We start from the raw sequence: 57,671 nt of genomic DNA, 5'->3' as shown, positions 1-57,671 counted from the left end.
GCGCCTGTCGCCGCAACCGGCCCGCCGAAAACAACCGCATGTCCTCTGGAATACTTGTGTCCGGTGGGCGCGACTTGCGGCCAACTGCCCAACCAGAGTTCGGGACCGTTGGCGAATACGGCGGGCGCGATTTGATCGAGCACACCCGCTTCGATGCCGATCTGCGCAACACTGATCCGGCCACAGAGTTGCCGGCCGGGATAAAGCAGATGTCCCGGTTTCTGACGGAAAAAGGTGACAGTCTCACGTGCGCTGACGGCCTCGCCATCAACCACCCCGTTTGCCCCCTGAACTCCCGACGCCAGATCCACGGCAAGCACAGCGGTACCGGAAGCATTGACAGCTCGGACCACCTCCGCAACACCACCGGTCAAAGCCCGGTCCAATCCGGCACCGAAAAGAGCATCTACAATCAAATCGGCATCTGTCAGAGAAGTGTTTAAGTCGCCCACGACATGATCGCCCTCTGCCGCAAGAAGGGCAGAAAGTTTCATACGCTGAAAAGCTTCAAGCGCATCCCCTTTCAGACCATCTGGTGACTTGAGCAGCCTGACTTCAACGTCGTATCCCGCCGCGGCCAGACAACGCGCTGCAATGAAGCCATCGCCGCCATTGTTGCCGGGTCCGCACAGAACGACGATCCGGCCCGATGCATGCACCATATCCGCGGCAGCTTTCGCCACGGCCAGGCCCGCACGTTCCATCAAGTCAATTCCCGGAACGCCGCCCTCTATTGTGAGTCGGTCCGCAGTTCCCATTTCCTGCGGGGTCAGCAGCGCACATTGCAACATAGCGTCGTGCTGGCTCATTTTTCAGCCACCTCTTCTCTTCGCCCCAGCCTAACCGGATCTTGCGCCCTGCAACCAGGTTCAGACCAGAGGCACGGAAATGCGGATGGCGACACCTTTGGCGGTGAATTGCCGATCGATCTTGCCGTTCATCTCGCCAGCCACCAAGGCTTCCATAAGCCTGCTGCCGAAGCCGAAGGTCTTCGGAGACTCGACCACCTTGCCGGTCTCCTCAAGCCAATCGAGCTCAAGCTGCATGCCCTTTTTTGCCGGGACGACCCTCCAGACCACTTCGAAGCGCCCGTTCTGAGCGAAGACATCGGAATATTTCATCGCGTTCGTCGCAAGTTCGTGAAACACCAGCCCGAGTGCATGAGTGCCGGTCTCACTGAGCTGAACCGCCGGCCCCGCAAGTTTGATGCCCTGGGCTCCTTCGCCGAAAACCTGTTCAAGCTCTTGCAGAAGCAATGCCTTCAGATCGGCCTTTGACCATCTGGAGCGGGTCAGGAGATCCTGGGCATTTGCCATCGCCTGCAACCGTGAACTGAACGAATCGTTGAATTCCTCCAGACTTTCGGAAGCTCCGGCTGTCTGGCGGGCAATTGCAAGAATGCGCGCAATCGAATTCTTGATCCTGTGCTTCATTTCCTGAAGCATCAGGTCCTTTTCCTGGATCGTCTTTTCAGACATTTCCTTCAGGCGCTGATTGGCCTCTCTCGCCCGCAACCGGGAACGAATCGAAACCGCGAAAGCCGCAGAGAAAAGCAGAGAGACCGAGCCAAGCATGAAGGTACGCCAATAAAGAAAGGCATTGTCCTTGTGGGCTGCTTCGATAACCGAGATCTCCCAAACTCTCCCGCCAACTTCAATCTGCCGCGTTACAAGATAGCGCGCCTCTCCGGCACGCTCTTCAAAACCTTCCGATGTATAAAGGTGTTCGGCGGCACCGTCCGTAACATCGGTGGTGTTGACGAGAACCGGAACCGGAGTTGGTGACGTCAGCGCAGCCTTGTGCAGATCTCCGGTACGAAATGGCGCATAAACAAAGCCTTCGATCCGATCTTCCCCGTTCAGCGTTTCTCCGCTGCCATCCTCCACTGCCAAAAGGGGCAGATACGCCAGAAAGCCGGTTTGCTTTTCGTTTGTGATTTCCTGAACAAGCATCACAGGGGCCGAGGCCTTCACGTCAAAATTTTCAGCTGACGCAATCATCGCTTTACGGCGTGTTTCATCGGCAAACATATCGTAGCCCAGAGCAGCCTTGTTACGCAGATCCAGCGGCTCAATCAAAACGATGGGAGTACGATACGGCTGATCTGTAGCCGGCCAGACCTGACGTTCCAGGTCATAGTTCTCCAGCAACAGCTGGCTGGCTTCATCCTCGCTACCGGCCCGTGTCAATCTGGCGAAGCCAATCCCCTGCATTCCCGACAGATGCCCCTTGAGGAAAAGCCCCAAGGCAAAGCTCTGAAACTTGGGCCGAGATATCGACCCGCGATCGGCTTCAAAAAACGAATGCGTTGCCGCAATGAGGGAAAAATTCTGTTCGGTGCGTCCGCGAATACGGTCAACAGCTTCTTCGGCGAGTATTTCGAATTCGCGTCGCTCAACGGCCCGCTCCCTGTCCAGAATGACATAGGTGAGCGACAGGCCAATCGCCGCACTTATCACGAACACAAGAAGGGGTATGTGTCTTTTCATCGCCGCTGGCCTGACCCTGGAAGAAAGCTTGAAGGACTCAGAATTAGAAAGTTTTCACGGGCCCGGCAACAAAATCATTTGCAAAACGAACATGAAAACAACAAGAATCTTCATAACATTTGTTAATTTCAGTATTCGCGACAGTATCAATCAAAAAATACGTAAGCTTAAATCCGGGAACAACGTTAAGTCGAACACATTCCCTCAAGGCCTTAAGCAGATCAACGAAAATCCTAGGCCCAGATCATATCTTCACGCCCCTCCTGACGAACGTTGTAGTCTGTTTTGGGAAACAACAGGCTGTACGAAATGCTGCCGGCGGACACACTGAATGTAGCAGACCCGCTCAGGGACTGCGGTAACACCGTTTCGAGCAACAACGCTGAAAAGGCACTTCTGTGCTGCTCTTCCACGCTACCTGCCGTTTTCTCATCAGCTTCCGGTGCAGCGGCACAGCCGGCAGTCCAGTTGATGGACAGACACGCCCGCCCCCGATGCAGTATCGTCTTGCAGGTAAGAGATATGTTGCCAACACCCTCCAGCCCTGAATCGGAAAACGTCGAAGCAATCAATTCATGCAGCCCAAGCCCCACATAAAGCGCAGCATTGGGCGTCAGCAGCGGGTTTTCGCCTGTCGTAGAAATCGGAACAACGCGCCTTGCGCCGAACAGCAGCATTTGAGATCGCGCAAGATCGAAAAGGCGCACACCGAACCAGTCAGCTTCCGTCACAAGGTCCTGGGAATTGGAGAGGGAAAAGATACGCCCCTGAAACTCGGCTATGAACTGCTCAAGAGACCCTGAATAGCGCGCGGACTGCGTGGCAAGGCTCTGAATGACCGCCAGAAGATTTTTCGACCTGTGGCTGACCTCAAGCAGCAGATCCTTGAGCGCCTGCTCCCTGCGGCTGCTTTCAGTGATGTCGACGATGGTTGTCAGAACCTGTGAAACGTCTTTGACACCGGCAATCGTTTCGATGTGGACTTCAAAAATCTGACCACTGTCGGTCATGACCTGCAGTTTAGCCGCTTGCCCGGTTTGCAGCACCACCTTCTTTGCCTCACCGAGCTGCCTGCCGATGCCCGCACCAAAGATTTCCTCATCCGTCGGGGCATCCCCGACAGGCGCTGACCAAATATGCGGCAGGTTCGTGATGTAGAGGTAATTCAGCAAGTCGTCCTGCAGCATGACGCAGGTACGCGAACGCAACAGGGCGAGAATGAGGTATTCCCGAAGCTGCTCATCGGACTGGCTGGCATTGTGCCATGTAAGCCTGCGCAAAGATTTCCTCACTAAAATTTGCAGACCAGACGCTGCGTTCATCAAAAACCAGCAGGGACTGGCACTCTCGCGTTTACCTTCGTAGCACGCCCGCGATGAGCGAAAGTACTAAAACCGCACCAAACAATCCGGCCAGGATGAGAGCAACCGGCACCGTTGCACCTCCCATTCCCAAGAAACCGAACGTGCCGGCGACAAGTGCGATGGCCACGAGAGCCAAAGCATAAAAGAGCATAAGTGTCTCCATTCTCCCGTGTGTCTGCAACGCACAACGATAAGGATGGTTCCTCGCTCGGAAATTGCGCTATCTCGGCCTACGTCCTTTTCACCGCCTTGTTGCCGCACTCGATTGACGTGAGATTGTGCAAATCACCATGCGCACAGCGGATGTACGTCTGGACCAAATGATAAAATACAGCCTACTTTTTAATCTGTTTGCTCAATTTAACATCATATGACCAATGTCATGTGTGGTAGGCAATCATTCCGTTCGTATAATTTGCCGCTTTTAGTGGCGGATTTCCCCGAACGGGTAAAATTTCCGGGGTGGCATGCCGGGTTGGCACACATCGTGCTTTATTGCTGACAACGGTCCCTTCCGGGCTCGGGTGGGTCGCTTTGACCTGCGCACCGGAAAAGGGCACGCCGAACTTATCCGGCCTTTAAAGTGGAGAGAGACACAAGGTGATGAAAAAGATCGAAGCGATCATCAAGCCCTTCAAATTGGACGAGGTCAAAGAAGCTCTGCAAGAGGTCGGTCTCCAGGGCATCACCGTCACGGAAGCCAAGGGTTTTGGTCGCCAGAAAGGCCACACGGAACTTTATCGCGGCGCAGAATACGTCGTGGATTTCCTGCCGAAGGTGAAGGTGGAAATCGTGCTTGGCGACGACATGGTTGAAAAAGCCGTTGACGCCATCAGATCCGCCGCGCAAACAGGCCGCATTGGCGACGGCAAGATCTTCGTATCAAATATCGAAGAAGCAGTCCGTATCCGTACCGGTGAATCCGGCATAGACGCTATCTGACCCACCCATTCCGGCAACCGCCGGCAATCCGAATTCCGGTCCCACGCAACGGAGCCAAATATTAGACACTTTGCAGGACCGGAACAGTACCCAACCGTTCACATGAAAAACTAAAGGGATGGACACTATGACCACTGCCGCTGAAATCCTTAAGGAGATTCAGGAAAAAGACGTGAAATTCGTCGACCTGCGCTTTACCGATCCTAAGGGTAAAATGCAGCACGTCACCATGGACGTAGCACTCGTTGACGAAGACATGTTCGCTGAAGGCGTTGCTTTCGACGGCTCGTCCATTGCCGGCTGGAAGGCCATCAACGAGTCCGACATGATGCTGATCCTCGATCCGGAATCTGCACACATCGACCCGTTCTTCGCGCAGTCCACCATGGCGATCTTCTGCGACATCGTCGACCCGGTCACCGGCGAAGGCTACAACCGCGACCCGCGCATGACCGCGAAAAAGGCAGAAGCCTACGTCAAGTCCGGCGGCTTCGGCGACACCGTGTTCGTCGGTCCGGAAGCTGAATTCTTCATGTTTGACGACGTCCGCTTCAACGCTGACCCGTACAACACCGGCTTCATTCTCGACAGCTCGGAACTGCCGTCCAACATGGGTTCCGAATACGAAACCGGCAACCTCGGCCACCGTCCGCGCACCAAGGGCGGCTACTTCCCGGTTCCGCCGGTCGACAGCGCTCAGGACATCCGTTCCGAAATGCTGTCCGTCATGGCAGAAATGGGCGTTCCGACCGAAAAGCATCACCACGAAGTGGCTGCTGCCCAGCACGAACTCGGCATGAAGTTCGACAACCTGACCCGTTGCGCCGACAACATGCAGAAGTACAAGTATGTCGTCCATCAGGTAGCTCATGCTTACGGCAAGACCACCACGTTCATGCCGAAGCCGGTATTCGGCGACAACGGCACCGGCATGCACTGCCACCTGTCCATCTGGAACAACGGCGAGCCGACTTTTGCCGGTAACCAGTATGCCGATCTTTCGGAAAACTGCCTGTACTTCATCGGCGGTATCCTGAAGCACGCCAAAGCGCTGAACGCTTTCACCAACCCGTCGACCAACTCCTACAAGCGTCTGGTCCCGGGCTATGAAGCTCCGGTTCTGCTGGCCTATTCCTCGCGTAACCGTTCGGCTTCCTGCCGTATTCCGTTCACGGCTTCTCCGAAGGCAAAGCGCGTTGAAGTTCGTTTCCCGGATCCGACCGCGAACCCGTACCTCTGCTTCTCCGCTCTGCTGATGGCCGGCCTCGACGGGATCAAGAACAAGATCCACCCGGGCGATGCAATGGACAAGAACCTCTACGACCTTCCGGCCGAAGAGCTTGCAGAAATCCCGACCGTTTGCGGCTCTCTGCGTGAAGCACTGGAAGAAGTCGATGCAGACCGTGAGTTCCTGAAAGCTGGCGGTGTGTTCGACGACGACCAGATCGACGCTTACATCGAACTGAAGATGGAAGAAGTCGAGCGTTACGAAATGACCCCGCACCCGGTCGAGTTCGACATGTACTACTCTGTCTGATCCCATCAGGTTCAGATCAACGGAAAGGCCGGGCATTTGCCCGGCCTTTTTGTTTGGTCAGCGTAACGATGTCTTTGCATTCGCCGGACACCTGTGACGCTGAAAGTGTCCTGGTGGCCACCGCCCTCAGCAGGCCTCAAGCTCGGCTTGAAATGGATCTCGCTCAAATAAATCGCACACGATCTAAGCGTTTACGCGCAACCAGTCAGCAAGTGACGGCCGCTTGCTGCGCCCCCGTCCGCGCATCGCCGGAGATGCGATCATTGCGTTAAGAACGGATTCCTGCGTCGTTTCGGCAGCCGCCTGAAACAGGACGTCGATCTTGTCTTCTCTAAGAATATCGCGAGCGACAAAGTCGCTCTCTTCGAAGTGCGAAACCCTTGAGGCAGTTGAAAAAGCGAGCGCGATATCGCCGCTTCCATTGCCATAGTAGGCACCCAGCCGAGCCAACCCTGCCCCGGCCCGCCGCGCAATCCGTTTCAATTGCCGGCTTTCCAGAGGCACATCCGTCGCCAGAACGACGATGACAGAACCGCGTTCTTCGCTTTGCCTGGCCTGTTTTGGGTGCGGCCGCCGTCCATCCGGCAGCACCAGATCGCCGGGCCGGCCAAAATTGGCAAGCACCAAAGCGGCAAGCCTGTGTTGACGTTCGCCAAGATCAAAGACACGAGACGCCGTACCAACACCACCTTTGAAACCAAAGGCACTCATGCCCGTCCCGGCCCCGACGCTGCCCTGTTCAACCGTTCTACCGGCCGCATTCAGGGCCGCCTCGGCATCGGCTTCGCTCAAGGCCATTGCCTGAATGTCGCTCAGATAGCCATCGTTACATTCCATCACCACTGGATTGATGGTTCCTGTAGAGCGGCCAATCTCCGGGTTTTCGGCAATCGACCGGCGGATAAGCGCGTTTACGCCGGTTCCAACGCCAAAGGTGTTTGTCAGCAGGATCGGTGTTTCCAGCGTTCCCAGTTCATCGACCTGGATCAGACCAGCGCTCTTTCCAAAGCCGTTGATGACTTCGACAGCGGCTGGAAGCTTCTCGCGAAAGAGATTGCCGGGATGTGGCACAAGAGCGGTGAACCCGGTTCTGAGATCGCCCTCGTTCAAGGTCCGATGGCCGACAGCAACACCGTCGATATCCGTGATGGCGTTCAGGGGACCAGGCTCCAGAGTGCCGCAGATGAGGCCATGAGCCCGGGAAGGAGACTGTGGGAGATTGGAAGACATGGAACACCGGATGAAAATTTCACTGTTCCGTGTTGAAAAGCAGGATCAACCAAATCTCAAGACGAAAAAGCCTCCCGAAGGAGGCCATTCGCAGACATTGTGGATGAGATCAGTAACAGACGCGCTGGTAACCGACGACAACGTAGCGGCCGTAATAACGGCTCCAACGGGTCACCGGGCGCTTCTGGCAGCGGACCGGCTGGTAGTAGCGCGGCTGAGCCTGGGAAGCGATGATGGCGCCGGCGGCAAGGCCGATGATGGCACCAGCGGCAATCGCACCGCCGCGGTTCTTGGCATGAGCTTCATTCGGAGTAATGGTGACGGCAGCGGTAGCCATGGTGGCGACTGTGACGGCGGCTATTGCAAACTTGCGAAACATGACGACTCCTTTCGATTGTTGAACAGCGGCTTTCCGTGCGCTGCTGATGATTTCAATTTAGGAGTTGCCGGCAACTTTGGCTGTGACCACCATCACGATGCTTCACTTTCGCCGGATTAAGCTTGAAAGTATGTTTGAAGTCGCCGGCCCCTCGCGGTCCGGCAAGAAAAAAGGAGTTTTCCATGTGGGTGATTATGGCGGTTTCCATTCAGCTTTTAAGTGGTCCGAATGTCTGGGCTGTTGCCGATCAAGGCACGTTTCAGGATGAGACGGAATGCCAGGCAGCACTCAGCGAAGCCGTCCCGCGGACACTCTCGGAAGGCATGCGCCTTGCCTGGGAAGGTGGCGAGCTGAAATTCGTCTGCGTGAAAGTGCGTGCCAACGGCCAGGCAGGCAACTAACCGCCGCCTGAGAGCATCTGCGCTCCCGATTTTCCGGCCGTCGCAATTTACAAGTCCTGCGGCACGCGCTAGAGCACGACCGCAGGAATGCCGGCAGGCACACAAGACGGACGGACAGGCGAACATGAGCGAGTTCAAATCGGACTTTCTAAACGTTCTTTCAGAACGCGGTTTCATTCATCAGATCTCCGACCCCAACGGTCTGGACGCTCTTTGCGCGAAGGAAACCGTAACAGCCTATATCGGCTTCGACTGCACCGCTCCGAGCCTTCATGCCGGCTCTCTTGTGCCGATCATGATGCTGCACTGGTTCCAGAAAACCGGCCACCGTCCCATCGCGCTGATGGGTGGCGGCACAACGCGCGTCGGAGATCCCTCAGGCAAGGACGAATCCCGCAAGATTCTCACCGAAGAGGTGATTGAGGAAAACAAGGCCGGCATTCGCAAGGTTTTCGAAAAGCTCCTCACCTTCGGCGACGGCCCGACGGATGCCATTATGGTAGACAATGCCGACTGGCTGCTGAAACTGAACTACGTCGAATTTCTGCGCGATATCGGACGGCATTTCTCGGTCAATCAGATGATCCAGCGAGACAGTGTGCGCTTGCGCCTGGAACGCGAGCAGCATCTGTCCTTCCTCGAATTCAATTACATGCTCCTTCAGGGCTATGACTATCTGGAGCTTTACCGGCGTACGGGCTGCCGCCTTCAAATGGGCGGCTCCGACCAATGGGGCAATATCCTGTCTGGCACGGATCTCGTCCGCCGACTGGGCGATGTCGAAGCGTACGCCCTCACCTCTCCGCTTCTGACCACTTCGTCGGGCGCGAAAATGGGCAAGACCGCCGCCGGTGCGGTGTGGCTCAACGAAGAGCAGCTTTCCGCCTATGACTACTGGCAATTCTGGCGCAATACGGAAGACGCGGACGTTGAGCGATTCCTGAAGCTGTTCACGGTTCTGCCGATGGACGAAATCGCCCACCTGGCCGCGCTTGAAGGCTCCGAAATCAACGAGGCCAAGAAGATCCTGGCCACGGAAGCAACCGCATTGATCCACGGGCGGGAAAACGCCGAAGCGGCTGCAGAGACCGCACGCAGGGCCTTTGAAGAAGGCCAGACGGCCGAGGGCCTGCCGACGGTGGAAATCGCAAAAGCGGATCTGGAAGCGGGCCTCGGGGTCCTGTCCGCATTCGTAACCGCCGGGCTTTGCGCCTCCAACGGAGACGTTCGCCGCAACATCAAGGGTGGTGCCGTGAAGATCAACGACAAGGGCGAACAGGACGACAAGCGCCAGATCACGCTTGCAGATGTCACCGGAGACGGCATCGTCAAACTGTCGCTCGGCAAGAAAAAGCACGTGCTTCTCAAGCCGGTCTAAGCGACCCAAGCTCTCGACGGACAAAAGCCGGGCCCATGCCCGGCTTTTTTGTTCCGCCCTCCTGACCAGTCGTCTCGAACGCAGCCAGACGGAGACCGCAAATCGGAGAACCGGCCCGGCGCGGAAGAGCTTTTACTCAGTTTGGCTGAAACTCGAACATCTTGCGGAAGATACCAGGGGCAATCGCCGAAATCGGATTGACGGAAAGCACCGGATCGGAAACGGGCCCCGACAGACGATAGGTCACGCCGATCAGGCCTTCGCCTGAACCGCCGCCGAGCGCAAAACCCAGCAACGGTATCTTGGCGAAGAAGTTGTTGAGTGCGTAGATCGGCACGAAAGTGCCTGTCAGGTTGAGCGTTTGTCGCGACAGATCCACCGAACCGCTGACAGTTCCTCCAAGAGCATTGCCTTCAAGAGCACCGCGGCTGATGGTCAGCAAATCGCCGTCCCGCGAGAAGTTGATATCGAGCGTTTCGAAACTCGCGGTATCCGCCGCTTCACTGCTGTTGACCGGCCGCCCGTCGGGAATTTTTTTGGCACGATTCTGTTCCCGGATACGCTGGATGGCCGGATCTTCCGTGATCCTTAGCGAGCGAACGTTGAAGTCGCCAACCCAACTGTTCTCGTCGGCCATTGCAACGTTGAGGACGCCAGTTCCGCCGCGCATCCGCTTGTAGAGATCGAGAAACCGAAGCGTCGCACCGGTGTTCTCGAACCGGCCGATGGCCGCTTGCGAGCCTCCCTGGTCCGTCACGGTGAATTCGAAATTCGCGCGACCGTTCACCAGCCCTCTCAAATCTGCTGAAATCAGTCCCTTGGCGCCGGTATCGATCTTGCCCACGAACTTTTCGATGGCCTGATTGTTGAACCCGGTGACCCGGTCGATATTGGCGGCAATTCTTGCGCCACCTGAAAAATCGCCCGCGCCCTTGCTGCTGCCTGGGCTGCGCATGCTCTTGATCAGCCCACGGCCGTCGAAAGAGGATCCGGCAAATATGATATCGTAGCGCCCGTCGGACGCTTTCTGGATGTCGACTTCGACATTGTCACCCGGACGCAGCTTGAACGTGCTGAAGGCCGCGCTGACGAGATCACCGGCCAGCGACAATCGCATGGAACCGGCAACGTCGACCCCTTCCGAGACAAGTTTGAAGTCCTTCACCCGGCGCTGCTTATCTGTCTCGACCAGCTTGAAGGATGCCTTCGCAGGAACGCCCTTGGCTTTCTGCCATCCAAGCGCCTGAAGCCTGACATCCGTCTGCTTCAGATCGATGACAAATTCCTGTCCGTCACTGACCTTGGCAACGCTGAGCTTCATGTTGCCCTGAAGAAAGGTCGTCAGATCAACACCCTTGTCCTTCAGTTGCTGGGCGTTGAGTGACACCACCACATCCTGGCGCGCAGCAACGCCGGACTCGCCCAAGGGCACGACCAGGTCGATATCGGCCTGAAGTCCATCCAGGATGCCCTTTCCGGTAATTGCGACCTGATCCTTGTTGGCATCCAGCGCAACATCCGACTTGCGGACCGTGTGCCCCATTATCGGGTTGCTGTCCGAGAAATTCTTCAGCTGGCCTGTCGCCTGCCAGTCGATATCGGTAAGATCGATTTCCCTGCCCAACGGAAACGACGCGGTAATGTCGAGTTCACCTGATCCTTCAACGCCGTCATTCTTGAGGTCTGCCCGGTCCAGCACACGGAAAGGCGCGCTGTTGACCATTGCCCCGAGATCAGCCGCTGCTCCCTCCATACGCGCGTTCACGTTTGCCATCTTGCCATCCCGCAGCGGCAGGTGATGAATCTGGAAGACACCATCCGGCACGGCAACCGGGCCACCTTTCGAAGACGTCGCCGTTCCGTTTTTAGCTGAAACGGTCAACGTCTCATCCTTGATTGTGAGCGTGCCTTCGAGACCGGCGATCTCGGGAACGTCACCCACAGGCGTCACCGCGCCGTCGGAAAACGTCATGTCGAGGCTCATATCGTTGCCCGACCAGCCCGGATCAGGGTTACGCGGATCGAATGCCGGCGGACGCAGCGCACCCGTATAGGAAACCGTCTCGATCAGACCGTTCTTCAGGCGATCGATGATCCAGCGGCGTGCCGGCGGCACAAGCGTGATCGGCCAAAGCTGCTTCGCGACGGCAAGCGGTATAAGTTCGCCGTCGGCGGCGAGCGCCAGATATGGCCCTTCAGGGGTAATCTGCAGAGAAGCAACCCCATGGACTACCGCCTTGCCGGCGCGAGCCGTGAAACGGTCAACCGTCAGCAGTTTCTCAAGCGGATCAAACCGTGCACGGACCTGGATGCCATCCAGCATATTCGGCTCTTCCGGAACATCGGCAGATCCAAACTGCGGATATTCCGAATCGAGATTGATCTGCCACTCGTGTGAATCACCTGCGACAGGCCCGATAGACCCTGTAAAAAAGATGCGCGAGTTACCGCGAATGACATGCGATTTGGTAATTTCAATCGTGTCCTGTCCTGCCTCGAACAGCAGCGACAGTGCTGCATCGTCAAAGGCCACCAGTGTCTTGCCGAGTTGAAACCAGCCATTGCGAATGCGGGCAACCGCATTGGCAGAAATGAATTTGCCGTCTCCCGTCAGCCGGCTTTCGATTTTCGCGGAAGCCGGAAGTCCCAGTCCCTTGCCCTGCACCGATCTGGCACTTGGACCGAGCAATTCGGCAAGTGTGATGCCGTTGACCACAACGCCGATGCTCTTGGCATCCGCACCTGGGGGGGCATTGCGGGCAAGCTCCAGCCGCCAGGTTGATATGTTCCCGGCGACACGGGCGAAGGCGCGTATCGAGCGGTTCTCGTCGCGAAGAATGTCCGCATCGATGCCCGAGTAGCGCCTGGGAAATGATCCGGCCAATTCGAAAGTAGCATCCCGGATCTTGACGAAGCTGAGCCCCCGGCGGGCGAACTGGTCGTCCACGACATCGCTCACCCTGTCGACCGCCTCCATGAGCGGCCCCATTTTGGGGAGCTTTGCCGGCCCACCAGCCAGAACGATCCGGACATGAGGTTTCACGAGGTTAAGCGACGAGAAATGAACCTCGCCGGAAAGCAGCGCATCCCGGTTCAGCGGTGCGGTCAATTCAGGAAAACTGATGCTGACAGGCGATCCGCCGGCAATGTCCACCTTCGCATCGGATACCAGGATATTGATGCCTTCTGGAGCGGTAAAATCGACGCTCGCACTGCCGATGGACAGCTGCACCTGGCCGCGCGTGCCCTGATAGGCAAGAAGGCTCCCGAGAAGCGGAATGCGTACCGGGCCAGTGGCAAAAAGAAAGATGAGACCGGCAACGAGACCTATCAGAACCGCGGCGGCAAAGTAGCGCAAACGCTTGCGTTTTTGCCGCCCCTTTTTGGGCGTGTTCTCAGGTTCGCCGGATTTTGGCAAATACGTCAATCCAATCTTTCGCCTGTATGCGTAAGACAGGCGCTTGGGTTCGAGTTTGGAGCAAGGCAACGCGTTATGCCGCCGCTGTTCCGGACGAGTCGCTTGGCGATTGATGATACTGCGAAAGCTTTGCTAAAAGCGACCACAGCCATTGCAGTAGCAGCCGGAAACCGGCATTAACGCACAAACTTTGACAGAAGGAAGGCATGATGAGCGAATTGGCCGTCGGGGATGTCGCACCGGATTTCGAACTGGAGGGGGATGGCGGCAAGAAGGTGTCGCTGAGCGCCCTGAAAGGAAAACCCGTCGTGGTGTATTTCTATCCCAAGGATGACACTCCGGGCTGCACCAAGGAGGCTATCGCCTTCACGGAGCAGACCGACGCGTTTGCCAAACTCGGCGTGACCATTATCGGGCTGTCGCCTGATACTGCCGCAAAGCACGACAAGTTTATCGCCAAACATAATCTTGCGATCAGACTTGGGGCGGATACGGAAAAGGAAGCCGCTGAAGCTTATGGCGTCTGGGTCGAAAAATCCATGTATGGCAAGAAATACATGGGCGTCGAACGTTCCACGTTTCTCGTCGGTCCGGACGGCAAGATCGCGCAGATCTGGCGCAAGGTAAAAGTTCCCGGTCACGCGGACGCCGTGCTTGAGGCTGCGCAAGCCCTGTGAGGTCTTCTCCTCGACAACGACCTGCCAACCAGTGAAGCGTCCCGGAATGGAAACCATGCCCCACAGCCTCGTTGCCGGAGCAAAGGCGATTGTCTGCGCACCAGACACGACCGAAAAGGTTCGGCTTGCCTATGCTGTTTCAAGGGCGTGGTTTCAACGGGACCTGGCGCTCGGCTCCCCTTCCCTTGACGGAGAAATGCCGGACCGGCCGGGGCGGCCCGACAAGCCGGTTCTGCTGGCACCGCGCGACATGCCCAAACGCAATTTGAAGGGCAAGGCAGGCCGCCTTGCCCTGATTCACTCGCTGGCGCACATCGAACTCAACGCAGTGGATCTGACATGGGATCTGATTGGCCGATTTGCGTACGTCCGGCTGCCACGCTCCTACTATGACGACTGGGTTCGGGTCGGGCTGGAGGAAGCAAAACACTTTGCCATGCTGCAGGAGCGCCTGGCGAAGCTGGATGCCTCCTATGGAGATTTTCCCGCCCATGATGGTCTATGGCAGGCAGCCCAGGACACCGGGCACGACCTTGCAGCGCGTCTGGCCATCATTCCCCTGGTCCTGGAGGCCAGAGGCCTCGACATCACGCCGCCGATGATCGAAAAGGCACGCGAAATCGATGACGAGGACACCGCAAAATGCCTCGACATCATTTATCGCGACGAGAAGAACCACGTCGCCTTCGGTGCAAAATGGTTCCGATTCTTGTGTGACCGGCAGGGAATCAGACCCGAACCGGCTTTCCAGGGCTTTGTGCGGCGCCATTTCCGGGGAGCGCTGAAACCGCCTTTCAACGACCGCGCGCGTTCTGAAGCAGGACTAACCCCCGGTTTTTACAAGCCTCTTGCGCGTCTTGCCGGATAAATTTCACGCGCATGAAGACGAATTATTAACCTTACCAAATTCTAATCAGGCTCAGATCTCTTGCAGAATGCAGACAGTGACTGAGTGACAATGCAACAGCGCCAAGAAACGACGCGGACCTATCAAGCCCCCCGGACAGAGCCACATCACCCGGCTCTGGAAAAGGGCGCAAAGACAACCACCTACAGTGTGAGGCCGGTTCACCTGATTTGCGGGGCAATCGGTTGCGTGACGGCAACCTTGGCAGTCGCAGGCACGATAGGTTACTACGCCCTGCGCAGCGACATGATGGCTGAGGCCAGCGCGGAACGGACGGAACTGGTGCTGGAGTATCAGGACCATATCGACCGTCTGCGCACCGAAATCGCCAACCTGACGAGCCGCCAGATGGTCGACCGGGAAACTGTCGAGATCAAGGTCATGGACGTGCTTCGCCGGCAGCAGGATCTCAATCAGCGCCACGCCATCGTTGCCGACCTTGTGGCACGGGCAGAAAGCGTCGGGATCTACCTGAGCGATAGCAAGCCGATGCCGCCGGAAAAACCCTCCATCGATGAGCGTAACCTCGCCTCCCTGGATGGCAACGACAAGTCGGCAATCGGCGGCGAGAGCGAACTGATTGAAGAACCGGTCAAGGCTCTAGGCTTGCGTGATGGGTCGACACGGTCGTTCGATCCGCTGACCATTCTTCAGCAGCCGGTGAAAGATGCCGCCGCATCAGACGCTGACTTAAAAAAAAACTCTGAAAAGCAAGCTGCGCTTGATGCCGTAAAAGCGCATATCTCCGTGATGGGCGAGGAAAGCACGGCCGCTGTCGACGCGATCACCATCGCCACGGAAGGCCGTATAGAGGACATCCTGGGCATCACGCGGTCCATTACGCCCGGGCTTAACGCGACATTACGCGAAAAGACATCTCTCGGCGGTCCGTTTCAGCCGCTCAATGACGAGAACTTCCCTGACCGCCTGGACCGTGCCAACACCGCCCTTGAAACTCTGAGGCGCGTGAAGTTCACAGCGCTGCGTCTCCCAATCCAACGGCCCGTCCGCAACGGCTCCGTATCCAGCACCTATGGCCCGCGCGTCGACCCGTTTCTGGGACGGCTGGCGATGCACACCGGTATCGATTTCAAGGTCGCCTATGGCGCAAATGTTGTTGCAACGGCACCTGGCACGGTGATCAGCGCGGGACGTCATGGCGGCTACGGCAATATGGTGGAAATCCGCCATGCCAATGGCTTCATCACCCGTTACGCCCATATGAGCCGTATTAAAGTTTCAAAAGGCGATCATGTCCTGGCTGGAGACCTAGTCGGCAATGTCGGTTCCACCGGTCGGTCCACTGGCCCGCATCTTCACTATGAGATTCGTCGAAACAACAAGCCCAGCAATCCGGCTCCCTTTCTGGCCGCCGGCGATCGCTTTGCTGCGCTGGCACTTTGAAAGTCATTCCAACAAAAAAAACGGGGCCAAGACGGCCCCGTTTTCATGTGCGTTGGACGATGTGTCCTTAATCGATGTCCGCAACTTCGACCGGGTCTCCACCAAAGACACGCTGAGCCAGCGCAGCTTCCATGAACTCGTCCAGATCGCCATCAAGCACATCCCCCGGAGACGTGCTTTCAACGCCCGTGCGCAGGTCCTTGACCAGCTGATAGGGCTGCAGGACGTAGGAGCGAATCTGATGCCCCCAGCCGATATCGGTTTTTGAGGCAGCTTCTGCACTCGCCTCTTCTTCACGCTTTTTCAGCTCGGCTTCATAAAGACGGGCCTTCAGCATCGACCAGGCGGTTGCCCGGTTCTTGTGCTGCGAGCGCTCGGACTGGCACTGCACCACGATGCCGGTTGGCTGGTGTGTGATACGCACGGCGGAATCGGTAGTGTTCACGTGCTGACCACCCGCGCCGGACGCTCGGTAAGTATCGATGCGGCAGTCGCTCTCGTTGATGTCGATCTCGATGGAATCGTCGATCACCGGATAGACCCAGGCGCTGGAGAAGCTGGTATGACGGCGCGCGTTGCTGTCGTAGGGCGAAATCCGAACGAGCCGGTGCACGCCCGACTCCGTCTTCATCCAGCCGTAGGCGTTCTCACCCTTGATCAGCAAGGTCGCGGATTTGATACCCGCCTCTTCACCGTCATGATATTCCAGCACCTCGACCTTGAAGCCGCGCTTTTCCGCCCACCGGCGATACATGCGCAGCAGCATGGAAGCCCAGTCCTGGCTCTCGGTCCCACCGGCACCCGAGTTGATTTCCAGGTAGGTGTCGTTTGCATCAGCTTCGCCGGACAGCAGCGAATTGAGCTGAAGCTGGTTGACCTTGCCTTTCAGACCGCGAAGAGCTTCCTCGGCATCGGCGACGACAGACTTGTCGTCTTCCATCTCGCCAAGTTCGATCAGTTCGATGTTGTCGGAAAGGTCCTGCTCCAGAGACTTGATGCCAGAGATGCTGTCATCGAGCTGCTGACGCTCACGCATCATCTTCTGCGCCTTCGAGGGCTCATTCCACAGGTTCGGATCTTCAGAAAGGGCGTTCAGCTCTTCCAGACGGACAACGGCCTGGTCCCAGTCAAAGATGCCTCCTCAGCAGGCTTATGGCCTGCTTGATTTCATCAACGATCGCTTCCATTTCGGCGCGCATCGGATACCTCGCTTTTGATGTGAAGCGGCCCGGTCTCCACAAAGAGGCACCGGGCCGAGAATTGGAGCGGGACATTACTCAAGCCGGACTGCGCTGTAAACCGTCGAAACGGATCGCCAACCGCCCGGCCAGTCAAGCTGCCTCTCGGCCGGCTGGATCAGTAAAGTCCACCTGTGCCGACCGTTACGGCCTGCTGCGCTTCCGGAGAAACGGCCGTCGGAACCCCCATCGTGTCCTGGAACCCGATGACGGAGTAGCTGTCCGGCGGAGCCATGCCCGGTTTGAAGGCTTCCAGAATAGATCCCGGCGCACCTGCCGCGGTTCTCAGACCGGTGCGGCGGTTGATCGGAATCAGCTGGAGGCCCTTGGGCACCCGGAATTCCACCGGTGGCTTGTCGGCCAGCGCAGCCTTCACGAAGTCGATGAAGATAGGCGCTGCCACCTGACCGCCGGTTGCACCGCGGCCCATCGGTTTCGGGGTGTCATAGCCAACGAAGACGCCAACGGCCAGATCCGGGGTGAACCCCATGAACCAGGCGTCTTTTTCGTCGTTGGTGGTGCCGGTCTTGCCGGCGACCGGACGCCCGACCGCCCGCACGGATGTCGCCGTGCCGCGCTGAACCACACCTTCCATCATGGAGGTGATCTGATAGGCGGTCATCGGATCGAGAACCTGCTCGCGGTCATCAATGAGGGTCGGCTCGTCCTGCCCCTCCCAGACGTCCTGCGTGCAGCCGTCGCAAATGCGGCTGTCGTGCTTGTAGATGGTGCGGCCATACCGATCCTGAATACGGTCGATCAGGGTCGGCCGCACTTTCTTGCCGCCATTGGCGATCGTTGCATAGGCGGTCGTCAGGCGCAGCACGGTGGTTTCCCCCGCACCAAGCGACATGGAAAGGACCGGAAGCATGTTGTCGTAAATGCCGAAGCGCTTCGCATATTCAGCAACCAGCGGCATGCCCATGTCCTGCGCGAGGCGGACGGTCATGACGTTTCGCGACAGCTCGATCCCCGTGCGCAAGGTCGACGGGCCGTAGAATTTGCCGCCGTAGTTCTGCGGCCGCCACGTGCCGAGGCCCGGTCCCTGGCTGATTTCCAGAGGCGCATCCATGATCACCGATGACGGTGTGTAGCCATTATCTAGTGCAGCAGCGTAAAGGAACGGCTTGAAGGACGAACCCGGCTGCCGGTAGGCCTGCGTTGCGCGGTTGAACTCACTCTGCGCGAAGCTGAATCCGCCCACCAGGGCAAGCACACGGCCTGTATAGGGGTCCATCGCAACCAGCGCGCCGGATACCTTCGGGATCTGACGCAGTTCGTAGGTTCCCGGTGCAACCGGGCTCTCTTCCACATAAACAACATCGCCAGGCGTCAGGACGTCAGAGACGGCACTGGGCGTCTTGCCCTTGACGCGGGCCCATTTCATGGTGCTCAGGAACAAGGGGCCGGTCTTGCGTTCGTCGGAGAGCTTGCCACTGACTTCACGTTCCGGCTGAAGGCCTATCTTGGCTTCGTCGCCGCCAGCTTCCAGAACCACTGCGAGCTTCCATTCGGGAAGGTCGCCCAAGGCTTCCACCTTCGCCAGATCAATTCCCCAATCAGCGCCAATCTCGATTTTGTCGACCGGACCTCTCCAGCCTCCGCGCTTGTGATCGAAGTCGATCAGACCATTCATAAGCGCCTTGCGGGCGAGTTTCTGCATTTCCGGATCAAGCGTGGAGCGAACCGAAAGCCCACCTTCATAAAGGCGCTTGTCGCCGAAAATGTCAGCCACTTCGCGGCGGACTTCTTCGGTAAAATACTCGGCGGAGACCAGTCGGGAACCGGTTTCACGCGGTTTGACGACAATCGGCTTCTGTTTGGCTTCCTCGCCTTCCTGGGCACTCACGTACCCATCAGCGATCATTCGGTCGAGCACGTAGTTGCGCCGCGCGATTGCAGCTTCTGTCTTCCTGTAGGGATGATAGTTGCTTGGCCCCTTCGGCAGAGCTGCCAGATAGGCGATTTCTTCAAGCGAGAGCTCGTGAACGGACTTGTCGAAATAGATCAGCGACGCGGCAGCAACACCATAGGCACCAAAACCGAAATAGATCTCGTTCAGATAAAGCTCGAGAATTTCGTCCTTGGAGTAGGCCTGCTCGATACGCAGCGCCAGAATGGCTTCCTTGACCTTGCGCTCATAGGCGGCAGAGCGGCGTTCGCGCTCCTCGCTCACGAGATCCGACAACAGAAAGTTCTTTGCCACCTGCTGCGTGATGGTCGAAGCCCCTTCCGGACGACGGCCCGAGCCGTAATTCTGGATGAAGCGCACCGCTGCACGGGCAATGCCTTCCGGGTCGACACCGATGTGGGTGTAGAAATTCTTGTCTTCGGCCGCGATGAAGGCTTCCTTGACCCGATCCGGAATCGCCTGGATCGGCAGGAACATGCGCCTCTGGGTCGCATATTCGGCCATCAGACTGCCATCGGCCGCGTGCACGCGGGTCATGACCGGCGGCTCGTAGTTCTTCAGGGCGGTATAATCCGGCAGATCCTTGGTCAGGTCCTGCAAATACATCCAGACTCCAGCGGCAATCAGCAACGCAAAGATCGCGCCGATTCCGAACAGGTAGCCAAAAAACTTCACCAAAAATCTCATACCGCGGGCTCGTCTTTCCCCGTTCCTAGCGCTTCCAGCTTTTTAACACGGAAACTTTTGCTCAGCATCACCGATGCAGACAGTCGCACAAACTTGTTCGTCTTCCTCGTGCACCAATATGGCGATGCTGAGGCAATCGCCAGTGCAAACCTGCCAATTTTAAAGCAATACAATGATTTTTACTGGGACGGCAAAGCTTGCTGCCGGGCCAGCCGGGGCCGGAAGAATCCATCAACGGCCTCTGTTACGGCGTTGGCCATGCGGTCACGCCACTCGTCTGAAATGAGAAGCTTTTCGTCATACTCGTTGGACAGGTAGCCGAGTTCGATCAGAACCGACGGCACATCATGGGCTTTCAGCACTCGGAAACCAGCAGAACGATGCGGATTATTGATCAGCCGAACCGCGCTTTTCAGCTCCTCAACCAGCGATCTGGCGAAGTAGACCGAAAACGACCGCGTTTCGCGCCGCGCCAGATCGATCAGAATATCGGTAACCTCGGTCGGCTCCTCTGCAAGATCCACACCGGCAATCACATCCGACATGTTTTCCGACTGAGCCAGATCTTCGGCCAGTTGGTCGGATGCCCTGTCGGAAATCGTGTAGACAGTTGCGCCGCGTGCGAATTTCTGGCCGCGTCGAACAGAATCGGCGTGAATGGAAATGAACAGGTCGGCTTCGAGTTCATGACCGATCTCAACCCGGCGCCCCAGGGGGATGAATGTGTCGTCATCCCGGGTCAGCTTCACATTATAGAGACCGCTTTCGTCCAGTTTTTCCTTCAGAAGCTTCGAAAAATCGAGGACGATCGCTTTCTCGAGGGTTCCATGAACGCCTACCGCCCCGGTGTCGATCCCGCCATGGCCCGGATCGAGAACGATCAACGGCTTGTCCTTGTTCTTTGGCGCGGTCAGCCGATCACTCTTGGGTTTGGAATTGTCCTTGGTAGCGACACGTTTCGGCCTGGAAGTTTCGACGAAGGTCCTGAAATCCTCAGCGCTCGCAGTCACCAGATCGACCACAAGCCGGGCCGGCTGATCATCGACGGCGGGCAGGAAGAACGTCTTGTCGACCTTGACCGGCCCCGTCAGATCCATCACCACACGGGATCTGCCGACCGCGAACAGGCCGAAGCGCCAGTCGGCGACGAGCCCTCGTCCGCTTTCGCCGGAATCGGCCGGTATCGAAAATTCCACTTCCGGAAGATCGATAATCAGCCTGTCCGGATTGGCCAGGCCGGAAATGACCGGTGAGACTTGCCGATTCATATCCAGAACGAATCGCGTGCGCGTTTCATCACCCGCCACGCGCGCTCCGGTCACCTGGGCTTTCTCCGGCTCGGCAGATGCGGTCATCGTCAGCGCGGCGAGCGTGCCGGCACTGAGGCCCAAAACCACGGCAACAGACATCACCAGTGTCAAAACTGCGCTCAGGGCATGGTTTACTTGCGGTTTCATTCCGTCCTTGAACTCAATTATTTCGGTCACGTTGTTCGAAAACTTCGCATATTGAGCCCCCACCGGCCCTGTCATACGCCATACGCTACGCAAGGAAAATGCCATATCCAATTCACATTGCTTGCAATGCGCAGCGTCGGACCGTAAAAGTACCTTACGGATTTCGGTTTGAAACCGATACCGTCCCGGGTAGCGGACATGGGTATCTATCCACAACGCTATCGCATTCCCAGGCCTTCTAACGACAGAACAGAGGCCGTTCTGCCGCTTCAAGACAAGCCCTGGAAGAAAGTGGACCTGGTATCGGCACCTCTTTGAGACCGCCCGCCTCGCGACGTGATGCCCTTACAAAACGGCAATTTCCCCGGCGAGGTTTTTCGGCGGCCGTTGGGAGCGAACCCATTCCGGAACCGGATGCAGGTCCATTGGCGATGCCAGGCTGCATTCCGGCGCAAGGTATAATGACTTAACTAGAGGGCCTGCGTTGCCTGAAGGACCCGCGCGATGCACATGGTGATCGACATACAGCAAGGTACCGCTTCAGCGGCTGCCTGCGTTGATCATACGACCGCGCCGGGCGCAGATGCTCTCTCTCATCTTAGCAAAACAAATACGGCAGATATCCTCCTACTGGGCGATGCGCGTTTCGCACATGCGCCCATGAGCGCTGCCGTGGAGAAGTTTAATAATGGCAAACAAAATGCTGATCGACGCGGGCCACCCGGAAGAGACCCGGGTCGTCGTCGTGCGTGGCAATCGGGTTGAAGAATTCGACTTTGAAGCAGCTAATCGCAAGCAGCTTCGCGGGAATATCTATCTTGCAAAGGTGACGCGGGTTGAACCTTCCCTGCAGGCCGCATTCGTCGAATATGGCGGCAATCGCCACGGGTTCCTTGCTTTCAGTGAAATCCACCCGGACTATTACCAGATCCCGGTAGCTGACCGCGAAGCTTTGCTGGCAGCGGAAGCAGCCGACAGGCAGCGCGATGATTCGGATGGCGAGGAAAAACCCAAGCGCCGCCGCCGCTCCCGTGCAGCACGCAACGAAGCCACCGACTCTGTCGCCAGTGACAAGGTTGAAGCGGACGCTTCCGACGAAGCTGCCGAAGGTGACGAAGAAGCTGTAAAAGCCACCGAAGAGACCTTCACCGACGAAGCGGATGGCGAAGCTGTGTCTGCCCGCAGCGCGGACGAGAGCTCCTCTGACGAAGACGACGACGAAGCTTCATCTTCCGCGGAAGAAACAGACGAAGATGAGGAAGAGGAAGAAGCTCCGGTTCGCTCGCGTGGCCGTGGTCGCGGCCGTCGCCGCCGGCACCAGAACGACGATGACGATGATGCCGACAACGATGTCGACGCCGTCGAATCCGTTGGTGCGGAAGATGCGATGGAAGAAGTTCCCGAGCGCATTGTCCCGCTGCGCAAGCAATACAAGATCCAGGAAGTCATCAAGCGCCGCCAGATCATTCTGGTGCAGGTGGTCAAGGAAGAACGCGGCAACAAGGGTGCTGCGCTGACGACATATCTGTCGCTGGCAGGCCGCTATTCCGTCTTGATGCCGAACACCGCCCGTGGCGGCGGCATCTCGCGCAAGATCACCCAGCCGACCGACCGCAAGCGTCTGAAGAAGATCGCCTCCGAACTGGATGTGCCGGAAGGCATGGGCGTTATCCTGCGCACGGCCGGTGCAAGCCGGACAAAAGCGGAGATCAAACGCGACTTCGAATACCTGATGCGGCTTTGGGAAAATGTCCGCGAACTGACCTTGAAATCCAGTGCTCCAAGCCTCGTTTACGAGGAAGGCAGTCTGGTGAAACGGTCGATACGTGACCTTTACAACAAGGACATCAACGAGATCCTTGTTGCGGGCGAAGAAGGCTACCGCGAGGCAAAGGACTTCATGCGCATGCTCATGCCGAGCCATGCAAAGAACGTCCAGCCCTATCGCGACCCCTCCCCGCTGTTCATCCGAAACGGTGTGGAACCGCAGCTCGATGCGATGTTCTCTCCGCAGGTCACGTTGAAATCCGGCGGCTATATCGTCATCAACCAGACGGAAGCCCTGGTGTCGGTTGACGTGAACTCCGGCAAATCGACCCGCGAACACAATATCGAGGACACCGCACTCCAGACCAACCTGGAAGCTGCGGAAGAAGTGACACGTCAGCTGCGCCTGCGCGATCTTGCCGGCCTGATTGTCATCGACTTCATCGATATGGAAGAATCGAAGAACAACCGGTCCGTCGAGCGCAAGCTGAAGGATTGCCTGAAGAACGACCGCGCCCGCATCCAGGTTGGCCGCATATCGCACTTCGGTCTTCTGGAAATGTCGCGTCAGCGCATCCGCACCGGTGTTCTGGAAAGCTCGACCACCCCTTGCCCGCATTGCCAGGGAACCGGCATGATCCGGTCGGTGGAATCTGTCGCCCTGCACGTGCTGCGGTCAGTTGAAGACAACCTGCTGAAAGGCGCGTCCCACAATCTGATCATCCGCACCACCACGCATGTCGCACTTTACATCCTCAACCAGAAGCGTTCGAACCTGGTCGATCTGGAAACCCGCTTCGCCATTGATGTGGAAGTTCATGCGGACGACATGGTCAACGGCCAGCTTTATGTTCTGGAGCGCGGTGCACCGGTTGATCGCGACCGTGTGCCGATGCCTGCGCCGGCGATTGTCCAGCCGGACACGATCGAGATCATCGACGAAGAAACAGAACAGCCCGAGATCGAGGAATTTGCGCAGCAGGACGACGACAATGATGGCCGTCGCAAACGCCGCCGTCGCAAGCGCCGGAGAGGCGGTTCCGACAACCAGCAGGATGATGGCGAAACGCGGCAGGTGAACGCTGAGGCGGACGATGCCGATAGCGATGACGAACAGCCGCAGGAAGCCCGTTCAGGTGAAGAAGACGGCGATGACGAACCGCGCCGCAAGCGCCGTCGCGGTCGCCGTGGCGGACGCCGCGGACGCCGCAACGGTGACGAGCTTCAGGCTGAAGGTGGCGCCGAAAATGACGGCGAAGGCGACGGTGACAACCGCGACGCAGCTGCCTCCGGTGAGACCCAGGACGATCAGCCCGGTTCAGATGCCACCGCTGCCGCCGAAAACAGCAACGACACAGTGGTCGCTGAAGCAACGTCGCAGGATGATGCCCAGGCTGACGACTTGAAAGCTGCTGACGGTGAGACAGCCTCGGACGCGAGCGGTGAAACCCCGGCGGACAAAGCTGCTCAGCAGGACAATGTTGCCGCTCCGGCTCAGGCCGAGGCAGCAGAAGAAAGCCCGGTGACGGCTGAAGCCGAAACCATTGTGGTCGACACGCCAACGTCCGAACAACCGGTTGCCAGCGAAGCCGACGCCGAAGAAGAAGCCCCTGCCCCCAAGGCACCGGCCGAGCCGGTTGTCACCAGCGAAACAACTGGCGACGACACCAAGGACGACAAGCCGAAACGCGGCGGCTGGTGGCAGCGCGGCCGTTCGTTCTTCTGAAGAGCATTCGACAAGCTTTGAAATAGAAAAAGGCGGCCAATGTGCCGCCTTTTTTATTGCCTGCTTGAGACCCCTAACGCCCCGAGCCGAGAAAGCCGGAAAGCCTTTCCAATGCGTCCTTCATGTCTTCATGAGCACCGGCAAAGGAGAAGCGCAAAAATTCGTGGCCATGCACCGGGTCGAAATCAACTCCCGGCGTTGCCGCAACCCCTGCCTCGTGCAGCATCCGTTTTGCGAAGTCGAGACTGTCTGTGCTGAAGCGGCTTATGTCCGCGTAGATGTAAAAGGCTCCGTCCACCGGCAACAGCCGGTCGAGACCGATCTTCGGCAGGCCATCCAGCAACAACGCGCGATTGGCTGCATACCCTGCCTTGACCGCTTCCAGTTCCTGCACCGCACCAAGGGCTGCTTCCGCTGCGATCTGAGACAGCTCCGGCGGGGAAATATACAGGCTCTGGGCTATCCGTTCCGTCGGGCGCACCAGTTGCTCGGGCAACACCAGCCAGCCAATGCGCCAACCGGTCATGCAATAGTATTTCGAGAAGCTGTTGACGATGATGACGTTCTGCGACGTTTCCAGAGCGGTCCTCTCATCGCCGTCATAGGCAAGGCCGTGATAGATCTCGTCCGAGATGAACCAGATCCCCGCATCGTCGCAATAGCGGATCAGATCCTCCAGGGCGTCCGGCGTCATCATGGTGCCGGTCGGATTGGCCGGGCTGGCAACCAGAACACCTTTCACGGGCCCTTCTTTCCGCGCCTCTTCCAGATGGGCCGGTGTCAGGCTCCAGCGGGTTTCCGCGCCTACCTCGATCTCGACCGGGACAAGGCCGAGCGCTTTCAGGATGTTGCGATAGGCCGGGTATCCGGGCGCTGTCAGGACAATGCGGTCACCTGGATCGAACGCAGCCAGAAACGCGAGATTGAATCCTGCCGAAGAGCCGGTGGTCGCCATGATCCGCTCTACGGGAACCTCGACGCCATAGGTCCGGCGATAATGAGCAGCCAATGCCTCACGCAAGGGGCGGATACCGAGCGCCTCAGTGTAGCCGAGACGACCGTGGTCGAGCGTCTTCCTTGCCATTTCCAATGCGGCTTTTGGAGCCGGAGCCGACGGTTGCCCGACTTCCATATGGACAATCCTGCGCCCCTCTGCTTCCAGGCGTGCCGCTTCGGCTAGAACATCCATGGCGATGAAGGGCGCAACATCACTGCGGCGAGACGGCTGAAGAAGAGACTTTTGCATGTGTCCTGAAAATCCGGCTGAGAAACTGGCTTCACCCTATCGCGGATTTTTCCATTCGATGCAACGCAACGGGGCCTCTGCGGACTTTGAAACGTTCTTCTGCCATGCAAGCTTGAGAACCTTACTTTTTTGTCATGCCGGTTTCCTTGACCCGCAACGCACACCTCCATACCTTCGCCACACATTCATGTCCCAAGATGAGATCTGTCTTTGAAGATGAGCCTGGAAAGCATTCCGGTCCGGATTGGAGTTTTGCACCTGTGCCTGGTTCCGACATTTTGAACATCGGTTTTCCGCGCAACATGGCGCGCAAGGCGGTCGCTCTTGCCTGCGCTACCGCCCTCGCCTTGCCCGTTTTATCTTTGCCCGCAACGGCGCAGGGGCGCAGCCTGCCGCTGGTACGGGATGCGGAAACGGAACATCTTCTGAAGGACTATGCGACCCCCATTTTCAAGGTTGCCGGTATTTCGAATTCAGAACCGGAGATCATTCTGGTCAACGACAAGAGCTTCAACGCTTTTGTCCCCGACAGCCGCCGCATGTTCATCAACATCGGCGTCATAATGGAATCGGAAACGCCGGGCGAAGTGATCGGCGTCATTGCCCATGAATCGGGGCATATTGCGGGACGCCACCTTGTCCGTCTGCGGGCCGCTGCCGCCAACGCCCAGATCATCTCGGTCATCGGCATGATCCTCGGTGCGGGTGCCGCCGCAGCGGGGGCAGCCTCCGGGTCCGGCCAGGTTGCCACCGGCGGTGGCGCGGTGATCATGGGGTCGGGCTCCGTCGGCCAGCGGTCATTCCTGTCGTATCAGCGCGGTGAAGAAGCCGCGGCAGACCGGGCAGCTCTAAAATTTCTGAGCGCCACCAAACAAAGCCCGCGCGGACTGCTGAAAACCTTCGAACGCATGTCGGAACAGCAGATGTTCACGCGCAAATACGCCGATCCCTATGCGCAGAGCCACCCGATGGCTCAGGACCGCTACAACAGCCTGGTGACCGACGCGCAGAAATCGAAATATTTCAATCAACCGGAAGACTACGTGCTGCAATACCGGCACGATATGGTCCGCGCCAAGCTGTTTGCCTTCACCAGCCACCCGTCCGCAACGCTGCGCGCCTATCCCCGCAGCGACAAGAGCCCGCCGGCTCAGTACGCCCGTGCCATCGCCGCAATGAAGAGCAAGGGCAAAGGCGCGGTCAAGGAAATAGATGCCCTGATCCGCACCCAGCCGAACAACCCCTATTACTACGAGCTCAAGGGACAGGCCCTGCTTGAGGGTGGCGATCCGAAAGCCGCCATCGCCCCCTTCCGCAAGGCATTGTCGTTCAAACCGACAGAACCGCAGTTCCTGACCTGGCTCGGATATGCGCTGGTTGCCTCCAACGACAAATCAAAACTGCCGGAAGCCGAACGAATCTTGAAACAGGCAATCCAGCGGGACAAGAACTCAGGCGTTGCCTACAGCCAGCTGGCCATTGCCCATGGCCGCCAGGGTGAGCGTGCGGAGGCTGATCTGGCGACCGCGAAGGGCCTGATGGTGAGCGGAGATTTCCAGGCGGCGAAACGCTACGCGGCCCGCGCTCAAAAAAGTTTGAAGAGAGGAACGCCAGCATGGCTTCAAGCCGACGACATTGTAGCGTACAACCCACCTAATCTGCCGAAGAACGGCCGCTGACACCTGTGACACGTATGGGATGCCGTCCGAACGCAAGAGACGGTTGCCTGAGGAGCCTTGAATGACCCAGATTTCCCCGAAGCCCCTGTTCCTGAAGACCGGGTCGCTTTGCCCGCCGGCGCTGCTGCGCATCCTGTCGGCTTGTGCGCTTGTGCTCGCCCTGCTGGCCGGCCCTGTTGCCGCACAGGAGGTGGACCGCAGCGAGATCGAAAAAATCGTGCGGGAATACCTGCTGGAGCATCCTGAAGTGATTGCCGAAGCCCTGACCGAACTTGATCGCCGAGAAAAGGAAGCCGCTGAAGCAGCACGCGTGCAGACCCTGACCGACAGCGCAGATGTTCTTTTCAATTCGTCCCGCCAGGTCGTGCTTGGCAATCCGGAAGGCACCGTGACGCTGGTTGAGTTCTTCGACTACAACTGCGGCTACTGCAAGCGCGCACACGGCGACATGGTCAAGCTGATCGAGGAGCATCCGGACCTGAAGGTGGTTCTGAAGGAATTCCCGGTTCTTGGCCAGGGCTCCGTTGAAGCGGCTCAGGTTGCTGTTGCGGTCAACTCCATCGCACCGGAGAAATATAGCGAATTTCACGAAAAGCTTCTGCTGAGCCGCGGACAGGCCAATCGTGCCAGCGCCCTCGAAGCAGCGAACTCAGTCGGCATTTCCGAAGATGATATTCTGGAATCCATGAAGACCGACGAAGCCAGCCAGACAATCGAAGAGGTCTATTCCCTTGCCAACCGTCTCGGCTTGACGGGCACCCCCTCCTATGTCGTGGGCAACGACGTGGTTATGGGCGCAGTCGGTTACCAGGAACTGAGCCAGAAGCTCGACGCACTGCAGAACTGCGGCCAGACAACCTGCTGACCCGGTGAGCCGAAACAGCGTTTCGGCTCACACTTGCCTGTTGGAAACCCCCATTCCTCATGTCAGTGAGAAATCGGGGGTTTTCCTGTTTCAATTGAATCCCTATAAGAAGCGTGGCTCGTCTCCACGAAGAGATGAGCCAAAGATCTTTGTCCGCCCGAACAAACGGCGGAGCAAGAGCGTGGTTGCGGCCCCGGCCTGACGGACCCTGATCGAGTCGCAGGGCAGGAAATTCCGGGTCTGACCCCATCCCAGTATGGAGCAGTCGCCCGGCAAGCCGGCCAGTCGCGTGTCTTGCGGACCGAGTATGAGAGCCAAACATGATGCGTAATGATAACAAGAAATTTGACACGGCCCTGATCCGGGACCTCGCTGTTCTCCTGGACGAGACAAATCTCTCGGAAATCGAACTGGAACAGGGCGATACGCGTATCCGCGTTGCCCGTCAGATCTCGATCAGCGCACCGGTGAACGTTGCAGCGCCCATGGCCGCCCCTACGGCGCCGGCAGCAGCACCGTCCCAGGCCGCGCCCGCACCGGCAGCCGAACCGGCTCACGCCGGCACAACCGTCAACTCCCCCATGGTCGGTACAGCCTATCTGGCAGCCGAACCAGGCGCACCGAACTTCATTCAGGTTGGCGACAAGGTCACCGAAGGTCAGACGATCCTGATCATCGAAGCCATGAAAACCATGAACCACATTCCTGCCACCAAGGCGGGCACCGTCAAACAGATCCTGGTGGACGATGCGCAGCCGGTGGAATTCGGCGAACCGCTCATTATCGTCGAATAAGGAGCCGTCGTGGCCATGTTCTCCAAGATTCTCATTGCCAACCGTGGCGAGATTGCCCTGCGCATCCTGCGCGCCTGTAAAGAGCTTGGCATCTCCACTGTTGCGGTTCACTCCACGGCTGACGCGGATGCCATGCATGTTCGCCTTGCAGACGAAAGCGTCTGCATTGGCCCACCTGCAGCGCGCGACAGCTACCTGAACATCCCGCAGCTTCTTGCGGCATGTGAAATCACGGGTGCTGATGCCGTCCACCCGGGCTACGGCTTTCTGTCGGAAAACGCACGATTTGCGGAAATTCTCGAAGCCCACGGGGTCGAGTTCATCGGCCCGACGGCCGAACACATCCGCATTATGGGCGACAAGATCCAGGCCAAGCAGACGGCCAAGGACCTCGGCATTCCCGTTGTTCCAGGTTCCGACGGCGCCGTGACGGCAGGAGATGACGCTCACGCAATCGCTCGTGAAATCGGCTACCCGGTACTGGTCAAGGCCGCAGCCGGTGGCGGCGGTCGCGGCATGAAGGTTGCCCGCTCCGAGGCCGAACTCGACACGGCTCTGTCTACCGCGCGCTCGGAAGCCAAGGCAGCCTTCGGCGACGACGCGCTCTACATGGAAAAATATCTCGGCAAGCCCCGACATATCGAGATCCAGGTTCTGGGTGATGGCAAAGGTAACGCGGTTCACCTTGGTGAACGCGATTGCTCGCTGCAGCGCCGCCACCAGAAAGTGCTTGAGGAAGCACCCTCCCCGAGCCTCAATGCGGACCAGCGCAAGGAAATCGGCGAAATCGTTGCCGTAGCCATGCGCAAGCTGAAGTATCGCGGCGTCGGCACGGTAGAATTCCTCTATGAGAACGGTGAGTTCTATTTCATCGAAATGAACACCCGTCTGCAGGTGGAACACCCCGTCACGGAAATGATCACCGGTATCGACCTTGTCAACGAGCAGATCCGCATTGCCGCCGGCGGTACGCTGGACATGACCCAGGATGACATCAAGTTCGAGGGCCATGCCATCGAATGCCGCATCAATGCGGAAGATCCGGTCAACTTCACGCCGTCTCCGGGCACCATCACCTATTACCACCCGCCGGGTGGTCTGGGTGTACGCGTCGACAGCGGAGTCTATCAGGGCTACAAGATCCCGCCTTACTACGACAGTCTGATCGGCAAGCTGATCGTGCACGGACGCAATCGTGTGGAATGCATGATGCGTCTGCGCCGGTGCCTGGATGAATTTGTGGTTGACGAAATCAAGTCGACTATTCCGCTTTTCCGCGATCTGGTGGAAAATCAGGACATAGCGAACGGTCAGTACGACATTCACTGGCTGGAACAATATCTGGCGAAAAAGTCCAGCTGACCGGATACGGGAACGGGTGTCTGGAGCATTGCGTGTTTGAATGAGCGCGCAGAAGATGCTCCAGAAAACCGGTTGCGACCAGATTTCAGATGTTCCTATCGCGCATCTGCCGGTCCGTCGTTTCCCACTTGGTGAGTGAGGCCTCATGGCTGGTTACAAAGACGACATCGTTCTGGAAATCACGCCGCAGGTGCTGTTGAAAGCCTATGCCTGCGGCCTGTTTCCAATGGCGGAATCTGCCGAAGACCCTGGCCTCTTCTGGCTGGAGCCGGAACGCCGCGGCATTCTCCCCCTCAACAATTTCCACCTGCCTCGCCGCCTGCGTCGCACGATTCGAAACGACGTGTTCGAGGTTCGGGTCAGTACGGATTTCCAAGGCGTCATCGACGGCTGCGCCCACCCGATGCCAGGGCGGCAGAAAACCTGGATCAACCGGGAAATCAGACGCCTCTACGGTGAGCTGTTCGACATGGGCTATTGCCACACCATGGAGGCCTGGCAAGACGGCGAACTGGTCGGCGGGCTCTATGGCGTCAGCCTGAACGGAGCTTTTTTCGGCGAAAGCATGTTCACCTTCCGCACCGACGCCTCCAAGGTATGCCTTGCGCATCTGGTCGCCCGGCTGATTGCCGGAGGCTATTCGCTGCTCGATACACAATTCGTGACCGACCACCTCAGCAAGTTCGGCACCGAGGAAGTTCCTCAGGCCGCCTATAACGAACGGCTCAGTGAAGCGCTGAAACTGGAAACCGACTTCTATGCCCTGTCACCGCTAGCCAACGGCCAGGAGGTGTTGGCGGTGCTTGATAGCTGGAACGAGCCGTAGACCGGCCCCCGCTTCTGAACTTTACGAGGCCACCGGCAAAGCACGACCGGACCAGCCAAACAACAGACTTGGAGACCTCCGGCGGCGGCTGGCTTTCAAACGTTCCTGCGCCGAACGATCTCTGGTGTTCAACGCGCAAGAACACCCTTTTCAGGCAGCAAACGACCGGGGTGGCGCACTCATTTCTTTGCCCCCGCGCCAGTTCCGACCAGATCGCGAATTGTAGACCATGATGGCGACAGGAAAGCACTCATTCTGTGCGTGAAATCCTGTGTTTGAAAAGCCCTCATCGCGTTCCGGAACCCAAGTTCGGCGGCCGGTTCTTCCAAAGCAATATAAAACAAGTCCGACGGTGACTGATTTTTCGCCCAGAAATCCCGGGCTATCTTGAGCCAGAATTCGTACTCATAAGAGGGCGTCCCGCTGGTCAGGAAGCCATCGGTTGATTTCGCATTGTCACTCTTTTTCACTCCCCCCGAATATGCCCGATCGAAAGCTCCCAGGTCTTTCAATCTCTGCCACAGGTGGTGACGGTATTTCCCGTCAGACTTTCCAGCTGCACCGCGAGCGTTGTGTCGGTCGTCTTCCCCCATCGCGCGCGAAACCTGTTCCAGCTTTTGACCGCTGGTGAGACTATTGAGCCATATTGCCAACAGACCGGCTTCGATATTTTCTTCCAGTTTGTCGTGCTTGAACCACTTGTAGCCGCGAGGCACATGAGCAAAGGGAGACCGCTCCAGCGAGCGCCGGAGTCGTTCGATATCAACCGAACCGCCGGTACGCGCAGCTTCCTGCATTTTCAGTATTTTCTGGGTGGAATTGATATAGACCAGATTATAGTGAAACTTGATGTACTGAAGATACTTCTGGGGATTGGTATCAAACTGCGGCGGCGAAGGAAGAGGTTCCTTTTCGCCCTTCACAGCATCGATTATGTAGAAGGTCGCAATTCCCGCAGCCACCGGATTGGTGATCAAGGCAGCCAGGGGTCCTTTCATGGTGCCCTTCAACGCCGTCCAGGCCCAGCCTGGTTCTGTATCGTGCCCTTTCGGCAATAGCTTTCGGACAGCCTCATCAGCATTCACATAACTGCTGCCTGTCTTGATCAGAATATTTTCCCAGGCCGGTTTGCAGACGTTGTTGAGACGGTTGCTCAGCTCCTGAAGCTTCATCCATTCCCGTTCCATCCGACTGCTCCTTGATGGACAATAAGTATCCTCTTCTTTACATCGCATCTTACCTTACGTTATGTGTTTTAAGTCACAAATAAATTACATAAGAGAAGAAATATATTTCAAAATATACTTTCAATTGCATAATAATTTTATGTATACCCCTTTAAGGGATTCAACGATCAATTACAGGTAATCTGACGGCAGCTCACCGGACAACATTCCCCCTTGCCCACGTCTGCTGTACCGAACGGTTCACGGGCGTTTGCTCGGGCTGAAACGAAAAAAGCCCTGCAAATGCAGGGCCTTTCAGTCTTGATGTTCACAGTGCACGGTGATCAGCCGCCCGGCGTCCAGGCTTCGTAATCGCCGGTCACTTCCGGGCGTTTTTCCGGAGTCAGGATGGAGCCATGCGGCCGGTAGGCTGCAGGCGTGCCCGTCGGATTGGACCGGTGGGCCTGCTGCCAATGCTTGGCGTGGTAGGTTTCATCGGACGGCGGCGTGTCGACGCGGTGATGCATCCAGCCATGCCAGCCCGGAGGAATGGCGGAGGCTTCGGCGAGACCGTTGTAGATCACCCAGCGCCTTTTGCCAGCGCGTTCCTTGTAGTATTTGTTGCCGAACTCATCCTCACCGACAAACTCACCCTTGCGCCACGTGAAGAAGCGGGTACCCATCGTCTGGCTGTTCCACCAGGTAAACAGTTCTAGCAGCAGAGTTTTCATGGCCCTTTGAAGGTCCCTTGATTGCAAGTCGGAAACATCCTTTGCCACGCCAATAGGGCGGGATGGATTTTGCCGGACTATGGCGCTATCGGCTGCGTCTGTCCAGACTTTGCATCCAGAAAAGAACGGGAAATTGCGCGCCCGGTCTCATCGCCGCTGTCACAACGCATGCATCCGTTTGCCAGCCATGCGCATCAAGTATGGCCTCAGTGAAGTTTCAAACCCTTGAAGGGGGCAAAACCGGCATTACGGATATGTTTCGCCGCTGCCGAATGCTGTTGGGGAGTCCCTTCTTTCTTTACGCCGGCGAAGACCTTTGGCGGATCTTCCTGTTTGCTCTCGAACGCAGCTTCCACGGCACCTTCTACCGCGGCACGCTTTTGCGTGGCAACGCGGTGGTGCAGCCGCGCACCGGCAAGCGATTGCATCTTTTCCGCCTGTTCATCCATGGCCTTCTGGATGCCATAGATGTTGTAGAAGCCGGAGTTCTCCAGAATCATCGGACGGTCGTCGGCCAATATCCACTTCAGCCGCTTGAAAAGCGTCGACGGAGAAACCGGCTTGACCAGAACATGATGGGCCCCTGCCCTCAAGGCCTTGTCCACCAGTGGGCGGGTGCCATGCGCGGTAATGAAAAGAATCGGCACATAGCAAAGCGGCTCCATATGACGGTGCCGCACAAGGCGCAGAAACTGGTAACCGGACGTCGGCGCCATGCGCCAGTCAGTGAGAATCACATTGGGCGGTTCAGCCAGACTGGCCTCGAGCGCCTCGTCAACCGAATCGAATACCCGCACACGCGCGACCTTGAAACTGAGCAGTATCGAACGGAGAATCGTCTGCATCGGTTTGCTGTCTTCCACGACGACAGCATCAATGTCTTCCATCGCTAGTCCGAATGCGGCGTGATGTTTCATCAAATGCAGACCTTTTTCCCTATCCCGTCCGCATGAAACCAGCCCCGGCTTAAACCCGGTTGAAATCCGTCGTCGCCATTTTCGTCAAATTGTCATCAAATGCAGTCTATTATCATCCACAGGGACTTGCGCCTTATGGCGCCTGCACTCCTTCGCCGGGAAAGCAAGCGCTAATTTCCTTGGCAAAACGGGGTCCCCGCTCCGGTCCCCATTATCCACACACCCACACAAGATTTTGCGTTTGCCCACAATCCAGGCACTACCTGTTGTCACTCCGGCCTTGACCTTAAGATTTCGTTTACATTAGTTTCTCATCATTGCGATGTGAGTAATCGGGAGCCCATTCGGGCGCTTCGGTCAGCAAAAATCACCAGTATCAGGCGTACCGCTCCAGGTCTTTGACCCCAAAGCCAGGAGACGGGTTTTGTTGTGCCGACTTCCTGACGCATGTCGCGACAAACCTGTTGATGACCACTATATATAGTGGATAGAAACACAAGATACGCTACATACAGGCACGAAGCCTGTAACTTGCAGGACGGCATCCGAACCTAGAGGCAGGCGGCCACGCCACGTTCGGATGCGATGCGGTCAAGGCTGGTTCGGGGGAACCGGCAGTAATCTAAAAGGGGACTTGAGAAGATGCGGATCGAGCGGCGCTATACCAAGGAAGGTCAATCGCCTTACGCAAGCGTTGAATTCCGGAACGCTACCAGCGAAATCCGGAATCCGGACGGATCCATTGTGTTCCGTCTTGAGAACATTCAGGTCCCGACCCAGTTTTCGCAGGTCGCGTCTGACATTCTGGCTCAGAAGTATTTCCGCAAGGCCGGCGTTCCGGCCAAGCTGAAGGCCGTTGAAGAAAACACCGTCCCGTCCTGGCTGTGGCGCCATGAGGCCGATGAGGCCGCACTGGCAGACCTGCCGGAAGACGAGCGTTACGGTTCAGAAATCGACGGCCGCCAGGTCTTTGATCGTCTTGCCGGCACCTGGACCTACTGGGGCTGGAAAGGCGGGTATTTCGACAAGGAATCCGACGCCCAGGCTTTTTACGACGAACTGCGTTACATGCTGGCGACCCAGAAGGTGGCGCCGAACTCCCCGCAGTGGTTCAACACCGGCCTGCATTGGGCCTATGGCATCGACGGCCCGGGCCAGGGTCACTTCTATGTCGACTTCCAGACCGGCAAGCTCGTCAAGTCCAAGAGCGCCTATGAGCACCCACAGCCGCATGCCTGCTTCATCCAGTCCGTCGGCGACGACCTGGTGAACGAAGGCGGCATCATGGACCTTTGGGTTCGCGAAGCACGCCTGTTCAAATACGGTTCCGGTACGGGCTCCAATTTCTCCCACGTCCGTGCTGAAGGCGAGCGCCTGTCCGGCGGCGGTAAATCCTCCGGCCTGATGAGCTTCCTGAAGATCGGCGACCGGGCAGCCGGTGCGATCAAATCCGGTGGCACCACACGCCGTGCGGCCAAGATGGTGGTGGTCGATGTCGACCACCCGGACATCGAGGAATACGTCAACTGGAAGGTCAAGGAAGAGCAGAAGGTAGCGGCACTCGTCACCGGCTCCAAGATCTGCCAGAAGCACCTTTCTGCGATCATGCGCGCCTGCGTCAACTGCGAGGCGGATAACGGCGATTGCTTCGATCCGGCCAAGAACCCGGCCCTGAAGCGCGAAATCCGTGCCGCCAAGAAGATGATGGTGCCGGAAAACTACATCCAGCGCGTCATCCAGTTTGCCCGCCAGGGGTTCAGCAAGATCGAATTCCCGACGTTCAACACCGACTGGGATTCCGACGCCTATCTGACGGTTGCCGGCCAGAACTCCAATAACTCGGTACGCGTGACCGACGGCTTCCTGAATGCCGTTGTCGAAGACAGCGACTGGGATCTGACCGCCCGCCGCTCCGGCGACGTTCTGAAGACCGTCAAGGCAAAGGAACTGTGGGAACAGATCGGCTACGCCGCCTGGGCCTCCGCAGATCCGGGACTGCAGTACCACACCACCATCAACGACTGGCACACCTGCCTTGCCGATGGCGAGATCCGCGCGTCCAATCCGTGCTCGGAATACATGTTCCTGGACGATACGGCCTGTAACCTTGCGTCCCTGAACCTGATGCAGTTCCGCCGGGAAGACCGGTCTTTCGACATCGACAACTATGAACATGCCGTCCGCCTGTGGACCATCGTTCTGGAAGTCTCGGTGCTGATGGCCCAGTTCCCGTCCAAGGAAATTGCCGAACTCTCCTACAAGTTCCGCACTCTTGGTCTTGGTTATGCCAACATCGGCGGCCTGCTGATGACCTCCGGCATACCCTACGACAGCGATGAAGGCCGCGCGCTTTGCGGTGCACTCACCGCCGTCATGACCGGTGTTGCCTATGCCACTTCTGCTGAAATGGCCGGCGAACTTGGCGCCTTCCCGGGCTACAAGAAGAACGCAAACCACATGCTGCGCGTCATGCGCAACCACCGCCGGGCAGCCTATGGCAATGCCGAAGGCTACGAAGGCCTGAACACGGCACCGGTGGCACTCGACCATGCGTCCTGCCCGGACAAGGTCCTGATCGAACGCGCCCAGAAAGCCTGGGACCGCGCGCTCGAACTCGGCGAAAAGAACGGTTACCGCAACGCCCAGTCCACCGTGATTGCCCCGACCGGCACCATCGGTCTGGTCATGGACTGCGACACCACCGGCATCGAACCCGATTTCGCGCTGGTGAAGTTCAAGAAGCTGGCCGGTGGCGGCTACTTCAAGATCATCAACCGTGCCGTTCCCGAAGCTCTGCGCAAGCTCGGCTATTCGGAAAGCGAGATTGGTGAAATCGAAGCCTATGCCGTTGGCCATGGTTCCATCGATCAGGCGCCTGGCGTCAACCCGTCCGCACTGAAGACCAAGGGCTTCACCGATGAAAGCCTGACCAAGCTAAAGGACGGCATGAAGTCGGCCTTCGACATCAAGTTCGTCTTCAACCGCTGGACCCTCGGTGACGAGCAGATGAAGGCGCTCGGTGTTTCCGACGAGCAACTGGAAGATCCGGAATTCGATCTCCTGACCTTCCTTGGCTACACCAAGGCAGAAATCGAAGCGGCCAACACCCATGTCTGCGGTGCGATGACCCTGGAAGGTGCTCCCTTCCTGAAGGAAGAACATTATCCGGTCTTCGACTGTGCCAACCCGTGCGGCCGTATCGGCAAGCGCTACCTGTCGGTCGAAAGCCACATCCGCATGATGGCTGCAGCCCAGCCGTTCATCTCCGGTGCGATCTCCAAGACGATCAACATGCCGAACGATGCGACGGTCGAGGACTGCAAGGAAGCCTACATGCTGTCCTGGAAGCTCGCCCTCAAGGCGAACGCCCTTTACCGCGATGGCTCCAAACTGTCTCAGCCGCTCAACTCCCAGCTTCTGGTGGATGAGGACGAAGACGAAGATGAGGCCATCGAGGCGCTCGCCGCCAAGCCGCTGGCTGCCAAGGCCGAAGTGGTTGCCGAACGCATCGTCGAGCGGATCGTCGAGCGTGTCGTCCGTGAACAGGAAAAACTGCCGACCCGCCGCAAGGGCTACACCCAGAAGGCAAAGATCGGTGGTCACACCATCTTCCTGCGCACCGGCGAATATGATGACGGCCGTCTCGGCGAAATCTTCCTCGACATGAACAAGGAAGGGTCTGCGCTTCGGGCGTTCATCAACAACTTCGCGATCTCCGTTTCGCTTGGCCTGCAGTACGGTGTGCCGCTCGAGGAATATGTCGACGCGTTCACCTTCACCAAGTTCGAACCAGCCGGCATGGTCCAGGGCAACGACGCGATCAAGAACGCGACGTCGATCCTCGACTACGTCTTCCGCGAGCTGGCCGTTTCCTATCTTGGCCGTCACGACCTTGCCCACGTTCCGCCGGAAGCCTTCAGCGGCCCGGTCAGCGCAGGCGCGGTCAAGACAATGGACAAGGGCAACTCCGGCGGTGTGGTTTCCCACGGCCTCGTTCGCGGCCAGACCGAGCGTTTCCGCCTCGTCTCCGGCAACGAGCCTGCCGGTGAGATCACCGAAGCGGTGAAAGTTGAACTGGGCGCAACGATTGCCGCGCAGACCTCAGCAGTCGCAACGGCGTTTGCTCGCGGCTCAGAAACCACTGCCGCAGTTGAAGTGACCTCAGCCCCTGCCCCGCAGGTGAAAACCGCAGCTCAGCAAATCGCCCAGGCCCGAATGAAAGGCTACGAAGGCGAAAGCTGCTCGGAATGCGGCAACTTCACCATGGTGCGAAACGGCACCTGCCTGAAGTGCGACACCTGCGGCTCGACCAGCGGCTGTAGTTAACAACCAACGGGCTTCTGTCCCGAGTCGCATAGGAAGGCCAATTCAGGCCAATAGACGGCTCAAACGGCCCTGAAACAACAAAACCCGCCCATCGGAGACGATCGGGCGGGTTTTCTTTGTTTGCGGCTCATGATGGCAGACCCCGGGTCGAATGTCGGTGGGATAACGTCACCCGATCGATGTTCATGAGACAACGTCCCGTGAAACATGAGGATGTTTCCAAATCATCGCCTTGTGTTGGAGTATTCTGAAGGCCTTCTTTGAGGAAGACAGCCGGGGGCCATCCGCACGCGAGCGCCTGATACCGGGTTCTTCCCCTCACCCCATGATTTCCGAACAGTTACAAGCAGTCCTGCACGCAAACGAGTTCCCGGGCGAGACTACCAGGGGGCTCACAGGTGAGACCTCACTTTTGTTTTGATGCCTGCAAATGAGCATCAAAGACACTCGGCAGAATAACCGACATGTGGGCGTGAAGCAGTCATCAATCAGAATCCTGCCAAAATATCCCGCCCAAACGCCCCTCTCACAAATGCAGATACTGCTCCACGTGGTCGCGGTGGGCGTTGAAGGCTTCCGCCTCGCCTTTCCAGACAATTTCGCCCTTTTCGATCACGTAATACCGGTCCGAGATCCGGGAGAGTTCGTCGAGGTTCTTGTCGATCAGGAGGATCGACAGGCCGCTTGCCTTCAGGCCGGCGAGCATGGACCAGATTTCCTCGCGGATCAGCGGGGCCAGGCCTTCGGTTGCCTCGTCGAGGATCAGGAGATCCGGATTGGTCATCAGGGCGCGGCCGATGGCCAGCATCTGCTGCTCGCCGCCCGACAGCTGGAAGCCGAGGTTGCGCCGGCGCTCCGCCAGGCGTGGAAAGGCCTGGTAGATCTTTTCCTCCGTCCATCCGCCCGGCGCAGGACGCGCGGTTGCGCGCAGGTTTTCGCTGACGGTAAGCGAAGGAAACACCTGCCGCCCCTCCGGCACCAGTCCCAACCCCGCCTGGGCAATCCGGTGGGGCGGTTCGCCGGTCAGGTCCTCGCCTTTCACCAGCACCTTGCCTTCGCTTGGTCTCAAAAGCCCCATGAGACAGCGCACGGTGGTCGACTTGCCCATGCCGTTGCGGCCCATGAGCGTGGTCACCTGGCCCTCGGCCAGGTCGAGGTCGATCCCGAACAGCACCTCGGCGTTGCCGTAGCCCGCATGCAGTCCGGAAACAGTCAGAAGCGCACTCATGTCTTGCTGTCTCCGAGATAGGCGGCCCGGGCTGCCGGGTCGTTTCGGACCTCGTCCGGGGTTCCCTGAGCCACGACCTGTCCGTTGACCAGCACCGAAACCGTGTCCGCCAGCCGGAAGATCGCGTCCATGTCATGTTCCACCAGCAGCATCGGAATGCTGCGGCGCAGGTCGGCCAGAATGTCGGTCAGCATCGCGCTCTCCACCCGCCCAAGGCCGGCCATAGGTTCGTCCAGCAGCAGGAACCGCGGCGCGCCAGCCAAAGCGATAGCCAGTTCCAGAAGCCGCCTTTCGCCGTGGGACAGGTCGGCGGCGGGCACGTGGGCCCGCTCCGCCATGTTGAGGCGTTCCAGCGTCGTCATGGCCGTGTCGTTCAGGGTCCGCTCGCGCGCGGCCGGGCGGAAGAAGCGGAAGCTCGAACCGTCTTTGGCCTGCGCTCCCAGCGCCACGTTTTCCAGAACCGAGAACGACGGCAGGATCGAGGTCAGCTGGAAGGTGCGCCCCAGGCCCGCCTGCGCCCGCTGCCAGATCGCGCTGGCGGTTATATTGCGGCCGGCAAGAACGATCTCGCCCGCATCCGGGCGCAGAACGCCTGAGATCTGGTGGATCAGTGTCGTCTTGCCCGCCCCGTTCGGCCCGATAAGCGCATGGCATTGTCCCTCGGGAACGGACAGCGAGATGTCGCGGCTGACGTGTACGGCGCCGAAATGCTTGTTCAGGCCGCGGATTTCCAGAACGCTCATGTCGCCTGCTCCGTGTTTACCAGGTGCGCGCCCGTTTTTGCCGCCCCGGACTTCGCGGGATCGGAGACCTTCGGGGCCGGCAGCAGCAGGTGGCTCAACCCGCCCCGGGCATAGAGCGCCATCAGCACCAGCAACGGGCCGTAGAGAAGTCGCCATTCGTGCATGAACGATCCGAGCACTTCCTCGACGATGACCAGAAAGAACGCGCCGAAGAGTGCGCCGTTACGCGTTCCCAGACCGCCCAGCACAACGACCACCAAGAGGTCTCCGGACCTTTGCCAGGTAGCAAGCGCGGGGCTGACGAACTCTGCCTGCTGCACCGTCAGGAGGCCGGCAACGGCGGCGATCATGCCCGCAATCACATAAGCGGTGAGCCGGTAGCGGAAGACGGAAAAGCCAATGATTTCCGTCCGCTCGGGATTGTCGCGCGCAGCCCGCAGGACCCGGCCGAAACGGGAATTGCTCAGGCGGTGAACGCCCCACCAGGTGACCAGAAGCGTTAGCAGGATGACGATGTAGAGGTGACCGCCGCTCTGGACAACGTCACTGCCGAACAGGGTCGCGAGGGACCAGAGCGTCAACCCGTCGTCCCCGCCATAAGGTGCAAGCGAGGTCAGTGTGAAATAGGTCATCTGGCCGAAGGCAAGCGTGATCATCAGGAAGTAGATCCCGGAGGTCCTGAGTGCCAGCGCGCCGGTGACAAGCGCGTAGAGCCCGGAAACAGCGAGCGCAATCAGCAGCAATACCAGGATATTCTCGATCCCGCTGTCCAGGCCGATGGCCGCCGCATAGGCACCGATCGCGACGAAGGCCGCGTGGCCCAGGCTGAGCATCCCGCCCTGGCCGATCAGTAGATCGAGCGAGATCGCCGCGATCGCCAGCAGCATCGCCTTGATCAGCAGATTCAGGAGGTAGGCTTGGCCGATCAGCGGCAGGACGAACGGGGCGGCCAGCAGAAGCGCGAACACGAGGCCCATGACAAGAAAACTGCGGTCCACGCGCATCATGCGGCCCCTTTCGCCGGCAGCAGTCCCTGCGGACGCACCACCAGGATGACGGCCATCAGGATGTAGATCAGCATCGACGCCAGCGCAGGCCCCACCTGAGTGGAGAAGGAGGGCGGAAAGACCAGTTCCAGCCCCTCGGTCAGGAGTGTGCGCCCGAGCGTGTCGAAGAGGCCGACCAGAAGGGCCGCCAAGAAAGCTCCGCGGATCGAGCCGATGCCGCCGATGATGGTGACCACGAAGGCGATGATCAGGATGTTGTCGCCCATGCCCGGCTCGATCGCGAAGATTGGCGCGGCGATCACGCCGGCAAAGCCCGCGAGCATTGCGCCGACGCCGAAGACGATCATGAACAGCTTCTGGACGTCGACCCCAAGCGCGGAAACCATCTCCGGCGTGGTCGCGCCGGCACGGATCAGCATACCCACCCGGGTTCGGGTCACCGTGACGTAGAGCAGAGCTGCAACGACGAGCCCGGCCAGGATCGTGACGAAGCGATAAACCGGATAGCGCAGTTGCTCTGTCAGCTGGATCGATCCGGCCAGAAACTCCGGCGGCTGGATCGACAGCGTGGCCGGACCGAAGATCACCTTGGCCAGTTCATTGAGAAAGATGATGATCCCGAATGTCGCCAGCACCTGGGTCAGATGATCCCGGCCGTAAAGTCGCCGGAAAACAAAATGCTCCAGCAACAGACCGAACAGGAGGGCTGCAACCATCGACAGGACGACAGAGACGAGGAAGCTGCCGGTCAGTTGATGAAAGGCGAAGACCAGATAGGCCCCCACCATATATTGCACGCCGTGGGCCAGATTGATGAAGCCCATGACGCCGAAGACGAGCGTGAGCCCGGCCGCGATCAGGAACAGGAGCGTGCCGTACTGGAGCCCGTTCAGGCACTGGATCAGAAGGAGAGTGAAAGACATCGCGTCTGCCTTTTGATTGAAGAAATGCGCCTCCCCTCGACGGGAAGGCGCGGTCGGCTTGCTACATCTTGCATTCGTCGTGGAGGCTGTCGGCGTAGTCCTTGACGATCGTCCGTTTGACCGTCGTCCAGTACTGGCCGTCGTCCCGCTTGGCGACCTCAAGCAGATGGAAATCCTGAACGGGATAGTGGTTATTGCTGAAGGAGAAGGAGCCGCGTACGGAGGTGAAGTCGGCGGCTTCCAGTGCCTTGCGCATCGCGTCCTTGTCGCTGACCTTGCCGCCGGTCTTTTCCAGCGCGCTGGCGATCAGCATGGCCGTGTCATAGGACTGGGCGGCGTAACCGCCGGGAACATAACCGTACGTTTCCTCGAAGGCCGAGACGAAGGCCTGGTTGGTTTCGTTCTTCATGTCCGGCGCCCAGTTGCCTGCCGACAGGAAACCGACGGCAGCGTCCTTCTGGCCCGGCAGGGTGGTTTCGTCGGTCGTGAAAACGGACGTGAATGTCATGCTGTCGCCAAGGCCGGTGGCCTTGAACTGCTTGACGAGGCGTACGCCCATACCGCCGGGCATGAAGGTGAACAGCGCGTCCGCACCTTCGGTGGAGATCTTGGCAAGTTCGGACGAGAAGTCCTGATGGCCGAGCGGCGTGTAGATCTCGTCCGCAATCTCGCCCTTGAAGGTCTGCTTGTAGCCGGCGACATTGTCGCGCCCGGCCTGGTAGTTGGGCACCATCAGGACGACCTTCTCGAAGCCCTCCTCGTTGGCGATCATGCCGCTCACCTCGGCATTCTGGTTGTTCTGGTAGGAAGTGACGAAGAAATACGGATTGCAGTTCTTTCCGGCGAAGGTCGACGGCCCCGCATTGGGGCTGATCAGGAAGGTCTTGGACTGGGTGACCGGCTTGAAGATCGCCTGCAGCAGGTTTGAGAACACGGTTCCGACCACGATGTCGACCTTGTCCCGCTCAATCAGAGACTTCGCCTTGAGCAGCGCCACATCGGGCTTGAGTTCATCGTCCTCGACGATCAGGTTGACGGACTGGCCGCCCAGCTTGCCGCCGTTCTGCTCCAGCGCGAGGTTGAACCCATCGACGATCTGCTGGCCGAGCGCTGCCGGCGGGCCGGACAGGGTAACAACCATCCCGATCTTCACCTCCTCGGCGAGCGCTGTCGACGACAGCGCCGTGTTCATTGCCAGCATCGCCGCCAGGCTCGCAAAAGTGATTTTCGTCCGAGCTTTCATGATCATTCTTCCTTTTCTGCCCCCCTCCGGGACGGGTTGAATTTCAGTTCAACAATTTTTCGGGACCGGTTTCCTTGTTTGTTTTTCCGATGTCCCGGGATGACACCCGACAGTTTCGGTCAGGCATCCTCTTTCGTGGCGAAGCCGGCCATCTTCGCGTAGCCTTTGACAATCGCCTTGCGGTCTTCGTAAGCAAGAACATCGTCCACGTTCTCGAAATGGCGCGGGCTCAGCTTCTCGACCTCATCGATCACGCGCTCGGGTCCCCCGATCCGGTTGGTGCGCACCACCTCGGCGGTCTTGGGCAGCCGATCCTGCTCGTAGCGGTAGAGCGCTTCGCGCGGATGTTCCGCAGCCGCCAGTTCATCGGCAAGGCAACGCGCATCCAGGATAGCCTGCGCCGCGCCATTGGAACCCACGGGGTACATCGGGTGCGCCGCGTCTCCCAGCAGCGTGACCCGCCCGTGGGTCCAGCGCGGTAGCGGATCGCGGTCAGCCATCGGGTATTCGAAGATCGCGCTGCTACCGCGCACCAGCGCCTCAATGTCGATGCCCGGCACGTGGAACCGTTTGGCATAGGGCAGCACCTTGGACAGCGGCGCCTGTTTCGACCAGCTTTCCGGTGGCGGCGGCGAAACCGAAGCATCGGCGACGCGCACGTTCACCACCCAGTTCATCAACTGCAGGCCGTCCTTGGCGGGCGCGATCGGATAGAGCACCAGCTTCGCGCCCAGTCCACCGGCAATCGCCATGGTCTCGCCGTCTTCCCAGACGGGCCATTCCGCAGCACCGCGCCACATGACGACACCGGTCCAGCTCGGCCCGCCCTCGTTCGGATAGAACCGGCGCCGGCCAACACTGTGAATTCCATCGGCGCAGATCAGCACCTCGGCGCGTATCGTTGTCGAGCTGAGCCCGTCGGCCGTGTCGGTGAAATGCGCCGTGACGCCCGCCTCGTCCTGGACGAAGCCGGACAGCCGCTTGCCGGTCAGAACCGCCTCCGGCCCCATACGCTCGACCGCGGCATCGTAGAGTACCTTCTGCAGCCGGCCGCGGTGGATGGAAAACTGCGGATATTCATGGCCGGCATGAAGCCCGCGCGGCTCGCGCCAGACCTCCTGACCGATGCGCGTCAGGTAGCGCAGCTCGCGGGTGCGCAGTCCGACCTCGCCCAGCCGCTCCAGAAGGCCCAGTTCGGCAAGTTCGGCGATGGAATGGGGCAAAGTGTTGATGCCGACCCCGACCTCGCGCACCTCTGACGCCTGCTCCACGACCTGCGCCTTGACGCCGCGTTTGTGCAGCATCAAGGCCGTGGTCAGCCCGCCGATGCCGGCGCCTGCGATCAGGACAGTCATTGCGCTGCCTCGTCTTCCGGTGGCAGGAAGTCGATGGCATGGGCCGCCGAGACGGCGACGATCTCGGCCGGATCGGCCTCGGGCCCCATGTTGTGAAGCGCCCAGAACAGATCGTAGAGTTGCCTGGTCGGGGTGACCCAGAACAAGGTCTTGATACTGCTGTCGGACTTGTTGAAGATCCCGTGGGGAATGCCGCGCGGCAGCTTCACCAAATCTCCCGGCTCGCCGACAGTCGGCTGTCCGTCAAGCAGGAAATCGAAGCGACCTTCGAGGATGTAGAGAAATTCGTCCTGATCCGGGTGTATATGCGGCGGCACGAAGGTGCCGGGCGGCAGAGTGGCGTGCCAGGTGAAGCACTCATCGGTCATCTGCTTCGGCACATAGATCTGACCCAGAACGTTCCAGCGGATCTGGTCGAGACTGTCGCGGGAATTGACGATCCCGGGAGCCATTGCGGTCATTTTTGTCTCCTTTATCCTCGTGATGCCTGATGATTGAGTTGCCTGCACCCGTCCGGGCTTTTCGTTGCCGGCCTCTTGGCGAAAAGGGCCGACAAAGGCAGCCGTGATCGGCGATTCAGGATCCTTCAGGCCTTCGATGATCGTGAAGTGGTTGTGGTCGCCTTCGACTTCGCAGCGCACCGGCACATCCAATCCCGACCACATGTCGGTCATGAGACGCGTCTGGCGGATGAATTCGGGTCGCTCGCCGCCCCCGACCCAGCAAGTCAGTGGCGTGGCTGCTGCTGGCTGCGCCAGAACCGCGCTTTCGGCGCGGGCCTCATCCAGATCCAGGTTGAGTGTCCGGTTCATCTCGGTGTGAAGCAACGGGCGCAGGTCGTGAAGGCCGCTGATCGACAGGGCATGAACGATGCGGCCGCGAACATCAGCCGGTAGCGGGCTATCCGTGCAGAGCATTCGTGTCGCAAGATGTCCGCCTGCGGAGTGTCCGGAAAGGCGGATTGGGCCGTCAATGAGTTTGGCGGCCGTTGAGATAGCGCGGCCGATCTGGCCGCTGATCTCGTGGATCCGCGCCTCCGGCGCCAGGGTATAGGTGGGCAGACACACCGCCCAGCCCTGCGCCCGGGCGCCTTCGGCAAAATCCGTCCAGTGCCCCTTTTCCAGCCGCATCCAGAAGCCGCCATGGATAAAGACGGCCAATCCCTTGGGCGTGCCGTCCGGCCAGACGATGTCGAATTTTTCCCTCGGGTGGCTGCCGTAGGAGACATCCTGGTCGAGCCGGTGACCGCCCGCCTGCAGATCCGCCCGGTAAGCCGCCGCCCGCGTGGCCCAGAAACCGGGAAGCTCGGCGGAGTTCTCGACATGTTTCATGTTCGCGAAGGCATCGTCCCAGTCGCGCAGAGGTGCTAAATTCATTTTTGGACTCATTGGGGCTGTCCTGTTGGATACCCGGTACTGTTGGAGGCCTTCAGTCGCAGGACCTTTTGAGGGGCGCAGGAACCTTATGAAGGCCCTGCGCAAGGTTCGAAGGGCTTTCCCCGGCTCAAGCCGCATCGGGCGGTGGCAGGAAGTTCACGTCGCGCAACGCGGACAAGCGCACCAGCTCTGCGGGATCGGTCACCCCGTCCAGCTCGGTGAAAAGCTCGAAGAGCTTGCACGCAGGCGATACGCCAAAGACACAGGTCGCCGTCTTGCCGGAGCGATTGAAGATGCCATGGGCGATGCCGCGCGGCATCCGGATCGTGTCGCCGGTCCCGGCCTTGTCGTGCGCGTCGGGAAACTCGATCTCCAGTTCGCCGTCCAGCATGTAGATCCACTCGTCCTGCGTTGGGTGGATATGCGGCGGAACGAAGGTGCCTGCGGGAATGGTCGCATGCCAGACAAAGGCATCCTCCGACAAAAGCTTGGGCACATAGGTGTGTCCCACGACGTTCCACGCCAGACCGTTCACGCCGTTGTCGGCCTTCAACACGCCTTTTTCCATTGTCCGGGCTCCTGTTGCTGCGGATCGGTTACGAAACTCGCATTACCCTGCAACGCTTTCCCGCAATCAGTTATCCGAAAAACGAACGCCTCTGCCGGCATAAATTTTAAGCTTGAAGCAAATCGGAACTCGTGCGCTAATTTGATCAGGGAAAACCCGTACCTTTAGCGTTGGGGAACGAATGGTCACACCAGAGGCTTTGCCGACGAAGGAATATTTCGCGCAGCACCCTGTTGTCCGCACGCGCGACATGGATGAAGCGCGGCACATCGTTTCCCGCAAGCTTTGCGACCACAAGCTGGAGGTCGTCGGCCGCCAGTCCGGTCTTTTCGTCCGCCACAATGCAGTGACCGGTCGGTCCGTTTCCGTCAATTACCTGCGCTATGGCGCCGACGTGACGGTGGACCCGGGACAATTGGGCTCTTTCTATCTGTTTCAGGTACCGCTTTCGGGCTGCGCAACCATCAGACATCGGGGCGAGGAAATGACCGCCACCACGCAGGTTGGTGCCATTGTGAACCCCGACCGAGGCGCGTTGCTGCACTGGAGACGCGACTGCAGCAAGCTACTGCTCCAGGTCGACAGGAGCCAGTTGGAAGCCGTTGCCCGGTCGATCACCGGCGCCCCCCTGCCCGGCCCCATCCGCTTCCAGATGCAGGTCGATCTGACCAACGGACCGGGACGCCAGTTGAGACGCCTCGTCATGGCCTGCGCCCAGGCGATCGAAAACGGAGACCTGTTCCTGGGTGAACTGGCGGCCCGGGACCTGAAGGCGGAGGAAGATCTGGCCCACGCGCTGCTCACCCTTCAGCCCAGTAACATCTCGCACATCATCGAGCGTTCGGACCGCCGCGCCACCCCTCGCGAAATCCGGATATCACTGGAGTACATTCACGCGAACCTGGGCGAACCGATCACCCTGGCCGACATCGCCCATGCGGCGCGCATGAATGTGCGAACGCTGCAAAAAGGTTTCAAGCGCATCTGCGGTCAAAGCCCGATGCAGGTCCTGCGCAACGCCCGGCTGGACACGGCGCATTACATGCTCGCCGCCCGACGCGACCCTCCCAGCGTCAGCGAAGCCGCCTACTCCTGTGGCTTTTCCCACCTAGGCCGGTTCTCTTACTACTACAAGGAACGCTTCGGACATCTGCCGAGCGACACGCACTAAGGGTGCTGAGTTAAACCTCGGACCTGATATCTCGTTCGATCTTCAAGTTCCCACCAGCCACACCGCTGCTTCCTGCGCCCGGGCGAAAAAACCCGCCAATCGCGCACGATCGGGCGGGTTTTCTTTGTATTTTTTGAGTGATCCAACTCCGGCTGCACACCCTAGCCCACCAGACTCTATCTCAGAATATGCAGTGAAGGGTAAGTGGCACAAAACCAAAGCCTCAAACAGCCCTCGCAACTCCAGAACTATGCAGCTGAGGCGATAAATTGGCTGAAGAGACGAGCCCTGTCCGCCAATACTTCCAGCCGTTCTTTGTTAGTGCCCACCACCGCCGCCGGCAGCCGCGGGTTTGGGTTTTTCGACGAAATAGAGCGCGGCGACCAGGGCAAGAAACATCACTGTCAGGATCATGAAAACATCCGAGAACGACATGATAAATGCTTCCCGGGTGACGATGCCCGACACGGTTTTCAGGGCGGCGGCCTCGGCGTTCTGGCCTAGCTCCGAAAAGGCATGTGTCATGTTGGTCAAGGTCTCGTTGACGACGGGGCGTGACCAGTTGACCGTTTCGGCAATCCGCTCGTAATGGAAATCCTGACGGCTGGTCAGCATCGTGTTGATGACCGCAAGCCCCACCGCTCCACCCAGGTTCCGGGTCAGGTTGAACAGGCCGGAAGCGTTCTTGATCATCTGCGGTGGCAGCAATCCGAGTGCGATGTTGTTGATTGGCACCATGCACAGCATGAGCGAGCAGCCGCGCAGGATCTGGGGAATAAAGAGCTCCCAGAAATCCCAGTCATGGGTGATGCCCGTTACCATGTAGGTGCCGATGGCAAAGCCGGAAAACCCGATTGCCATCATCACACGCGGATCGAGCAGCGACATCAGCCTGCCCGCAATCGGCGCTGTCAGAAACATCGCAAGACCGGTTACGAACATCGTCTCGCCGATCTGCAAAGACGTGTAGTCGCGAACGCCGCTGAGATAGACCGGGTAGAGATACGTCAAGCCGTAAAGCCCCACGCCCATGATGAAGCTGAACAGACTGCCCATCGCGAAGTTCTTGTCGGCGAACGCCCTGAGATCGACAATAGGTTCGCGCGCGGTGAAGGCCCGCCAAAAGAAGATGGCGGCGCCCAGAACGGTGACCACGGAGAAGAGGACAATCTCACCGCTCTGGAACCAGTCGTCGCCCGAGCCTTCTTCCAGAACGAACTCCAGAGACCCCAGGAAAATCGCCATACCCGCGAAGCCGTACCAGTCGAAATGGTCGAGCAGTGACAGATCCGGCTCGTCGAAATCGATCAGGGTGACCGCAGCAAGCGTAACGAAGATGCCCGGCACGACGTTGATCAGAAACAGCCAGTGCCAGGACCCGAATTCGGTGAGATAGCCACCAAGCGTCGGGCCGATGGTCGGCGCCAGCGTGGCCACCAGACCGATGACCGGAGAAATGACGTTGAATTTCTCACGCGGAAAAATCAGATAGGCCGTCGCGAAAACCGTCGGGATCATGCCACCACCAAGAAACCCCTGCAGGGCGCGGTAGATGATCATTTCCTCAATGGTGGAGGCTGTGGCGCACATCAGGCTCATCACCGTGAACCCGGCGGCCGACAGTGCGAACATCCAGCGGGTCGACAGCATGCGCGAGAGATATCCCGACAGCGGGATCATGATGACCTCCGCAATCAGGTAGCTTGTCTGCACCCAGGGAATATCGTCCTGCGAAGCGCTAAGACCTGCCTGAATTTCCGACAGGGACGCAGACACGATCTGGATATCCAGGATCGCCATGAACATGCCGAACACCATGCAAAGAAAGGTGAACAGCTTGCGTCCGTCGATGGGTTCGCTCTGTGCCGTCTCGCTCATGTGACGTAGCCTTGGACCGGCTGGCGTTTTGCCGAAAGCGGCAGAAAATCTGTTGGCCAGTCAGTCGAAAAAAGTTGAGTCCTCACGGCACGCTGCCGGTCAAGGGATGCTCATCAAAGGGGCGGTATCCGCCAGAGGCGGATACCGGGCGTGTGCGGTTGGAGGCCGCGGGGATGACTTGAACCGGTGCGGATCATCGACACGCACCGCAAACCTAGTGAAGCGCCGAAACCGTAACGTTGGCCTTTTGGCCGCCGGTTCTGGTGTCGACCTCGACCACCACCGACATGCCTGCCCGCAGATGGCCACTTGTGATTTCTTCTTCCGGAACCTTGATCTTCACCGGAACGCGCTGGACCACCTTGGTGAAGTTGCCGGTCGCATTTTCTGACGGCAGCAGGCTGAACACCGAACCGGTCGCGGGGGCGATGCTTTCAACCGTTCCGCGGATCGGTTGGTCCGGATAGGCATCGACGGAAATTTCAACCTCAGCCCCGGGCTGAATTCCTTCAAGCTGGGTTTCCTTGAAATTCGCATCGATATGGGTGTCGGCCAGCGGCACGACCGCCGCAATCCGGCTGCCCGGTTGAAGCAGGGAACCGACCTGGGCCGCCCTGTTGCCGACAATCCCGTCGACAGGAGCCCGAATAACCGTGAAGGCCAGATCGCGTTCGGCCTTTTCAAGCGCGGTCTTGGCAGAAACCACCGCCTGCTCGGCTTCCTTTTTCTGCCCGTTCAGCACTTCGATGTTGGCTTTGGCAAGTGTTACCGCCGCTTGAGCATTCTCAAGGTCCGCCTGCGCGCCTTTCAGCCCGGCATCTGCGGTATCGAGTGTTGCCTGGCTTGCAAACTTGTTGTCCGCCAGCTTTTTCTGGCGGTTGAAGTTGGCTTCAGCTTCTTCTTTTTTGGCCTTGGCCGCCGCAACGGACGCTTCAGCCTGCAGCACGGAGGCCTTGGCTGCCGTGATCTGGGTCGTGATGCGGTTGACCGTTGCGCGGGCGCTGTCGATGGCGTTCTTGGCCGACTGGACAGCCAGCTTGTAGTCCCCATCATCAATCGTCAAAAGAACATCGCCGGCTTTCACACGCTGATTGTCGCCAACGGCAACCGAAGCAACATATCCGGAAACCTTGGACAGGATCACCGTGATGTCGGAGGTCACATAGGCGTCGTCCGTGCTGGCGATAAACCTGCCCTCGGTCCACCAGTGATAGGCTTCATATCCGCCGAAGCCGAGGCCCGCGAGCAAGATCAGGGTAAAGACCCGCTTGGCCTTGCCCTTCTTTTTTGTCGGAGGCGGTTGCGAAGACGCTGTTGAATTCGCCACCTGAGCCTGAGTCGATACAGCTACCTGCCCGCTCTTGGTTTTGCTCGCGTCTTTCGCAGCAGACGGTGTTGCCTGCTTGCTTTCCGCGTCGCCGGAAGTCTTTCCGTCTTGGTTCTGCGGGCTCGCCGTCTGCGGCCCGCCACCGATCGCACCGCTCTCGGTACGGCCTTCTCTGAGTGCCACGATGGTATCCTTTGCCCAAAATTCTCGACCGCCCAAAATTGACTGAACGGTTCGGTCAATTTCGTTTATATGTTCAATATTCAGGTCAGCGCAAGAGTTGCCGAGAAATTTTTGCAGCGCACAATGATTCAAATAGCTTGAGCAACCACGCCGGACAGAGGAGAAAAACGTGACCTGGCGTCCAGAACGTTTCAGGACCGCGAGCCGGGCGACCGGACCTTGCAGCTGGTTCATTTTGGCTATGCGACCAGCCCGCAACTGATGGTTTGATTGCGAAAGATTGAACAGTTCTAACGAATGGCCGATAGTGTTGACCGAGATGAAGCGCCTGCCGGTCAGCTGACTTCGGGACCGATACGACAACTTTGGCCAAACAGCGTATGTTTGACGAATTGTCTTGCTATAACCTGCTGAAAGACGGCAGAAATTCGAGATTGTGATGACCATCGACACTCAGGACCTACCGGCGCTTTCCGAAGATCCGGCGCAGAAAACCGACAATGCCAAATACCGGCAGATTCTTGCCGGCGCGCGCAAAGTCTTCCGGGCGAAAGGCTTTGACGGTGCCAGCATGGAGGTCATCGCCAAGGAAGCCGGTGTATCCAAGGGCACGCTCTACGTCTATTTCAACAGCAAGGAAGCCCTGTTTGAGGCATTGATTCTGCAAGATCGGTACAGCCAGGCGGAAATCCTGCAGGAAGCCCTCGTAAGCAAGGCGGATGTGGAAACCGACCTGAACCGTATTGGCCGCAGCTATCTCCAGAAAATGTCCAAGCCGGACAAATTGTCGACCCTTCGTATGGTAATCGGCGCCGCCGAGAAGTTCCCACAGTTCGGTATGCTTCTGTATGAAGCCGGTCCCTGCCAGGGCCGACGTGACCTCGGCGCTTACATTCAGGAGCGGATCACCCGAGGCGAGCTGAAAGATTGCGATGTGGAACTGGCTGCCGGCCAGTTTTTCGACCTGTGCGTCGCGGGTGTCCTGAGGCGAATGCTGCTCAATGCCGGCCCCAAGCCAAGCGAAGAAGAAATCGAAGCCAATGTCGAGGCTGCGGTCAAGGTGTTCCTTGCAGCCTACGCAGTGTAACGGTCAACGCTTTTCCGACATTGCGGCTTTCCTGGATCAGAAAACCGGACTGACAGGGGCGGACAGACTGTCCGCAGATCCTATATGAAGCGGTACACACCAGTCCCATAGACCACAGCAGGTTCCATGACCGCCCGTCCCCACATCTTCCAGTTCGACAATTCCTATGCACGGGATCTGCCCGGTTTTTACGTGGCCTGGGAAGGCGCGAAGGTGCCCGCCCCCAACCTTGTGCTGTTCAATCGGGATCTCGCGGCTGAACTCAACCTGGATGCAAAGCTTCTGGAAACGCCGGAAGGCGCCGAGATCTTCGCCGGTGTCAGACAGCCAGACGGCGCCACACCTCTCGCCCAGGTCTATGCGGGTCATCAGTTCGGTGGCTTCTCGCCGCAACTTGGAGACGGCCGTGCGCTTCTTCTTGGCGAGATCATCGACAAAGCCGGAAATCGCAAGGATATTCAGTTGAAAGGGTCGGGACCGACCCCCTTCTCACGTGGCGGCGACGGCAAGGCCGTCGTGGGACCTGTTCTGCGCGAATATATCCTCGCCGAGGCCATGCATGCGCTTGGCATCCCGACAACCCGGGCATTGGCTGCGGTCACCACTGGAGAAACCATCTACCGGGACGGCCCGAAACCAGGCGCGGTACTGACGCGCGTCGCCGCAAGTCATTTGCGCGTCGGAACTTTCCAGTATTTCGCGGCGCGCGGTGAAACGGACAAACTCCGCCAGCTCTCAGACTATGCCATCGCCCGCCATGCCCCGGATCTCGCAGGACAATCGGACAGATACCTCCAGCTGTTCCGCGGCGTGGTTGAGCGACAGGCTTCGCTCATGGCCAAATGGGTCCTGGTTGGCTTCGTCCACGGTGTGATGAACACCGACAACACCACGATCTCCGGAGAAACAATCGATTATGGCCCTTGCGCCTTCATAGATGCATATGATCCGGCAGCCGTGTTCAGTTCCATCGACCACGGCGGACGCTATGCTTTTGGCCGGCAGCCCGTCATCATGCAATGGAACCTTGCCCGCCTTGCCGAAACCCTGTTGCCCTTGATCCAGCCAGATGATCCGGACCACGCTGTCGAGCTTGCAAGTACGGAACTTGCCCGTTTCCCCGACCTCTACCGCTCTGACTGGCTAACCGGCATGCGCTCGAAAACAGGCCTTCAGACAGAAGCGGAAGACGATCCGGACCTCTTCGAGACCATGCTTGCGGCTCTGCAAGAGCAGTCAGTCGACTACACGCTGTTTTTCCGGCATCTCGCAGATGCTGCGATGGGTGCCCCCGAAAAGCTGCGTGATCTCTTCGCGGACCCGGAACAGATTGATGTCTGGCTGCAACGCTGGAGAAAACGCCTTGAGAACGAAGGCAAAGCACCGGTTGAGATCAAGGCAGAAATGGACGGGGTCAATCCCATCTACATTCCCAGAAACCATCTGGTGGAAGATGCTCTTCAAAGTGCAGAGACTGGAGAGTATCTTTTGATCAACAAGTTGCTGGAAGTTCTTCAATCTCCATATGAAGATAGATCCGACCTTGAGGCCTATGCGCTGCCCGCACCTGCTGCATTCGGCCCCTACCGGACCTTCTGCGGCACGTAACCTGCGATTGTCTGGCCAAGGGACGTTTTCGGGGCTGCACTCTCAGCCGGCGAGTAACGGTATAAGCCGACCGCCCCCCCCCTAGCCGGCCAGGCGCTCGACCAGAAAGTTCATTTCCTCTTCAAGCTTTTCACCAGACAGACCAACGAAGCGCGCTTCCAGGCTGATCGTGACGAGACCATGCACAGCCGCAAAGGCTGTGCGTGTTCGCGCAGCGAGGTCTTCTTCCAGCATCGTGGGCTCGAGTTCACGCAATGGGGCCGCAATGAAGCCGAGCAGCGCGATGTTTTCCTGCATGTGCCACTCAGGCACCGGCTTCCCCTCTGGCAACTGATGGCTGAACAGAGTTATCCAGAGATTGCGGTTGTCGCGCGCAAACGCGAGGTAAGCCAGCGCCAGTACTTTCAGACGCTCCAAGGGCTCGTCGACAGTCTCGACTGTCGAGGCCATCAGATTTTTGATGCGCCCGAGCGTTACCGAGTTGACCGCAAGCAGCAGTGCATCCTGGTCCTCGAAGTGCTTGTAGACCGAACCGACAGAATATCCGGCGTCGGCCGCGATCTTTCTGATATTGACAGCTTCCATACCCCCCGCTTCCACAGCAGCAATCGCTGCCTTCAGAACGCGACGATGGGTTTCTTCGCTTTTCGCTTTTTGAACTCCGGCCATTAACCGTATCGCACCTCAAAAGTGAACTTTGTTCATTTTTCTTCTTGACCTAATCAAAATGATGTGGCTTTGTCAAATAGTGAACAACGTTCATCTTTTGAGAGGGCAAAATGTTTGAGCCATTCATGAACCAACTGAAAGCGCTGTTTCTAGCCAGCGCAGAGGAAAGCCGGGGCAACCAGTCCCTTGCACTCCTGTCAATCAACACCCGCACAGCCGCCGCATCCGTCCGCACGGCCCAGGTTGCGCTGGCCCGCGCCAGGGCAGAACAACAGCAGGACCGCAAGCGGCTGAGGCAAATCAATACGTCCCTTGAAGATCTGGAGAACCGGGCTCGCAACGCCCTTCTGAAAGGGCTTGAGCCCCTTGCCAGAGAAGCAGCAGAAGCCATTGCGCTGCTCGAAGACGAAAAAACGGCTCTCGAGAAAGCGATCCATTCCTTCGACAACGAGCTTTCAGGCCTCACGGAAACCCTTCACCGCGCTCAAAGCCGCCTGCGTGCCCTGAAGCGCGGCGAACGCACGGTCGAGGTTCGGGACCAGATCCAGAAAGCACAATCTCTCGGCTCCAGCACCGGCCAGTCAGCTTTGGCCGTGGCCGAAGGACAGCTGGAGGAGATCAGCAGAAAGCAGGAACGTGACCAGCTTGCCGAGCAAGAGTTCAAGGCCCTGTCGGCAGCAGATAATCCGCATGCGGTTATCGAAAAGCTGGGCGACGCCGGATGCGGCGCGCCTGTCAAAACCAGAGTGGACGACGTGCTCGCCCGCCTGAAATCCGACCTTCCCCTTCTTCTTGAAACAAGCATCTAACGCGAGGACGAACCCATGCAGGAATCAACCGTCAAACACACCAACAACTGGACCATTTTTACCGCCAGCAGCTTCGCCATTGCCGCTATCATGATGGGCTTGGGCATCTGGAACCTAGAGGCGAGTTTCTCAGCCAAAGGCTTTTACACCATGGCTGCAATCATGCTCGTACATACCGCGGTGACATTGACCAAGACACTGCGCGACCGCGAGGAAGCAAGCAAGTTTCACAACCGCCTGGAAGACGCTAAAACTGAAAAACTGCTGATGGATATCAGCAAGCCGGAAAACGTCTGATCCAACTTTCAAGCCGGGCGGAGACCTTGTCGTTCCGCCCGGGCTGTCTAAACCGAAGGTTATGAAGCCGCCGAAACAACGGCAGCTCCCAAGGAGGACCTTATGAGCGCTCCACTGATGACGTCCCGGCGTTTCGCTCCGCTCTTCTGGACACAGTTCTTCTCCGCGTTCAACGACAACTTCCTGAAAAACGCCCTGGTGTTCCTGGTGTTGTTCCAGGTCGGGGAACAGGGGGCGGACGGTGGCAACACCGGTGTTCTGATCACACTGGCCGGGGCGGTCTTCATCGCTCCCTTCCTGTTCCTGTCCGCTCTCGGGGGTGAGCTTGCCGACAAGTTCGACAAGAGACGGATCGCGCGGGCGACCAAGCTTGTCGAAGTCGCAGGTGCAGGGCTTGCGGTTGCCGGCATGGCTCTGTCCTCCCTGCCTGTCCTGTTTTCCGCGCTGTTTGTGTTCGGCGCCATGTCGGCTCTGTTCGGGCCGGTCAAATATGGACTGCTCCCGGATCATCTGCCTGCCGACAGTCTGCCGCGCGCCAATGCCTGGATCGAGGCTGGAACCTTCCTGGCAATCCTCGGCGGCACGATTTCCGCCGGGCTTCTGTTCAGTACCGGCGCACCCACGCTTATCTTCGCTCCGGTGATGCTGGCGCTGGCACTTGCCTGTTACGGGCTGAGCCGCCAGATCCCCTCCGCACCGGCCGCGGCCCCCGACCTGAGGGTTGACTGGAACCTTGCCACCTCGACATGGCGCGTGGTGCGTAACCTGGCCTCTGATCGCCGCCTCTTTCTGGCAGCCCTGATGAATGCCTGGTTCTGGGTTATCGGCGCCATGGTGCTCGCGCTTCTGCCGCTGATCGTCAAGACGCTTCTGGGTGGTGGAGAAATCGCCGTCACCTATTTCCTGACCGTTTTTGCAATATCGATCGGCATCGGGTCGGCGATTGCCGCCTGGCTGCTGGCTGGACGCGTCGTCCTTCTGCCAGCCCCTGTCGGGACGTTGCTGCTTGCGCTGTTCTGCCTCGACGCTGCACTGACCCTCGCCGGCTTGCCAGCTGCGACGCAAACATCAAGCCTGCAGGAGTTCCTGACGCATGAGGGTGTAATACGTCTCAGCATTGACATGGCCGGACTTGCCATCTCCGGTGCGCTGCTGGTTGTCCCCACCTTCACGGCGCTCCAGACCTGGGCAAAACCAGAGGTACGTGCCCGCCGGATTGCAGCCTCCAATGCCCTTGGCGGCGCCCTGATGACGATTGGCGGCGTGCTGCTGGCAGGCGCCCAGAAACTCGGTTTTTCCGTCTCAGAGATTTTTCTCGCACTGGCAGTGTTGAACCTGATCGCGGCTGCAGTGATGCTGAAGACCCTGCCGACC

At 58.6% G+C, this 57,671-nt stretch carries 45 protein-coding genes and 1 pseudogene (2 of these 46 cut by a window edge); 20 read left to right on the top strand and 26 right to left on the bottom strand.

The features are described from left to right. The 4 genes from FMN63_RS24515 to FMN63_RS24500 all read right to left on the bottom strand — a co-directional run. Positions 1 to 809: the 5' portion of an NAD(P)H-hydrate dehydratase gene (locus FMN63_RS24515; protein ID WP_148586718.1), read on the bottom strand. It extends 727 nt beyond the left edge of the window; only the first 809 of its 1,536 coding nucleotides appear in the window; its start codon is at positions 807 to 809; the stop codon falls past the left edge of the window. A gap of 60 nt (positions 810 to 869) precedes the next feature. Next, complete coding sequence (locus tag FMN63_RS24510; RefSeq protein ID WP_148586717.1) at positions 870 to 2,489, bottom strand: CHASE domain-containing protein; 1,620 nt, start codon at positions 2,487 to 2,489, stop codon at positions 870 to 872. A 233-nt stretch (positions 2,490 to 2,722) separates the two neighbouring features. After that, entirely contained in the window at positions 2,723 to 3,769 is a 1,047-nt protein-coding gene (locus FMN63_RS24505) for an HWE histidine kinase domain-containing protein (RefSeq protein WP_162530107.1), read from the bottom strand. A 73-nt stretch (positions 3,770 to 3,842) separates the two neighbouring features. Beyond that, the gene (locus FMN63_RS24500; protein WP_162530106.1) at positions 3,843 to 4,004 is read right to left on the bottom strand and encodes a DUF1328 domain-containing protein; all 162 of its coding nucleotides are present in this window, start codon (positions 4,002 to 4,004) and stop codon (positions 3,843 to 3,845) included. A 452-nt stretch (positions 4,005 to 4,456) separates the two neighbouring features. Between FMN63_RS24500 and FMN63_RS24495 the strand changes: the two genes are divergently transcribed. After that, a complete protein-coding gene (locus FMN63_RS24495) occupies positions 4,457 to 4,795 on the top strand; it encodes a P-II family nitrogen regulator (RefSeq protein WP_006934743.1) in 339 nt (112 codons plus the stop codon). 127 nt (positions 4,796 to 4,922) lie between these two features. Then, positions 4,923 to 6,332: a type I glutamate--ammonia ligase gene (glnA, locus tag FMN63_RS24490; protein WP_148586714.1), complete on the top strand. Its 1,410-nt coding sequence runs from the start codon at positions 4,923 to 4,925 to the stop codon at positions 6,330 to 6,332. A 183-nt stretch (positions 6,333 to 6,515) separates the two neighbouring features. Here glnA and FMN63_RS24485 read toward each other — a convergent pair whose 3' ends face one another. Continuing rightward, positions 6,516 to 7,562: a DmpA family aminopeptidase gene (locus FMN63_RS24485; protein WP_148586713.1), complete on the bottom strand. Its 1,047-nt coding sequence runs from the start codon at positions 7,560 to 7,562 to the stop codon at positions 6,516 to 6,518. Positions 7,563 to 7,671: 109 nt separating this feature from the next. Then, positions 7,672 to 7,941 carry a tyrosyl-tRNA synthetase gene (locus FMN63_RS24480; RefSeq protein WP_148586712.1) on the bottom strand — a complete coding sequence of 90 codons (270 nt, stop codon included), beginning with the start codon at positions 7,939 to 7,941 and terminating at the stop codon, positions 7,672 to 7,674. Positions 7,942 to 8,123: 182 nt separating this feature from the next. Here FMN63_RS24480 and FMN63_RS24475 point away from each other — a divergent pair, with 182 nt between their 5' ends. Together FMN63_RS24475 and tyrS are read left to right on the top strand one after the other, a co-directional pair. Beyond that, positions 8,124 to 8,342: a hypothetical protein gene (locus FMN63_RS24475; protein WP_148586711.1), complete on the top strand. Its 219-nt coding sequence runs from the start codon at positions 8,124 to 8,126 to the stop codon at positions 8,340 to 8,342. Between the two features lie 124 nt (positions 8,343 to 8,466). Then, positions 8,467 to 9,720: a tyrosine--tRNA ligase gene (gene tyrS / locus FMN63_RS24470; protein WP_148586710.1), complete on the top strand. Its 1,254-nt coding sequence runs from the start codon at positions 8,467 to 8,469 to the stop codon at positions 9,718 to 9,720. A gap of 136 nt (positions 9,721 to 9,856) precedes the next feature. Here the strand turns inward: tyrS and FMN63_RS24465 are convergent, their stop codons facing one another. Beyond that, a complete protein-coding gene (locus FMN63_RS24465; RefSeq protein WP_209001300.1) occupies positions 9,857 to 13,147 on the bottom strand; it encodes an AsmA-like C-terminal domain-containing protein in 3,291 nt (1,096 codons plus the stop codon). A 200-nt stretch (positions 13,148 to 13,347) separates the two neighbouring features. Here FMN63_RS24465 and bcp point away from each other — a divergent pair, with 200 nt between their 5' ends. The 3 genes from bcp to FMN63_RS24450 all read left to right on the top strand — a co-directional run bounded on the left by bcp (position 13,348) and on the right by FMN63_RS24450 (position 16,126). Beyond that, entirely contained in the window at positions 13,348 to 13,815 is a 468-nt protein-coding gene (gene bcp, locus FMN63_RS24460; protein ID WP_148586709.1) for a thioredoxin-dependent thiol peroxidase, read from the top strand. Positions 13,816 to 13,861: 46 nt separating this feature from the next. Beyond that, positions 13,862 to 14,683: a ferritin-like domain-containing protein gene (locus tag FMN63_RS24455; RefSeq protein WP_148586708.1), complete on the top strand. Its 822-nt coding sequence runs from the start codon at positions 13,862 to 13,864 to the stop codon at positions 14,681 to 14,683. Between the two features lie 90 nt (positions 14,684 to 14,773). Next, positions 14,774 to 16,126 (top strand): M23 family metallopeptidase, encoded by a 1,353-nt coding sequence (locus tag FMN63_RS24450; RefSeq protein ID WP_148586707.1) that lies wholly within the window; start codon positions 14,774 to 14,776, stop codon positions 16,124 to 16,126. 67 nt (positions 16,127 to 16,193) lie between these two features. On the opposite strand, the gene prfB is transcribed toward FMN63_RS24450, so the two are convergent. The 3 genes from prfB to FMN63_RS24435 form a co-directional block, all read right to left on the bottom strand. After that, positions 16,194 to 17,325, bottom strand: a protein-coding gene (prfB, locus tag FMN63_RS24445) for a peptide chain release factor 2 (protein ID WP_162855087.1) whose coding sequence is annotated in 2 segments (ribosomal slippage) — positions 16,194 to 17,255 and positions 17,257 to 17,325 — 1,131 coding nt in all. Because the reading frame shifts where the segments join, the coding sequence is not laid out codon by codon here. Between the two features lie 157 nt (positions 17,326 to 17,482). Continuing rightward, positions 17,483 to 19,963 carry a penicillin-binding protein 1A gene (locus tag FMN63_RS24440; protein ID WP_148586705.1) on the bottom strand — a complete coding sequence of 827 codons (2,481 nt, stop codon included), beginning with the start codon at positions 19,961 to 19,963 and terminating at the stop codon, positions 17,483 to 17,485. A gap of 179 nt (positions 19,964 to 20,142) precedes the next feature. After that, positions 20,143 to 21,420, bottom strand: coding sequence for an N-acetylmuramoyl-L-alanine amidase (locus FMN63_RS24435; protein ID WP_286192754.1), 1,278 nt, complete (start codon positions 21,418 to 21,420; stop codon positions 20,143 to 20,145). Positions 21,421 to 22,108: 688 nt separating this feature from the next. Between FMN63_RS24435 and FMN63_RS24430 the strand changes: the two genes are divergently transcribed. Next, complete coding sequence (locus FMN63_RS24430) at positions 22,109 to 24,913, top strand: Rne/Rng family ribonuclease (RefSeq protein ID WP_148586704.1); 2,805 nt, start codon at positions 22,109 to 22,111, stop codon at positions 24,911 to 24,913. A 73-nt stretch (positions 24,914 to 24,986) separates the two neighbouring features. Here FMN63_RS24430 and FMN63_RS24425 read toward each other — a convergent pair whose 3' ends face one another. Beyond that, positions 24,987 to 26,159, bottom strand: a complete 1,173-nt coding sequence (locus FMN63_RS24425) for a pyridoxal phosphate-dependent aminotransferase (protein WP_148586703.1) — start codon at positions 26,157 to 26,159, stop codon at positions 24,987 to 24,989. Between the two features lie 260 nt (positions 26,160 to 26,419). On the opposite strand from FMN63_RS24425, the gene FMN63_RS24420 reads away from it, so the two are divergent. The 5 genes from FMN63_RS24420 to aat all read left to right on the top strand — a co-directional run bounded on the left by FMN63_RS24420 (position 26,420) and on the right by aat (position 31,685). After that, entirely contained in the window at positions 26,420 to 27,838 is a 1,419-nt protein-coding gene (locus FMN63_RS24420; protein ID WP_286192753.1) for a M48 family metalloprotease, read from the top strand. A 61-nt stretch (positions 27,839 to 27,899) separates the two neighbouring features. Continuing rightward, entirely contained in the window at positions 27,900 to 28,703 is an 804-nt protein-coding gene (locus FMN63_RS24415) for a DsbA family protein (protein ID WP_148586701.1), read from the top strand. Between the two features lie 323 nt (positions 28,704 to 29,026). Then, positions 29,027 to 29,497: an acetyl-CoA carboxylase biotin carboxyl carrier protein gene (accB, locus tag FMN63_RS24410; RefSeq protein WP_148587340.1), complete on the top strand. Its 471-nt coding sequence runs from the start codon at positions 29,027 to 29,029 to the stop codon at positions 29,495 to 29,497. Between the two features lie 15 nt (positions 29,498 to 29,512). Continuing rightward, complete coding sequence (accC, locus tag FMN63_RS24405; RefSeq protein ID WP_148586700.1) at positions 29,513 to 30,859, top strand: acetyl-CoA carboxylase biotin carboxylase subunit; 1,347 nt, start codon at positions 29,513 to 29,515, stop codon at positions 30,857 to 30,859. 145 nt (positions 30,860 to 31,004) lie between these two features. Beyond that, entirely contained in the window at positions 31,005 to 31,685 is a 681-nt protein-coding gene (aat, locus tag FMN63_RS24400; protein ID WP_148586699.1) for a leucyl/phenylalanyl-tRNA--protein transferase, read from the top strand. A 179-nt stretch (positions 31,686 to 31,864) separates the two neighbouring features. Here the strand turns inward: aat and FMN63_RS24395 are convergent, their stop codons facing one another. The 3 genes from FMN63_RS24395 to FMN63_RS24385 all read right to left on the bottom strand — a co-directional run bounded on the left by FMN63_RS24395 (position 31,865) and on the right by FMN63_RS24385 (position 34,499). Continuing rightward, positions 31,865 to 32,872 carry a hypothetical protein gene (locus tag FMN63_RS24395; protein WP_148586698.1) on the bottom strand — a complete coding sequence of 336 codons (1,008 nt, stop codon included), beginning with the start codon at positions 32,870 to 32,872 and terminating at the stop codon, positions 31,865 to 31,867. Positions 32,873 to 33,195: 323 nt separating this feature from the next. Next, entirely contained in the window at positions 33,196 to 33,582 is a 387-nt protein-coding gene (locus tag FMN63_RS24390; RefSeq protein WP_148586697.1) for an NADH:ubiquinone oxidoreductase subunit NDUFA12, read from the bottom strand. Between the two features lie 206 nt (positions 33,583 to 33,788). Continuing rightward, positions 33,789 to 34,499, bottom strand: coding sequence for a response regulator (locus tag FMN63_RS24385; protein ID WP_209001298.1), 711 nt, complete (start codon positions 34,497 to 34,499; stop codon positions 33,789 to 33,791). A 642-nt stretch (positions 34,500 to 35,141) separates the two neighbouring features. Here FMN63_RS24385 and FMN63_RS24380 point away from each other — a divergent pair. Further along, the gene (locus FMN63_RS24380) at positions 35,142 to 38,825 is read left to right on the top strand and encodes a vitamin B12-dependent ribonucleotide reductase (RefSeq protein ID WP_148586696.1); all 3,684 of its coding nucleotides are present in this window, start codon (positions 35,142 to 35,144) and stop codon (positions 38,823 to 38,825) included. A gap of 526 nt (positions 38,826 to 39,351) precedes the next feature. Here the strand turns inward: FMN63_RS24380 and FMN63_RS24375 are convergent. From FMN63_RS24375 to FMN63_RS24335, 9 genes and pseudogenes are all read right to left on the bottom strand, one after another. Continuing rightward, positions 39,352 to 40,053 carry an ABC transporter ATP-binding protein gene (locus FMN63_RS24375; RefSeq protein ID WP_148586695.1) on the bottom strand — a complete coding sequence of 234 codons (702 nt, stop codon included), beginning with the start codon at positions 40,051 to 40,053 and terminating at the stop codon, positions 39,352 to 39,354. Beyond that, positions 40,050 to 40,796 carry an ABC transporter ATP-binding protein gene (locus FMN63_RS24370; RefSeq protein WP_148586694.1) on the bottom strand — a complete coding sequence of 249 codons (747 nt, stop codon included), beginning with the start codon at positions 40,794 to 40,796 and terminating at the stop codon, positions 40,050 to 40,052. Before FMN63_RS24370 ends, FMN63_RS24375 begins: the two co-directional genes overlap by 4 nt. Continuing rightward, positions 40,793 to 41,803, bottom strand: coding sequence for a branched-chain amino acid ABC transporter permease (locus FMN63_RS24365; RefSeq protein WP_209001297.1), 1,011 nt, complete (start codon positions 41,801 to 41,803; stop codon positions 40,793 to 40,795). Before FMN63_RS24365 ends, FMN63_RS24370 begins: the two co-directional genes overlap by 4 nt. Next, positions 41,800 to 42,726 carry a branched-chain amino acid ABC transporter permease gene (locus tag FMN63_RS24360; RefSeq protein WP_148586693.1) on the bottom strand — a complete coding sequence of 309 codons (927 nt, stop codon included), beginning with the start codon at positions 42,724 to 42,726 and terminating at the stop codon, positions 41,800 to 41,802. The genes FMN63_RS24365 and FMN63_RS24360 overlap by 4 nt, the downstream gene beginning before the upstream one ends. Before the next feature lie 61 nt (positions 42,727 to 42,787). Next, the gene (locus FMN63_RS24355) at positions 42,788 to 43,969 is read right to left on the bottom strand and encodes an ABC transporter substrate-binding protein (RefSeq protein WP_148586692.1); all 1,182 of its coding nucleotides are present in this window, start codon (positions 43,967 to 43,969) and stop codon (positions 42,788 to 42,790) included. Positions 43,970 to 44,088: 119 nt separating this feature from the next. Then, positions 44,089 to 45,324 carry a flavin-dependent oxidoreductase gene (locus FMN63_RS24350; RefSeq protein WP_148586691.1) on the bottom strand — a complete coding sequence of 412 codons (1,236 nt, stop codon included), beginning with the start codon at positions 45,322 to 45,324 and terminating at the stop codon, positions 44,089 to 44,091. Continuing rightward, positions 45,321 to 45,785, bottom strand: a complete 465-nt coding sequence (locus tag FMN63_RS24345; RefSeq protein ID WP_209001391.1) for a cupin domain-containing protein — start codon at positions 45,783 to 45,785, stop codon at positions 45,321 to 45,323. Before FMN63_RS24345 ends, FMN63_RS24350 begins: the two co-directional genes overlap by 4 nt. A gap of 105 nt (positions 45,786 to 45,890) precedes the next feature. Then, positions 45,891 to 46,700 (bottom strand): annotated as a pseudogene (locus tag FMN63_RS30085) (hormone-sensitive lipase); the annotation flags it as partial. Between the two features lie 127 nt (positions 46,701 to 46,827). Then, positions 46,828 to 47,268, bottom strand: coding sequence for a cupin domain-containing protein (locus tag FMN63_RS24335; protein ID WP_148586690.1), 441 nt, complete (start codon positions 47,266 to 47,268; stop codon positions 46,828 to 46,830). Between the two features lie 181 nt (positions 47,269 to 47,449). Between FMN63_RS24335 and FMN63_RS24330 the strand changes: the two genes are divergently transcribed. Beyond that, positions 47,450 to 48,439, top strand: coding sequence for an AraC family transcriptional regulator (locus FMN63_RS24330; RefSeq protein ID WP_148586689.1), 990 nt, complete (start codon positions 47,450 to 47,452; stop codon positions 48,437 to 48,439). 318 nt (positions 48,440 to 48,757) lie between these two features. Here FMN63_RS24330 and FMN63_RS24325 read toward each other — a convergent pair whose 3' ends face one another. Both FMN63_RS24325 and FMN63_RS24320 read right to left on the bottom strand, forming a co-directional pair. Continuing rightward, on the bottom strand, positions 48,758 to 50,317 hold the full coding sequence (locus FMN63_RS24325) for a DHA2 family efflux MFS transporter permease subunit (protein WP_148586688.1): 1,560 nt from the start codon (positions 50,315 to 50,317) through the stop codon (positions 48,758 to 48,760). Positions 50,318 to 50,531: 214 nt separating this feature from the next. After that, a complete protein-coding gene (locus FMN63_RS24320; RefSeq protein WP_209001296.1) occupies positions 50,532 to 51,827 on the bottom strand; it encodes an HlyD family secretion protein in 1,296 nt (431 codons plus the stop codon). A 439-nt stretch (positions 51,828 to 52,266) separates the two neighbouring features. On the opposite strand from FMN63_RS24320, the gene FMN63_RS24315 reads away from it, so the two are divergent. Both FMN63_RS24315 and FMN63_RS24310 read left to right on the top strand, forming a co-directional pair. Continuing rightward, positions 52,267 to 52,914 carry a TetR/AcrR family transcriptional regulator gene (locus tag FMN63_RS24315; RefSeq protein WP_148586687.1) on the top strand — a complete coding sequence of 216 codons (648 nt, stop codon included), beginning with the start codon at positions 52,267 to 52,269 and terminating at the stop codon, positions 52,912 to 52,914. A 126-nt stretch (positions 52,915 to 53,040) separates the two neighbouring features. After that, complete coding sequence (locus tag FMN63_RS24310; protein WP_148586686.1) at positions 53,041 to 54,522, top strand: protein adenylyltransferase SelO; 1,482 nt, start codon at positions 53,041 to 53,043, stop codon at positions 54,520 to 54,522. An 81-nt stretch (positions 54,523 to 54,603) separates the two neighbouring features. On the opposite strand, the gene FMN63_RS24305 is transcribed toward FMN63_RS24310, so the two are convergent. Continuing rightward, on the bottom strand, positions 54,604 to 55,191 hold the full coding sequence (locus FMN63_RS24305; RefSeq protein ID WP_148586685.1) for a TetR/AcrR family transcriptional regulator: 588 nt from the start codon (positions 55,189 to 55,191) through the stop codon (positions 54,604 to 54,606). Between the two features lie 125 nt (positions 55,192 to 55,316). On the opposite strand from FMN63_RS24305, the gene FMN63_RS24300 reads away from it, so the two are divergent. The 3 genes from FMN63_RS24300 to FMN63_RS24290 all read left to right on the top strand — a co-directional run. Next, positions 55,317 to 56,000, top strand: a complete 684-nt coding sequence (locus FMN63_RS24300) for a PspA/IM30 family protein (RefSeq protein WP_162530105.1) — start codon at positions 55,317 to 55,319, stop codon at positions 55,998 to 56,000. Between the two features lie 15 nt (positions 56,001 to 56,015). After that, entirely contained in the window at positions 56,016 to 56,297 is a 282-nt protein-coding gene (locus tag FMN63_RS24295; protein WP_148586683.1) for a YiaA/YiaB family inner membrane protein, read from the top strand. 102 nt (positions 56,298 to 56,399) lie between these two features. After that, positions 56,400 to 57,671 carry the start of an acyl-[ACP]--phospholipid O-acyltransferase gene (locus FMN63_RS24290; RefSeq protein ID WP_148586682.1) on the top strand. The gene runs 2,148 nt beyond the window's last position, so only the first 1,272 of its 3,420 coding nucleotides appear in the window; the start codon lies at positions 56,400 to 56,402; the stop codon falls past the right edge of the window.

Origin of the sequence: Stappia sp. BW2 (genome assembly GCF_008107695.1) — a bacterium.
In the GTDB taxonomy this organism is placed as follows: domain Bacteria; phylum Pseudomonadota; class Alphaproteobacteria; order Rhizobiales; family Stappiaceae; genus Roseibium.
The sequence above is the reverse complement of the archived record's forward strand: the minus strand, read 5'-3'. Positions and strand labels throughout refer to the sequence as shown.

Bases quoted from the DNA above. Each gene is read 5' to 3' on its own strand.
- FMN63_RS24360 (WP_148586693.1), bottom strand. From the start codon at position 42,726: ATGTCTTTCACTCTCCTTCTGATCCAGTGCCTGAACGGGCTCCAGTAC.
- FMN63_RS24375 (WP_148586695.1), bottom strand. From the start codon at position 40,053: ATGAGTGCGCTTCTGACTGTTTCCGGACTGCATGCGGGCTACGGCAAC.
- FMN63_RS24435 (WP_286192754.1), bottom strand. From the start codon at position 21,420: ATGAAACCGCAAGTAAACCATGCCCTGAGCGCAGTTTTGACACTGGTG.
- accC (WP_148586700.1), top strand. From the start codon at position 29,513: ATGTTCTCCAAGATTCTCATTGCCAACCGTGGCGAGATTGCCCTGCGC.
- FMN63_RS24350 (WP_148586691.1), bottom strand. From the start codon at position 45,324: ATGACTGTCCTGATCGCAGGCGCCGGCATCGGCGGGCTGACCACGGCC.
- FMN63_RS24345 (WP_209001391.1), bottom strand. From the start codon at position 45,785: ATGACCGCAATGGCTCCCGGGATCGTCAATTCCCGCGACAGTCTCGAC.
- FMN63_RS24430 (WP_148586704.1), top strand. From the start codon at position 22,109: ATGGCAAACAAAATGCTGATCGACGCGGGCCACCCGGAAGAGACCCGG.
- glnA (WP_148586714.1), top strand. From the start codon at position 4,923: ATGACCACTGCCGCTGAAATCCTTAAGGAGATTCAGGAAAAAGACGTG.
- aat (WP_148586699.1), top strand. From the start codon at position 31,005: ATGGCTGGTTACAAAGACGACATCGTTCTGGAAATCACGCCGCAGGTG.
- FMN63_RS24355 (WP_148586692.1), bottom strand. From the start codon at position 43,969: ATGAAAGCTCGGACGAAAATCACTTTTGCGAGCCTGGCGGCGATGCTG.
- FMN63_RS24450 (WP_148586707.1), top strand. From the start codon at position 14,774: ATGCAACAGCGCCAAGAAACGACGCGGACCTATCAAGCCCCCCGGACA.
- FMN63_RS24365 (WP_209001297.1), bottom strand. From the start codon at position 41,803: ATGATGCGCGTGGACCGCAGTTTTCTTGTCATGGGCCTCGTGTTCGCG.
- FMN63_RS24480 (WP_148586712.1), bottom strand. From the start codon at position 7,941: ATGTTTCGCAAGTTTGCAATAGCCGCCGTCACAGTCGCCACCATGGCT.
- tyrS (WP_148586710.1), top strand. From the start codon at position 8,467: ATGAGCGAGTTCAAATCGGACTTTCTAAACGTTCTTTCAGAACGCGGT.
- FMN63_RS24315 (WP_148586687.1), top strand. From the start codon at position 52,267: ATGACCATCGACACTCAGGACCTACCGGCGCTTTCCGAAGATCCGGCG.
- FMN63_RS24295 (WP_148586683.1), top strand. From the start codon at position 56,016: ATGCAGGAATCAACCGTCAAACACACCAACAACTGGACCATTTTTACC.
- FMN63_RS24440 (WP_148586705.1), bottom strand. From the start codon at position 19,963: ATGAGATTTTTGGTGAAGTTTTTTGGCTACCTGTTCGGAATCGGCGCG.
- FMN63_RS24310 (WP_148586686.1), top strand. From the start codon at position 53,041: ATGACCGCCCGTCCCCACATCTTCCAGTTCGACAATTCCTATGCACGG.
- FMN63_RS24500 (WP_162530106.1), bottom strand. From the start codon at position 4,004: ATGCTCTTTTATGCTTTGGCTCTCGTGGCCATCGCACTTGTCGCCGGC.
- FMN63_RS24305 (WP_148586685.1), bottom strand. From the start codon at position 55,191: ATGGCCGGAGTTCAAAAAGCGAAAAGCGAAGAAACCCATCGTCGCGTT.
- FMN63_RS24330 (WP_148586689.1), top strand. From the start codon at position 47,450: ATGGTCACACCAGAGGCTTTGCCGACGAAGGAATATTTCGCGCAGCAC.
- accB (WP_148587340.1), top strand. From the start codon at position 29,027: ATGCGTAATGATAACAAGAAATTTGACACGGCCCTGATCCGGGACCTC.
- FMN63_RS24335 (WP_148586690.1), bottom strand. From the start codon at position 47,268: ATGGAAAAAGGCGTGTTGAAGGCCGACAACGGCGTGAACGGTCTGGCG.
- FMN63_RS24385 (WP_209001298.1), bottom strand. From the start codon at position 34,499: ATGAAACATCACGCCGCATTCGGACTAGCGATGGAAGACATTGATGCT.
- FMN63_RS24300 (WP_162530105.1), top strand. From the start codon at position 55,317: ATGAACCAACTGAAAGCGCTGTTTCTAGCCAGCGCAGAGGAAAGCCGG.
- FMN63_RS24380 (WP_148586696.1), top strand. From the start codon at position 35,142: ATGCGGATCGAGCGGCGCTATACCAAGGAAGGTCAATCGCCTTACGCA.
- FMN63_RS24425 (WP_148586703.1), bottom strand. From the start codon at position 26,159: ATGCAAAAGTCTCTTCTTCAGCCGTCTCGCCGCAGTGATGTTGCGCCC.
- FMN63_RS24390 (WP_148586697.1), bottom strand. From the start codon at position 33,582: ATGAAAACTCTGCTGCTAGAACTGTTTACCTGGTGGAACAGCCAGACG.
- FMN63_RS24370 (WP_148586694.1), bottom strand. From the start codon at position 40,796: ATGAGCGTTCTGGAAATCCGCGGCCTGAACAAGCATTTCGGCGCCGTA.
- FMN63_RS24475 (WP_148586711.1), top strand. From the start codon at position 8,124: ATGTGGGTGATTATGGCGGTTTCCATTCAGCTTTTAAGTGGTCCGAAT.
- FMN63_RS24325 (WP_148586688.1), bottom strand. From the start codon at position 50,317: ATGAGCGAGACGGCACAGAGCGAACCCATCGACGGACGCAAGCTGTTC.
- bcp (WP_148586709.1), top strand. From the start codon at position 13,348: ATGAGCGAATTGGCCGTCGGGGATGTCGCACCGGATTTCGAACTGGAG.
- FMN63_RS24455 (WP_148586708.1), top strand. From the start codon at position 13,862: ATGGAAACCATGCCCCACAGCCTCGTTGCCGGAGCAAAGGCGATTGTC.
- FMN63_RS24395 (WP_148586698.1), bottom strand. From the start codon at position 32,872: ATGGAACGGGAATGGATGAAGCTTCAGGAGCTGAGCAACCGTCTCAAC.
- FMN63_RS24510 (WP_148586717.1), bottom strand. From the start codon at position 2,489: ATGAAAAGACACATACCCCTTCTTGTGTTCGTGATAAGTGCGGCGATT.
- FMN63_RS24495 (WP_006934743.1), top strand. From the start codon at position 4,457: ATGAAAAAGATCGAAGCGATCATCAAGCCCTTCAAATTGGACGAGGTC.
- FMN63_RS24485 (WP_148586713.1), bottom strand. From the start codon at position 7,562: ATGTCTTCCAATCTCCCACAGTCTCCTTCCCGGGCTCATGGCCTCATC.
- FMN63_RS24415 (WP_148586701.1), top strand. From the start codon at position 27,900: ATGACCCAGATTTCCCCGAAGCCCCTGTTCCTGAAGACCGGGTCGCTT.